Origin of the sequence: Myxococcus hansupus (assembly GCF_000280925.3) — a bacterium.
Classification (GTDB): Bacteria; Myxococcota; Myxococcia; order Myxococcales; family Myxococcaceae; genus Myxococcus; species Myxococcus hansupus.
The window spans coordinates 6893986-6951656 of record NZ_CP012109.1; the positions used below are offsets into that span (position 1 = coordinate 6893986).

Genomic DNA, 57671 nt, shown 5'->3' on the forward strand with positions numbered 1-57671 from the left:
CAAGACGGTGAAGCTCGCGGACGTGCTGGCCAAGCCCCAGGCCCACGATGGCAAGACGGTCTTGATTGAGGGCCAGGTCCGCAAGGCCTGTGAGCGCAAGGGCTGCTGGATGGAGCTGGCGGCGTCGGGCGAGGACAAGGCCCCCGGCGTGCGCGTGACGTTCAAGGACTACGGCTTCTTCGTCCCGCTCGACTCCGCGGGCTCGCAGGCGCGCGTGGAGGGTGTGGTGAAGGTGGCCGAGCTGACCGAGAGCCGCGCCCAGCACTACGAGTCCGAAGGCGCCATCGTTCCCCGCGGCACCGACGGCAAGCCGCGCGAAGTGCAGTTGGTGGCCACGGGCGTCGAACTGCGCCGCTGAGACGACATGGCACGAAGCTTCAGCATGCGCGGCGTGCAGGGCGCGGCGGACCGCGCCGTGCAGCACGCCCGCGCATGGATGTTGGAGACAGAGCCGGGCTCGCGGGTGCACGACGTGCAGTTGGACCCGCGCTTCCAGCACCGTGGCGTGGACCTGCTCTGGGAGCTGCCCTCGGGTGAGGTGCGCGGCATCGAGGTGAAGGGCGACCGCAACGCCACCCGCCGCCGCTACTTCTTCGAGCTGGTGTCCAACCTGGAGAAGGACACTCCCGGCTGCTTCCTCTACAGCGGCGCGGACCTGCTGGTGTACGTCTTCCTCTCGCAGGGGGAGCTGCACGTGGTGCCCCTGAAGGCGGCGCGCGACTGGTTCCTCCCGCGGGCGAAGGAGTACCCGCTCAAGCACGCCTTCACGCAGACGGGCGCCATCCGCTACACCACCGTGGGCGCCGTGGTCTCCGTCCGAGACGTGGCGGAAGGCGTCCCGGGCGTGCTCCGAGTGCCCCTGAAGCGCCGGGGCGGCGCCAAGGAGGCCGTGGAGGAGGAAACCCCTACGCCCGAAGACGCCAAGGCGACGGAGACCCGCGCGCGAGATTAGGCCCGATGGGCCCCTCACGCGGGAGACATACGCGAGACGGGGGCGGCCCGACTGGGCACCGCGTGCCTTCGCGAGGAGACGCACACGGGATTGCGCCCAACTGGGCGCCGCGTGCCTTCACGGAGGAACCGCGCGCGGGACTGAGCCGCGCCACAGCCCACCGCGGCCGAGCCAGGAGCGAGGGGCCCGCGAAAGGCCCCTCCTCCCACGAGCGAATCAGCGCCCGTGACGGTGGCGACGGTGCCCGGGGTGAATCTTGTCGTGGGCCGCCTCGAGCCGCTCGGCGATGCCCATGAGCTCCATCAGCGACTCGCGGTCGTTCTGCGCCTTGTAGATGTGCTCGAGCCGGGGAACGAGGTCCAGCGCGAGGTGCAGGTCACCGCCCTGCTCCGCCGACGCCAGCAGGGTGCGGGCCGCCGCGGCCGCCTGACCATGCGCCTTGATGTGGATGAGGCCATCCACCGCGAGCAAACGGGCGATGGGCGAGCGCTCGGTGTCCTCGGTGAGCTTCACCATGTCCGCGGTGGCGGGCTCCACCTCGCCACGGGCCGCGCGAACCATGGCCTTGGAGATGCCACGGCGCTCCGGCAGGAGGAACTCCTCCAGGTCCGCGAAGGACTCGGCGTGAGCCACCTGGCCCGTAGACGCCAGCGCCTCGGCGAGGCTGTCGAAGACCTCCGCCTGCTTCTCCGTGAAGGGCGCCAACGCCTCGCGCATGAAGCGCTCCTGGGGCGCGCCCTTCTCGTCGAGCGGCATCTTCGCGCGCAGGGCGTTCATCTTCTCGAAGGCGGCGTCCACCGCCGCGTCCTGCTTGCCATCCAGCAGGAGCGCCAGTTGCTGCATCAGGTTCGCCAGGGTGTCGGCCATCTCCATGGGGGCCACCCGGTCCGGAAGCCAGCGGCTCCACAGCTCCACCGCCGCCGCCACGACGAAGTCCTTGAAGGGCCCGGTGCCCTTCCAGCCCTGCCGCCACTGCTGGGCAATCCCGAGCGGGAAGGACGTCTCCGCCAGCTTGCGGAAGTCGTCCTCGCCCACGGCAATGCCATAGTGGCCGAGCGTCCCGAGCAGGGCCTCCGTCGAGTACTCCTTCAGGCCCTTCTGCTGCCACGACTTGTCCACTCGCTGCGTGCTCACCTGGTTCTCCGCTGCCATGGACGCCGGCCATCGGCGCGCCAGCGGAGACTTCTAGCGGAACCCGGGGCGGACGTGCACTTCCACGTGCACCATCACGTCAGGCGGCGGACGCCGGAGGTGCTACGCGGGGCACGGTGGGCCACAACACGGGGTTGCGCCGCCCATCCTCCACCCGGCGCGCCAGGTATGGCTCACACTCCCGGGCCGCGAAGGCGCGCTTCCACGCGGCGAAGCTGCCACCCGCCTTCCAGGCATCCATGGCCGCCAGCCCCGCCTCCGGACCGCACTGGGCCAGCATGTACTCCACCCAGGCCCAGCGCGCGGACGTGGGCCGCACCTCGGCCCGGCCCCGGAGCCCCTTGCGCAGCCGCTCCAGCCGCCCCTCCACCTCGCGAATGCCCGTGAAGGGCGCGCCATCCAGCGGCGTGTTCCGCTTGGCCACGAAGGGCGCCACCCCCAGCGCCACCGGCAGGATGCGCGACAGCTCGGCGGTGAAGCGGATCAACTCGTCGATGTCCGCGTCCTCTTCCGTCGGCAAGCCCACGACGTTGTAGACCTTGAGCTGCTTCATCCCCGCCGTACGAGCGAAGGTCGCGGCCCGGACAATCTGCTCCTCCGAGTGCTTCCGGTCCACCATGTCCCGAAGCCGCTGCGAAGGCCCGTCGGCCGCCACCGTGAGGTTGGTGGCGCCTCCGCGCCGGAGCTGATCCACCAACTCCTGGGTCAGCCGATCCGCGCGCAGCGAGGACACGCCCACTTCCCGCCCGGATTCGACAATCGTCCGCAGCAACTCGACGATGCGCGGATGGTCCGTCACGGCCGCGCCCACCAGCCCCACCCGGCGAGCATGGTCGGGAATCAGTGACAAGATTCGCTCGGGAGGCACCGTGCGCATGCCGCCATTCGTGGTGCGGCGCATGACGCAGTAGTGGCAGCCACGAGAGCAGCCCCGCTCCGGCTCGATGAGGAACATCGAGCGCAGCTCCGTGTGGGGCGTGACGATTTGCGAGCGAGCCGGCAGCCGGGAATCCGTCGCCTTGGCCACGTGATAACGCGCCCCACCCCGCCCCGGGACTCGGAAGCCAGGGATGCGCGCCAGGTGCGCCAGCAGGGCCTCGCGCTCCATCGAAGCCGCCGCATCGATGAGGATGTGAATGAGGTCTTCCGCTTCCCCCTGGACGAGCACGTCCACGAAGGGCTCGAGCGGATCAGGATTGGAGAAGGTCAGCGGGCCACCGCCCACCACGAGCGGATAGCGGCCATCCCGGCGCTCCTCCGCCAGCAGGGGCAGCTTCGCCATCTCCAGCATGGAGAACAGGCCGCTCAGCTCCAACTCATAGGCGACCGAGAAGGCCAGCATGTCGAAGTCCGCGACATCCGCCTGGGACTCCCACGTGAAGAGCGGCGTGCGCGTGCGCTGGAAGGCCTCGACATCGTCCGGGAGGAAGACCCGCTCCGCGGTGGCGCCAGGGTGCGTATGAATCTCGCGGTAGATGGCCTGGTAGCCAAGCGAGCTCATGCCCACGTGATAGGGGCTCGGGTAGCAGAGCGCCACCCGGTAGGGCGCCGCCTTGTGCAGCGTGCCCACTTCGTCCGCCAGCAAGCTGCGAACGCGCTCGATGAGTGAGTAACGGCCCTCCATGTGCCTCCAGACAGGTCCAGCCTTTTAAACACCGCGGCCCCGGTCAGCCACTCCCGTGTGAGGGAGAGACCGCCGGGGCCGAGATGCGCCACCCGAGTCGGGTGGCGCGGTTCAGCAGACGACTTTTTCGACTACTTGAACGACGGGACCTGGTTCGTCGGCACGCAGCAGTTCGCAGCGCCGGCGAAGATCGCGCAGTTCGCGGTGGTGATGCACGTCGCCGCGAACTCCGGGTTCAGGCCGGAGCCCGGACCGCAGTTGTCCATGGGAGCAGCCGAGTCAGGATCGCAACCGACGGCCGGCCAGATGGCGTTGATCACGTACGTCGACGTGCAGCCATTGTTCGTGTAGGTCAGCTCGCCCGTCAGCTGGGTACCCGGCGACGAGGGCGCCGAGTACACGCGGACGTTGGAGTACTGGTACCGGATCTGGTTCGCGGGCGAGGCCACGTTGACGAGCGCCACCGGGAAGCTGGGCGCGCCGCAGAAGTCCTCCGCGTCACGGGACGTCGCCAGGTCGCCGATGGCGGTCTGCTCGCTCTGGTCCGTGGAGTTGTCGGCGATACCCCGGCTCGCGAGCCCCTGAGGACGGAGCGCGAGCTTCGCGGTTCCGTTCTGCAGGTCGATGTACCGGTAGACGCCCATCATTTCGGCGGGCGGCGCCACGGTCTCGCAAGCATTGCCAGAAGCATCCCGGCCTTCCTGGACGCGGTCGTACTTCACGGCCCAGTGGGGAGACTCCTGCACGAAGCAGCCCGGATCAGGCTGCTCCACGTTGCAGCCCGTCAGCAGGCTTCCCGTCCCCAGGAGAACCAACGCAGTGTTGACGATGTTCTTGGTCATTTGACTGTTGTTCCGATTCCGTGAGTGGACCTGGGATTAGAACGTGTACCGGATGCCGAAGCGGACCTGACGGGGCGCCTGGTACGAGGTCGGGTTCTTGAAGTTCGGGTTGATGTCGCCGTCCACGCTGCCGAACGGCTCCTCACGCGGCGCCTGGTCCTGGAAGACCACGCGGCCCGGCAGGTTGCCCGGCTCAAGCTCGGAAGGCGTTCCACCCGGGATGGGCTTGATGTCACGAACCGTGAACGTCTGGTCGACGGAGTTCACGCCCTGGAAGTTGAAGAGGTTGAACACGTCCAGGGTGAACGACACCACGCTGTCCTTGCTGACGCGGTAGTTCACGCCAATGTTGGAGTCGATGGTGTTGATCCACGGCGTACGGCCGCCGGCGCCACGGGGGAGGACGAAGGACTCGTCCGAGCCGTAGGCCCAGTGGTGACCCCAGTAGTTGATCGGCGTACCGGAGTTACCGCGGTAGGAGACACCCACGCTCGCCGACAGGGCGTTCGAGATGTTGAACTCCTTCGCACCGAAGATCTTGATCTGGTGCGTGCGGTCGAACGGCAGCAGACCCGTGCGGTTCTCCAGGAGCTCGACGAGGTCGAAGTCCGAGAGGATGTTCGGGTCGAGCTGGCCCGTCTCAGGACGGAACAGACCGGGGTAGTTACCGTACAGGCGCGACCAGGTGTAGTTGGCCTGAGCGAGCCAGCCGTCGGAGAACGTACGGTTCAGGTAGACGGTGACGTTGTCGTAGTTACGAACCGGCGTCGGGAACTCCTGGGCGAAGCCGCTGCCCGGGTTACCGAGGAAGTACGTGTTGCCGTCGTCGCGGCTCATGTCCTCGATGACCGAGTTCATGTTCTTGTGCGTGTAGCTCGCACCCAGGCGGGTGTTCGCCAGCACTTCGTACTCGGCGCCGACCACGATTTCATCGGACGACTGGGGCTTGATGTCCGGGTCCACCGGCGTACCGCCCGCCGTGCCGCCCGTGTAGAAGCGGTTCACGTTGCGGCTGCTCTCGGGAATCGCGAGCAGGTTCGCGTCGGTGCGGCAGGTGGCCTGCTGGCTCTCGAAGCTGGACGGGTCGCACGAGGTCGCCGTGCCCTGGCCAGGCTCCGCCATCGAGCGACGGGCCGCGATGCGGTTCTCACCCGGGAACGCGCGGTCCATCAGGTTGAGCGGAACCTGCTCGTAGTAGCGAGCGAAGTTCACGAACACCTTGGCGCGGCCGTTGGCGAACGGATCCACGATGGCGCCGAGGCGCGGCGACCACTGGTTGCCGAGCAGCAGCGAGAGATCGCCGTTGCCGCCGTAGAGCGCCTGCACGTCGTAGCGCACGCCCAGGTTCAGGGTGACGCGGTTCGCGATGGACCAGGAGTCCTGGAGGAAGCCGCCCATCGTGGTGCTGGTCGTCTTGGCCACCTGGGTGAGCTGCGTGACCGCGGTGTCAGGCCCCGTCTGGTAGCCGTAACGACGCGCGTCCGTCAGGGCAGGGCCCTGGCCGGCAGCCCAGGGGGTGCTCTCCTGGTAGTACACGCCGCCGCCGTACGCCTTCGTCTGATCGAACGACAGCAGTTCGACGTCGACGCCCGCCTTCAGCACGTGCGTGCCAAGGGCGTTCAGCAGGTACGTGGCCTTCGCGTTCGCCTGGTAGCGATCCAGCGTCTGATCGCTCATGAAGGCCGGGCCACCGACGGTGTAACCCGTCACCGGGCAGCGAGCGAGCTGCTCTTCCGGCGTGCTGCCGCAAGCACCCTCCTGCCCGGCGGGCAGGGCCTCGAACAGCGTCAGAGGACGGGGGTTGATGTACGCCATGCGGGAGTAGCCCGCCAGGCCCGTCTGATCGCCCAGCCGGCTGCCGTCGCCGGGAAGCGTGGACGCGGTCTGGTGGAACCAGCCGACGTTGGCGTCGACGAGGACCTTCTTGTCCGCGAAGGCACCGGCGTACTTCAGGGCCAGCGACGTGGTGTTGGCGCTGGTCTGGGTCAGACCGAAGTCACCCGGACGCGAGGCCAGCACGCCCGGCAGACCACCGGAGCGGGGATCCACCGCCAGCTTGCCCAGACCACCCGTCGAGGACGGGGTGCCGTTGAGGGCCAGCGAGACGTTGTGGTCCTGGTTGATGAGGTACGTCAACTTACCCATGTACTGAATGGTACGGGAGTCGGCGTAGTAGTTCCGGGCGGAACCGGGGATGGCGTCAGCCTGCGTGAAGCCGGCCTCGTCCGTGACCCGGTTGCCATCCGCGTCCAGCCGCAGCGCGTTGAGCGTGCGGGTGTGCTGGTAGCGCGTGAACGACGGCGCGAAGCCGGCGAAGAACCACAGCTTGTCCTTGAGGATCGGACCACCGAGGGTGGCGCCGAAGTCGCCCAGGTTCTGAAGCTGGTTCAGACCGGTGATGACCGTGCCCTCGGAGCGAACCTGGGTGCGGTTGCCCTCGAAGGTACCCGGAGTCCAGTTCGCGAACACGGAGCCGTGGAACTCGTTGGAGCCCGACCGGGTGACCGCGTTGATGACGCCGCCGGTGGACCGGCCGAACTCCGGCATATAACCGCCGGTGATGATGTTCACGTCCTGCACGAACTCGATGCTCAGCGGGCTCGCGTTCACGCCGAAGGCCGGGTCGTTCGTGGACAGACCGTCCACCACGTAGCCGTTCTCAGGCGAGGTCGAACCGTTGATCGAGACGCCGTAGTTGTCATTCTGGGCGCCAGGCGCCAGCTCGGCCAGGGACTCGAAGGAACGGGTCGCGCCGCCCTTACCACCCGGACGCGCAACGGCGATGCGCTTGATGAACTCCTGGTCGACGTTCACGCCCATCGTCGTGGAACCCACGTCGATGGTCGGGGGCGCGCCAACGATTTCCACGACTTCACCGAGCGACTCAGGGAGCAGCTCGACGTTGACGCGGATCGTCCGGTTCAGACGCAGCTGGATCGCGGAGCGAGCGTACGGCTTGAACTGCTCCTTCTCGAACCGCAGCGTATAATCGCCGGGGGGCAGCTGGGGGATGCGGTAGTTACCCTGTGCGTCGGTGACAACCACCTGCTCGCCCTGAAGGTTGGGCGAGGTGGCGGTGACAACGACGTCAGCGGCAGGCTGCCGGCTCTGAGCGTCGATCACGGTACCGATGATCACGCTCGACTGTGCGAAAGCCGCCGATCCGTACAGCAGACCTGCGGCGACAACAACTCCGGTTTCCCGGAGCACTCGGTTCAAGTGCATACCAGACCCCTCCAAGGTGGGCTGCAAGTGAAAATAACCGAGGTCTAGCAGTTGTCAATAGACCGTTGCTTTTTGGTAACCAGTGGGGCAATTGCCCGATCACGCCGCTACCGTCGACCATGCTTGCTTGAACCCGGAACGCGTTTCTGTATGGTAGCGCGCCCTTTCATCCGGGCGGTGTGACGTCGATGGGTGTCCACTGGTGAAGAGGAGTCTAGTGCATGTTCGATTCAGTCCTTGACCGTGGTCAGGGGCCCAGGTCGCGATTCGGCGTCGGGGCTACTGTCTCGGTTATCCTCCATGTGGCGCTGTTCGGACTGGCCGTCTGGCTGTCGACGCGTCCGCCACCGTTGGAGGAGAAGGAGATTGAGGTCACGCTGAAGGCGACCATGGCGCCGCCTCCTCCGCCTCCTCCACCTCCTCCGCCTCCCGCTTCTTCCAGCAAGCCGAAGACGGAGCCGAAGAAGCCCAAGAAGCCGGACGCGATCGTCCAGCCGAAGGAGATTCCGAAGGAGGCCCCGAAGGAAGTGGAGCCCTCCGAAGAGCCTCCCGCACAAGAAGAGGCCAGCGAAGAGGCCGTCGAAGGTGGCGTGGAAGGCGGCGTGGTGGGTGGCGTCGTCGGTGGCGTTGTCGGTGGTGTGATTGGCGGCGTGGTTGGCGGCCAGTTGGGCGGAACGGGAACCGACGTGCTCCCCTTCGGCGCGGGAATGACCCGTCCGGAGAAGCTGTCTGGCCCTCAGCCCGAGTACTCTCGTGAGGCGCTCGAGGCTCGCGTCCAGGGAACGATGATCGTGAAGTGCATCGTCACCGTGGAAGGTCGAGTGGAGAACTGCCGGATCATCAAGCCCCTGCCCCACATGGACCGGGCCGTCCTGGACGCGCTGGCGTCGTCGCGCTACAAGCCCGTCACGTTCCAGGGCCGTCCCGTGCAGGTGGACTACACCTTCACCCTGAACTTCAAGCTGCCGCGCTGACTCCGGGCGCGTCGTTTAGAGCCGTATCGCCGACAACCCCGCGCTCGTGAGGAGGAGCGCTCAACCCAACCATGCAATTCACTCTCGCAGAAATCTGGGAGCACACGGGCCTCTTCGCCCGTATGATCATCTTCACCCTGGGCATCATGTCCATCGCCTCACTGGTCGTGATGGCGGAGCGCATGATCGTCTTCCGCAAGACGCGGTCTGACAGCCGCAACTTCGCCGCGAAGATGGGTGCCATCCTGGCCAAGGGCGACCTGAACACGGCCGCCAACACCAACCTGGGCAAGGACGTGGGCCACCTGGGACGCGTGATCAACTCCGGTCTGACGGCGTACCGGATCAGCCCGAACAACAAGGACGTCGCGGTGGAGTCGGTGGCCCGTGCGCTCGAGCGCCAGGCTCAGCGCGAGGTCCAGAGCATGAAGCGCGGCCTGGGCCTGCTGGCCACGGTCGGCTCCACGGCGCCGTTCGTCGGTCTGCTCGGAACCACGATGGGTATCGTCAACGCCTTCCAGTTGATGGCGGCGGCCGGCTCCGGCGGTCTGGGCACCATCTCGGCCGGTATCGCCGAGGCGCTCATCACCACCGCCTTCGGTCTGCTCGTGGCCATCCCCGCCGTGATGGCGTACAACTTCCTGCAGGGCTGGGTGGACGCGCGCTCGGTGGACATCTCCGAGTCGTCCAACGAGTTCCTGGACGTTGTTGCCCGCCACATGGGTGGTGGTGGCGCGCACTCCTCGCACGCGGCCTGAGCCGTCACGGGCGAGGCCGGGGACGACCCGATGCCCTTCCCGTGAACCCGTCTCCAGCTCTTCTTCGGAGGGCTGGAGACGCTCCGTGAAGGCGGGCACCTCCTTACCAGGAAACAGGTAAAGACATGGGAATGTCAGCAGGCCCCAAGGGGGGCGTCAAGAGCGACATCAACGTCACGCCGCTGGTCGACGTGGTGCTGGTGCTCCTCATCATCTTCATGGTCGTCACCCCGATGCTCCAGCGCGGCAAGTCCGTGGAGCTTCCGAAGGCCACCGAGATCGAGAAGGAAGGAAAAGGCAAGGAAGCCGACCCACTCATCCTCTCCATCACCCCGGACAAGAAGGTGTTCGTGGAGAACGATCAGGTGGATGACCAGGGGCTCCAGGAGAAGCTCACCGCGGAGATGCAGCAGGACCCGGGCAAGAAGATCCTGCTCAAGGGTGACAACGCGATCAGCGTCGGTGACGTGCGCAAGGTGTTGGACATTGCTCGCAAGTCCAAGGCCAAGCAGATCTCCCTGGGCGTCGAGGAGAAGAAGTAATGGCCGGACGCAAGCAACGGCAGTGGGTCAAGCCCCAGGCGCAGCCGAACTCGGAGATCAACGTCACGCCGCTGGTGGACGTGGTGCTGGTGCTCCTCATCATCTTCATGGTCGTCACCCCGCTCCTCGAGAAGGACATCGTGGTGCGGGTGCCGGACACCGAGGTCGAGCAGGATCCCACGCCTCCGGACCCGAACGACCAGCAGCTCGTGGTGCAGCTCGACAAGGACGGCGGCTACTCCATCAACACGGAGAAGATTCCTCCCGCCGACTACGTCGCGCGACTCAAGCGAATGCTGGCGGCGAAGAAGGCCGACGACAAGGTCGTCTTCTTCATGGCGGATGACGCCACCAACTACGGCCGGCTGATCACCGCGCTGGACGGCGCGAAGGCCGCCGGAGCGAAGGTGCTCGGCATGGCGACGGAGCTCCCGCAGAACGCCATCATCCAAGGCACCTCCGTCGACACGCCGACCCCGGCACCGACGCCCTGACCGTTCCCCACCCGGACCCTACGCTCCGGGTGGGTACGCGGTTCACATCGAGAAGCTCGTCGGCTAGAGTTCACTTCTCATGGCCGACGAGCTTCTCATTTTCGAGCAGACCATCGAAGCCCTGTACCTGCGGGCACTGCACGGGCGCCTGACGCCCGAGTGCAAGGCGCGCCTGCGCCATGCGGGGCTCGACGTGGACCAGAAGCTCCGGCCCGCCTACGCGTTCGATGCGTGGATGACGTTCCTCCGCATCACCTCGGAAGAGCTCTACCCGCAGCTCCCCCTCGAGCAGGCAACCGGGAAGCTGGGCGAGGCCTACATCGAGGGCTTCCGTGAGACGATGCTGGGCCGCGCCGTGCTGTCGCTGCTGCGCGTGCTGGGCCCGCGGCGCACGCTGATGCGGGCCACCCAGAACTTCCGCGCTGGCAACAACTACACCGAGTCCAAGCTGCGCGAAATCGGCCCCACCCAGTTCGAGCTCTGGATGAACGAGGTGGGCCCCTACCCCGCCTTCACCGCGGGCATCATCCACGCGGGGCTGCGGGTGGCCGGCGCCCAGGACATCCTCATCGAGATGTCCGGGTACGACGGCCACGCTTGCGTCTACCGAATCAACTGGAACGAAGCCTCGGTCTCCTCGGGCGTCGCGGGCAGCGGAGACTCCAAGGCCGCCAGCAGGTCGGGATCCATCAGCTCCCTGTAGATGAACTCAGCCAGCAGGCCGGTCACCATCCAGATGGGCAGGATGTAGAGCGACGTCATCTGCCAGAGGATGGCGCCTTCATCCGCGTAGAACCAGATGCGGTATCCGGTGAGCCGCTCCAGCACCACGCCAGTGAAGCCCTCGAAGAGCAGGATGACCACGCCGTACACCGCCGCGCGCAAGCCGACGTGCTGGTACAGCATCCGGCGATACAGCGGCTCGATGAAGCAGAAGCACGCCACGCCGTAGATGAGGAACATCCACAGCGAACACTGCCCGTAGGCGGTGACGATGGGGGTATCCCAGATGGCGTTGAGCCCCAGCCGCTCATCCACGCGCCATTGGAAGCGGAACAGCGCCTCCAGCAGCGGCACGTGCTGGGCAATCCGCACCAGGTTGTAGAAGAAGATTTCGGAGCTGAGCCCCACCATGCCGTAGAGGCAGAAGCGGAACACTCCGAATGCCAGCTTCATCCGCTGGCCGCGCTTGATGTCCGCTCTGCGAATGCGGACCTGCCGGCGCTGATAGCCATCCCCCGATTCCACTGCGACCTTTGCCCCCATCGTGTCCCCCAAGGTGGGAGAACGCTACTGGAGTCGTCAGGGCCCTGGCTAGCCCCGGGTTCACAAATATGTCCGGGCTAGAATCCCATCTCCGCGCTCTAGGACGGGCATCCGCCGCGTGAGATTGGCGGCGAGTGGCCTACGCCTCGGGTGGACTCCGGTACAGCCATTGCTGAGCAACCTCCAGCGACACGGCGGGAGGGCGGGACATGCTGGCGAGGGTGCGGTCGGGGGCGTTGATGGGCATCGACGTGGTGCTGGTGGAGTGCGAGGTCGACATGGCGCTCGGCCTCCCCTACTTCAGTGTCGTCGGGCAAGCGGAGGGCGCGGTCCGGGAGTCGAAGGTCCGCGTCATCTCCGCGCTGAAGAACACGGGCTTCGAGCTGCCGCAGAAGCGCATCACGGTGAATCTGGCGCCCGCTGACTTGAAAAAAGAGGGCGCTGCCTTCGAGCTCCCCATCGCGCTGGGCGTCCTGGCGGCGGCAAAGCTGATGGATGAGGGACCATTGGGGCGACTCCTCTTTGGCGGCGAGCTGTCACTGGATGGTGCCGTCCGTCCCATCAAGGGCGTGCTTCCCCTCGCCGTGGCTGCGCTCCGTGACGGCTTCGAGGGCGTCATGGTGCCCGCGGTCAACGCGGAGGAAGCCTCGTTGGTGGAGGGCCTGAACGTTTTTCCGGTCCATACCCTGAGAGAGGCGGTGGACCACCTGACGGGTGCGCGCCGCATCACCCCCTATGCTCGGGACGAGGTCCCTTCCACCTCCGGCCCAGGAGCAACGGCTCCTGACATGTCCGACGTCCGGGGACAGGCCGATTTGAAGCTCGCATTGGAAATCGCGGCGGCGGGCGGCCACAACATCCTGATGTCGGGGCCTCCCGGCTCCGGCAAGACGATGCTGGCCCGGCGCCTGCCGGGAATCCTCCCGGAGATGACCTTCGCGGAGGCGATGGAGGTCACGAAGGTCTATTCGGTCCTCGGACTGCTGGGAGAAGGTCACTCGCTGATGCGGGAACGGCCCTTCCGCGCGCCCCACCACACGCTCTCCGACGCGGGGCTGGTGGGCGGTGGGCCTTCAGCGCGCCCCGGGGAGCTATCCCTCGCGCACAACGGCGTGCTGTTCCTGGACGAGCTTCCGGAGTTCCGCCGAAACGTGCTCGAGGTGCTGCGCCAGCCCATGGAGGAAGGCGTCATCCACCTGGCCCGAGCCAATCAGCACATCTCCTACCCCTGCCGGGTGATGCTGGTGGCGGCGATGAACCCGTGCCCGTGTGGCTACTACAACGTGCCGAACCGCGCCTGCACCTGCGGCGAACAGCGCGTCTTCGACTACCACACGCGCGTCAGTGGTCCGCTGCTGGACCGCATCGACATCAGCCTGCAGACCCGCCCGGTGGAGTACCACCACATGGCCCGCTCCTCCGCCGAAGAGCCGCCCAGCCAGTACTACCGCGAGCGTGCGCAGGCCGCGCGCGAGCGCCAACGCGTCCGGTACCGGGATGAGCCGGGCGTTCACTGCAACGCGCAGTTGCCCGCGCACCTGCTGCGCCGACATTGCGTGATGAGCGAGCGCGCGGGAGCGATGCTGCAACTGGCGATGCAGCGGTTCGGCCTGTCGGCGCGGGCGCATGACCGCATCATGAAGCTCGCATTGACGCGGGCGGACCTCGAAGGGCATGGCCGCATCGAGGACGACGATATGAAGCTCGCCATCAACTGCCGAATGCTGGACCGGCGAGACTGGCTCCAAAGCAAGCGCCAGGGGCCCATCCCCGCTTCGCAGCAGGATGATGCCGCCTGGCGCAACCTCGCCGCCTCGGGGCGGGCCAGTCCACTAGAGGACTTCGAGGGCTGAACGCCTCCCCCTCACGTCAGTGCCTGGCGGGCGTCACAGGTTCCGCGCCGGAAGCCTTGGCCGCGTAGTGAGACTCGGGCAGCGACGCTTTCTCGCCGCCCTCTGGGAGGGCCGGAGCCCGCCGCAGGCGGTCCAACCGTGGCGCCGGCCCCGTGATGATGCGCGCCGACTTCCCGAACGTCAGGTACGAGTAGGCCCAGTCCAGCAGCACGGCCAGCCGGCTCCGGAAGCCGATGAGGAAGGTGATGTGGATGAGCAGCCAGGCCATCCAGGCCGTGAAGCCCGACTGCTTGAAGCGACGGAACGCAATCCCGACCGCGTGCCCACGGCCAATCACGGCGTACGAGCCACGGTCCCAGTACGAGAAGGGCTCCATCGGCTTGCCCTGCAACCGGCGACGGATGTTGTGGGCGGCGTGTTTGCCTTCCTGCATCGCCGCGGGCGCGAGGCCAGGCACGGGCTTGCCGTCGGCGTCGTTGATCGACGCCAGGTCACCGACGACGAAGACGTCCTCGTGGCCCGGCACCGTCAGCTCGGGCGTCACGAGGACCCGACCGGCACGGTCGAGTTCGACGCCCAACGAGCGCGCCACCGGCGACGCCGCGACCCCCGCGGCCCAGAGCACCGTCCGCGCCGGAATGAACTCGGTTCCGATGAAGACGCCTTCCTCGTTGATGTTGGTCACCCGGGCGCCTGTCCTGACCTCGACCCCGAGCTTCTCCAACGTGCGGAGGGCCTTGCTCGACAAGTCGTCGGGGTAGGCGGGCAGCACCCGGTCGACGCCCTCGATGAGGATGATGCGCGCCTGTTTCGGGTCGATGTTGCGGAAGTCTCCTGGAAGCGAGTGGCGGCTGATTTCCGCCAACGAGCCCGCGAGTTCCACACCCGTGGGGCCCGCGCCAATGATGACGAAGTTGAGCAGCGAGCGGCGGATCTCCGGGTCCGGTTCACGCTCCGCCAATTCGAACGCCACCAGGATGCGGCGACGAATCTGCACCGCATCCTCGATGGACTTCAATCCAGGAGCGAAGGCGGCCCACTTGTCGTTGCCGAAGTACGAGTGCGTCGCGCCCGTGGCGACCACGAGGTAGTCGTATTTCAGCTCCCCATCCGAGAGCAGGACCCGCTTGCCCGCGGTGTCCACGCCCGTCACCTCCGCGAGCACCACGCCGACCTGATGACGGCCGAGCAAGGCTCGGAGCGGCGCGGCGATTTCGCTCGGGCTGAGCGTCGCGGTGGCCACCTGGTAGAGCAGTGGCTGGAACAGATGATGGTTCTGCCGGTCCACCAACGTGACGCGCACAGGCGCCTTGTAGAGGTGGCGGGCGGCGTAGAGGCCGGCAAAACCACCGCCGAGGATGACCACATGGGGCAGGTCTTCGCGCTTTGATTTCGGGCTCACGCCAGGAAGGTCATGCCTGCGCCGGCCATCTTCAACGCAAAGCGCCAAGCACTATGCGCCTTAGAACAGGCGCCCATGCGTGTAGCTCATGCGACCCGTGGAGCGACGTCCACACACTCCACCGCGTGGGACGTACAGCCACGCATCTGGACGCCTGTTCACACGCTCACGCTGGGGCGCTAGAGGGGCTGGCGTACGGCACAGCCGTTGCTCACTCGTCCGCTCACTGCGCCCGCCTCTCCTGGTGGGACGCAGCACTCAATCCAGGCAGGGCGGCGAGGGAGCGGCAGACGCAATGAGCAAGCTGGCGGAGAAGCTGAAGGCGGTGGCGGCGGCGGTGGCGAGCATCGAGAAGCAGTTCGGCCGGGGCTCGGTGATGACGCTGGGCGGAGACTCGCGCGAGCAAAAGGTGGCGGTCATCCCGTCGGGGTCCGTGGGGGTGGACCGGGCATTGGGCGTGGGCGGCTACCCGCGAGGACGCGTGGTGGAGATTTTCGGCAACGAGTCATCGGGAAAGACGACGCTGACGCTCCACGCGATTGCCCAGGTGCAGGCAGCGGGAGGCGTGGCGGCGTTCATCGACGCGGAGCATGCCCTGGACGTGACCTACGCGCGGAAGCTGGGCGTCCGCGTGGAGGAGCTGCTCGTGTCGCAACCGGATACCGGTGAGCAGGCCTTGGAGATCACCGAACACCTCGTGCGCTCGGGAGCGGTGGACCTCATCGTCGTCGACTCGGTGGCGGCCCTGGTGCCGCGAGCTGAAATCGAAGGTGAGATGGGCGATGCGCACATGGGCGTGCAGGCACGGCTGATGAGCCAGGCGCTGCGCAAACTCACGGGCGCGGTGAGCCGGTCGGGCACGTGCATCATCTTCATCAATCAGATTCGAATGAAGATTGGCGTGATGTTCGGCAATCCGGAGACCACGACGGGTGGCAATGCCCTGAAGTTCTACTCGTCCGTGCGCATGGAGATTCGCCGCACGGGCAACATCAAGGAGGGCGACGCCGTGGTGGGCTCCAAGGCCCGCGTGAAGGTGGTGAAGAACAAGGTCGCCCCGCCCTTCCAGGAAGCAGAGTTCGACCTGATGTACGGCAGCGGCATCCACCGGGTGGGGGAGGTGCTCGACCTGGGCGTGGCCGCAGGACTCATCGAGAAATCGGGCAGCCACTTCAGCCTGCGCGGGGAACGCATCGGCCAGGGGCGTGAGCGCGCCGCCGAGTGGCTGCGCGAGCATCCGGACGTGTTGGAGTCGCTCGGCAAGGAACTCACGGGAGCGCCCGCTGCAGCCGCGGCCACCGTGCCGGTGGAGGCCGCGGCCTAGGACGCCGCCAGGGCGTCCAGGGCGACGGGGACGGCGACCTTGCGCTGGCCAGCACACAGCAGGAGTGTGCCGCCCTCCCCTTCTTCCAGAAGCTGCCCCACCTGGTACTGGGCATCGCGCGAGAAGCGTGCCCGGGCCCGGCCCTGCTTCACACGGCAGGACAGGACACCCTCGGCATCCAGGTGCAACGTCGACGGGTCCAAAGCCTCCGCGGTGCGATCGCTCAGTCGCACCGACACCCGTTCGTCAGGCGTGACGTCCACGGTCCGAACCTCGTACGCCGCGCCCTCTACCTGGACGAAGCACCAGTCATTGCCGATGCGGAGCTGGTAACGGCCCGCTTCGTCCAGGACGAGCGACGCGTTGAACAGCTCGATGACCTTCGGGTGAAGGATGGGCTCGTCGTCGTGCCACCAACGCAGCGAGGCATCGAGGCGGATGCCGCTGTCTTCGCGGGTGTGCCAGCGCTTGCCGGGAGGCGGCGGTCCGGAGGGAGGTTGCATGACGTCTCTTATCTGCGCGTGGCGCCAGGAGGATTCAAGCCCGTGAGGCCCAAGCGACTACCAGTTCCGAACAAGCTCCGTGTAGCCACGGAAGGCCACGGCTCCCCAGAAGTTCACCAACACGCCAAGCGACACCGCGGCCAGCACCGCGCGGTTGCGCAAGGACCAGCCGCCCAAGGCGAAGAGCATCAACAGGTAGGGCGTGTAATCGAGGCTGAAGCGGAACCCGAACTGCATGTAACCGGTGTTCTGGTAGAAGAGTCCGGGCAACGCGCAGACGGCCACCGTGAGCCACACCGGCCAGTGCAGGCGCGGCCGCGTTTTCGGAACCAGCAGGAAGACGAGCAGCGGCAGCGTCAGCAGCAGCGTCAGTCCGTGCGGATCGTAGGCGAGCTTCAACGGCGACAACGACACCGTGGGCAGCGTGAAGAAGGCCGCCTCCAGGTTCCGTCCCAGGTACTCCCAATTGAAGAGGCCCGTCCGGTCGATGTCCGCGTTGACGCGGTTGTTGAAGAGATAGGCGTGTCCGAACTCACTCAACCGGCCGTAGCGATAGACGTTGTAGGCGGCCGCGAGCCCCGCGAACGGCAAGGCGCCCAAGGTGAACAGCCCCAGCTTCCTTGCAGCGGGCTGCCAGTTCCGCGTCAGGGCCTTGAGCTGCGCGAGGCGGGACTCTGGCCCCGGGCACAGCGCCTCCAGGACGAAGAACAACCCGGTGAAGACCAGGGGCGTCCGGGTGAGCGTCGCCATGGAGAAGAACAGGCCCGCGAGCAAAGGGTGCCGCGCACGAACGGCGTTGCGCACATAGAGACAGGTGAGCGCCACGCCCATGACCTCGGCGCTGAACCAGACCTCGCCTCGGATGGCGCAGTAGAAGAACAAGGTGCCGAAGGCGAGGATGAGCGCCAGGGCGATGTTCTCGTTGCGATTGCGCGCTGTCTCTCCGTCCTTCGCCAGGAAGCGCAGCAGCGAATAGAAGAGCGCCACCGCCAGCGCGCCGACGATGACGCCAAACGAGGTGTCGTTGAACTGATAGCCGTGCAACGCGACGAACGGCAGCATCGCCACGGCGGGGAAGGACGGGAAGCTCACGAACCAACGGTCCGTGGGGAGCGGCCGACCCGAACACCGGACCTTGTCGCCATCCACCACGCGAACGCAGGCCCAGTCCTCCATGTTGGGCAGGACCTGCGGGTCCACATCCAGCCGGCCTTCGAGCCAGGCCTGGGCCTGGTAGACGAAATGAGGCGCGGCGCTCTGCCGCAGGAACCGCTGCGAACTGAAGCTCGCCAGCACCACGAAGGCGACGAGGAACAGCACCACTTCCACGCGGTAGGCGGCCAGCCACATGCGCAAGGCGCTGAGCGGCACATTTCCCGATGGCCCCGGAGCGGGGACGGGCTCGGGTCCAGGGGAGGACGTGTGCCCCTGTCCAGCGGAGGGCTCCAGGGCGGACGTGGGTGCGGCCGGCGCGACAGGCAGGGACATAGTGGATGCCGTGCTGACCCCTTGCGTGGCGACCGGGCTGACGGCGGCAGGCTCGGTGGAAGATGAACGGGGGCGCTTGGACTTGGAACGGCTCATGGCAGGGAACTCGCGGCGAGCAGGTGCTGCCGCAGCATTTCGAGCGTGTGGGAAGCGGCGAACAGGCGCACGCGGTCGCGGTCGCCCTTCACGGAGATGCGCTCACAGCGGGGAGGCGCACCGGGCACGGACAGGCCGCAGTAGACGGTGCCCACCGGGTCCTCGGGCGTGCCGCCCCCGGGCCCCGCGTAGCCTGTCACCGACAGGCCGTAGGTCGTGCCACAGGCGGTGCGCACGCCGTCCGCCATCGCGATGGCGGTCTCACGCGACACGGCCGTGTGCCGGTCGAGGACGTCGGTGGGGACTCCCACCCAGGCGGACTTCATCTTCTCCGAGTACACCACCGCGCCGCCGATGAAGACACTGCTGGAACCTGGGACGGCCGTGAGTTGCTGGGCGATGAGTCCTCCCGTGCAGCTCTCCGCCACCGCCAGCGTCGCGCCGGCCTGACGAAGCATCTCGAGCAGCACGGCGGCATACTCTTCCGCGTCCGCGCCAAAGACGCGCCGCCCCAGCACCTGACGGCACTCCTGCTCCACGGCGGCGAGCGCGGCGTCGGCCTCCGACTGGGAGGGCGCCTCCGACATCAACTTGAGGTGATTTTCGGGGGCGTGGGTACGGAAACCGAAGACGACGCGAGGATGCCGTGGCGCCATGGGGGCCACCGTCAGGTCGAGCTCCGATTCTGGAACCCCCACCGTGCGCAGCAGCCGGAAGGCGCGGTACGTGCGGCCGGGTTGCACGTCCAGGGCGGCGCGAACGCGCGGCAGCACCTCTCCTTCCAGGAGCGCGCGGAACTCACGGGGCACACCCGGCAGGAAGAAGAGCTGCGCCCCGCCCAGCTTCATCAGGACGAGCGGCGCGGAGCCCTCGGGATTCTTCAAGGGCTCGGCCCCCTGGGGGACGCGGGCCATGCGCAAGGCGCTGGGGTTCGGGGACAGCCCGCGCGCCGCGTAGCGTTCATGCAGCCACTGAAGGACTCGCGGGTCTTCCGCCAAGGGGACACCCGCGGCCACGGCGGCGCACTCGAGTGTGAAGTCATCCGCCGTGGGGCCCAGGCCGCCCGACACCACCACGACATCCGCGCGCGAAGCGGCTTCCTTCAGCGCCTGCGTGATGTCCGCTCGCACATCCCCGACCAGCACCACGCGCTCTACCTTGATGCCAAGGTCGAAGAGGCGGGCCTCCAGGTACGTGCTGTTCGTGTCCGTAATGAGGCCGGTGACGAGTTCGTCCCCGGTGCACAGCAGCTCGACGCGCATGGGCCGCGCATCCTAGCGGTAGCTGGGCGCATCGGCACGGCTCGAAGAGGGGAGCTGGCTCGGCGCCTCCCGGTCCGGATGGGGACCGGGCAGGGAGCACCCCGCCCCGCCTCAGAGGTAGGCGGGCCCGTCGGAGCCTTGACCGGGCTCGGACTCTTCTTCTTCCTCGCCCTCGTCGTCGATGACCGCCGCCACCGCGACCGCGCCCGGAGCGGCGACCTTGCGGGCGACCAGCCTGCTCCGGACCAGCACCGCGGACTCCAGCAGCCCCAGCGCGAGGTAGGCGCCACAGCACGCCACCAGGACCCAGGCTGGGTGGAGCTGCGTCGCAATCACCGTACCGCCCACCGCGACCAGCATGAGGGCCAGCGCGCTCTTGCGGTTGGGCCGCGTGTCCTTGAAGGTCCGGTAGCGGACCGTGGACACCATCAGCAGCGACAGGCCCGCCACGGCCACCGCCATGGGCACCACGGCGCCCTCGGCCAGCGGCTCGCCCTGCGTCGCCGCGTGGTGCGAGATGATGACCGACACCAGCATGCCGGCCGCCACGGGGATGGGCAGACCGACGAAGAAGCTGCCACCGCCACCATGGGGATTGCGCGCCGCCAGCACGTTGAAGCGCGCCAGCCGCAACGCGCCGCAAGCGGCGAACGAGAACGCGATGAAGAGCCCCACGAACCCCAGGGGCTCGAGCGCCCACTTGTACACCAGGAGGGAAGGCGCGGCCCCGAAGGAGATGACGTCCGCCAGGCTGTCGAGCTGCACGCCGAAGTCGCTCTGCGTCTTCGTCAGCCGCGCTACCCGGCCGTCGAAACCGTCGAAGAACATGGCGAAGAAGATGGCCAACGCGGCCTGGTACATCTGCACGGGTTCCGCGTCCCCCGTGCACAAAGTCATGGCGTAGAAGCCGCAGAAAATGGACGTGACGGTAAAGAGATTCGGCAGCACGAACATCAGTTTCCGCAACTTCATCATTCCCTCGACTTCCTCTGATGGCCGTGACTTCCCGGCGGCAGGACGGCGGGTGAACCGACCTTAGCAGGGTTTTATTTTTGAAAAGGAGGTCGCATGGACGCTTCGCGGTGGGCAGTGTGGGTACTGGTCGCTGGGGTCGCACTCGTACTGTGGAACGTCGTATGGGTCGCGGCCGTGCGGCGTTGGTACCGGCCCCGCACGGAGCTGCCCCAGGTGCTCCGCGCCCGCTGCAAGGACGGCTGGGAGCTCGTGGTGCATGTCCGCCGCGCTCCCGTGCGCCGCTTCGAGGAGCCCGTGCTGCTGTGCCATGGGCTCGCGGCGAACCGGTTCACCTTCGACTTCGAGCCTCCTTATTCCGTCGCGCACTACCTGGCCGAGGCCGGCTTCGACTGCTTCAGCGTGGAGTGGCGCGGCACCGGGCACTCGCGCCAACCGCCCCGGGGGCGGAGGTACACGGACTTCACCATCGATGACCACATCCTCCAGGACGGTCCGGCGCTGCTCGAACTGGCCCTGAAGGAGACGGGCGCGAAGCAGGCGTTCTGGCTGGGTCACTCGCTGGGCGGGCTCGTGGGCTACGCCGTCGCGCAGGGGGAGTTGGGCGGAAAGCTGGCGGGGCTGCTGGCATTGGGCGCCCCCGTGCACCTCAAGTCGGAGGCCTTCCTGCGCACGCTCATCTCCATGGGCGTGCGCGCCGCCTGGCCCGCGCGCTTCCGGCAGGAGTGGATGAGCGCCAGCATGGCGCCGTTCCTGGGCTACGTCACCCTGCCCCTTTCGGACCTGCTCGTGAATCCCGAGCACATCCCCCCGCGCATCCAACGGCAGGTCTACGCGAACATGATGTCGTCGATGAGTCGCAAGGTGCTGCTCCAGTTCCAGGACTGGATTGAGCACGATGCGTTCCGCTCCTTCGACCGAACGAAAGACTGGCGCGCTGGAATCGCACGGCTCGAAATGCCGTTGCTCATCATGGGCGGAAGCTCGGACCGGCTGGCCACCGCGGCCAACGTGGAGGCCCAGTTCGCGCTCGCGACCGCGACGGACCGGACACTGCACATCTTCGGCACCGACCATGGCGACAAGATGAACTACGGGCACGGAGACCTCATCTTCGGCACTGGCGCGCCGACGGAGGTCTACCCCGTGATTCGCGAGTGGCTGGAGCGGCATGCCTCGCCGCTCCTCACGGCCATCACCGAGCCCGCGCCAGACCCGGTGGACGAGGAGCCTCGGGAGCCTGAACGCTCCGTGCCTTGAGGTCCTCGGCTACTTCGGGGGCGCTTCGCGGTGGACACAGGCGGCGGACAGGCCCCTCGTGTCTTCCGTGCGCACGTTCCGCAGGCGCACTTGCGTGGCGCCGCCGCACTCCGCATGAACGAGCCCTTCCGCCAGGTCCCGCGCGGTAAGCCCGTCGACGTGGAGTTCACCGTCGCCCAGGGCGCCCAAGGCGGTCGCCGCTCCGCGAATCTCCACCTCCGAGGCGCGCAGTCTCGACAACGTGTCCACCAACAGGCCCACGGCCCCGCATCCCCGCAGGTTCGCATCACGCAGGGACACGCGCGCATCCTGCGCGACCAGCACGCAGGCGCCTTGCGCGTCGCGCACGACGACATCTTCCACGTCCGCCTCGAGTTGGCGCAGGTGCAGTCCATCCCCCGCGATGCCGTCCGAGGTGCGCACTCGCTCAATGGTCGCGTCGCGAAGTCGCAGCTTTCCGCGAATCGCCATCAGGCCGTACTCGGACGCGCCCTCAATGCGAATGCGCTCGACATCCAGGTCTCCGCCCATGAACTGAAGCCCGCCGTACTCGCCGCTGTCGCGCACGACGATGTCCCGAAGCTGGGCCTGTGACATCGACAGCCCCATGCCCGCCCGTAAGGCGCGCACCGAGGTGAAACGCCGCACCTCGAGCCTGCGGGCCCGCATCGCGGACACCGCATATTCGTGCCCCGTCACCTTCACGTCGTCGAGCACCAGCATGCCGTTCATCACGGAGAAGGCGGCGGATTGCCCACCTTCCGCCGTGGAACGGCGCACCTCCGCCCGCGCTTCATCCACGCTCACCGCCGTCGCGGGCCCGGAGAAGCGCGTGTCCTCCACCACCACCTGACTGTCGGCGCCGCGCACTCGGACCGCCCGGCGATAGGGGCCGGTGAAGGTGCTCGTTCGGATGCTCGCCTGCGCCAGGGGAACACGGTGATGATCACCGTTGGCAGGCTCCTCCGCGCCGGAGGGTCCCCGCGTCGCATGGTCCGCTCGCGAAGGCTCCGGGTCGCCGCGTCCTTGCCCCTCATGGGTCGCGAGTGGCGGCTTCGAGCTGGCTCGTCCCTGTGTCGCGGGAGCTTCTTGCGAAGACGCCGGGGCGCCACGTCCTTGCCCCTCACGCGCCGCGAGCGGGACCTCCGGGCCAACACGCCCCTGTGTCGCGGGAGCTTCTCTCGAAGGCTCCGGGGCGCCGCTTCCTCGCCCCTCACGGGCCGCGCGCGGGGCCTCCGAGCCGGTCCGTCCTTGCGTCGTCGGATCCACCCGCGCACCGTCAACTCCGGACGCATCGAGGTCCGCCGGTTCAGCGCCGGTGGAGGCCGTGGCTCCCGCGGGTGCGCCACCCGAGACTCCTGGCTCGGACTCCTCCGATGATTGTCCCCGTTCGATCAGCACGCCCACCGAGGCCGTGGGACCCGCCTCGAACCGGCCACCCTCCACGTCGAGGAATCCTGCCGACACCTTCACGGCGCCCAGTCGCTGGCCCTGGAAGGCCACTCGCGTCAGGCGCACCCTTCCGCCATTCGCTACATCCAACCCCGCTCCACCACCCTCAACCACAACATCCGACACTGTCGCATCCCCACCGACCTGGAGCACCGTGCCTTCAGGAGTGGCCCCCTCCAGCACCACACCCGGCCCCCCACCCTCCAATCGGGTCCCTGGAGGCAGCACGAAAGGCCCCTGGTAGCGCCCCGGTGCCAGCCGCACCGTGAGCGGCCCGGGCAGCCCCAGGGCCTCCCCTAGCGATCTCAGTGGCCGGGCACGGGAACCCTCCCCGGGGCCCTCCGTCGAGGCGTCTACCCAGAGTTCGGCGCGGCCCGGCTCGGGCGGCGCGGCCTCACGCTGCGCGGGGCTCCGGCAGGTGCAGGACAGCAGCAGGATCAGCGGCAGAACGGTTCGAAAATGCACGCAAGCAAGCATCCTAGCGGCTTTCCGCATGACCGCACCCGCGCGCGATCAGACCGACCTCGCAAACGATCAATATCTCAAAGACTTTCTTCAAAACGCGATCCCACACAGCTCTTTCCTATTCACCGTGCGTGGCTTGCAACGATGTATCGGAAGAGGCGCGCCACACCCTTCCTACGCCCTGTGTTTCAGAGGGCCAACTTTTCATCCGGAGGCCGATTTTCCGGCTCCAAACCGCAGCCGGCATTGACAGGGAAAAGAGCGATTTGTTACCACCGGCCGGGTTAAAGCACTTCAAGGCCAGACAACGGATGGAGGGGCGTAATGACCAAGGCAGAACTCGTCGAGGTGGTGGCGGCGCAGACACGTCTCACCAAGAAGTCAGCGGCGCAGATTCTCGACATCGTCTTCACCAACATCGGTAAGGCGGTGAAGAAGGACGCCCGCTTCAGCTACCCCGGCTTTGGGACCTGGTCGGTTCGCTCGCGCAAGGCGCGCAAGATTCGCAACCCCCAGACGAACGAGATGATGAAGCTCAAGGCGTCGAAGACCATCGGCTTCCGGCCCGCCAAGGAGCTGAAGAACTCGCTCTGAGCCCCCATCCGGTGGGCTCGCTCAGGGGCGCTCTTCCGAAAGGAGGCGCCCCTGATGCTTTGCGGGGTACCCCACGGCTGGTCCCCGGGCCACCGGTGGGGCGGGCTCCGGCGGAGGCTCGGCGTCACCCAGCGCCTCCAGTGGATCCATGGGCTGGCCGTCGAGCCACAGCTCGAAGTGGAGGTGAACGCCCGTGGCGAGGCCCGTCTCTCCCGCCATCCCCACCGCGTTCCCCCGCTCCAGGACCTCTCCAGCATCCACCAGGATGCGGGACAGGTGGCTGTAGCGCGTCACCCAGCGCCCCTCGTGCTGGACCTCCACCTGCAAGCCATGGTCGCCGTTGCGCCCCGCTCGGAGCACGACGCCCTTGTCCGCCGAGAAGATGAGCTGCCCCTGCGTGGCCTTCAGGTCGATGCCCAGGTGACGCCGGTGGACGCCCGTCACCGGGTGCCAGCGGTAGCCAAAGAGACTGGTGACGGAGACGGGCTCCAGCGGCCAGGAGAAGCGCGGCGGCAGGTCCTCGGCCGCCACGGGGGGCTGCTCCAGACGGCGCAGCTCCGCGGTGCGCACGGCCAGCCGACCCACGCGCAACACGACGGCCTCGGCCAGCGTGGCCGGGATGTCGCCGTAGGTGAAGCCGTCCCGCTCCAGCTCGGTCTCCAGGAGGCTCTGGGCCCGCAGCAAATCGCTGGAGTCCACGCGCGCCACGGGGCGCAGCAGGAAGCCGTCCAGCGCGAGGGTCACCTGCTCCCAGTTCTCCACCTGCGCCGCCGGCATCACCCCACCGCGCGCCACCTGCTGACGCAGGGCCTGCGCCTGGGTCGAGAAGGTGGCCAGCGTGGCATGGAGCTCCGAGGACGACTCCGGCACACGATGGCGCACCCGAAGCGCGGCGCCTTCAGCACCCTGCCCGGGTGAACGCGAGGGCGCGGAGGCATAGAGCTCCTCGAAGCTCATCTTCGGCTCCGCGCCACGGTTGGCGCAGGCACAAGCAGTGAGGAGGGCGAAGAGGCTCAGGCGACGCACGGCGCCTGAAGCCTACCATGCCCCGCTCGAAGCGCTCCTCACACGCCGCGCGTCCGTGCCCGGGTGTTCTGGGACACGCCTTTCACCGGGCGTGGACATCCGCGGGTGTTCGGAAGCACAACGCCGGTGGGACTCGCGTTCAGGCCACCGCGCGGCGGATGCGGGACAGGGCCTCGTCGATGTCGCGCGCGGACACGTCCAGGTGGGTGACGAGCCGCAGCGTGCGCGGCGCTCCGGCAGGATTCGTCAGCACCCCATGGCGCTCCAGCAGCGCCACGACTTCGTGCGCGGCCTGGGGGAACTCGGCGAAGACCATGTTCGTCTCCACGCTCGCGGTATCCACCGTCACGCCCGGCAGCTCGGCCAGCCCCGCCGCCAGCCGGCGAGCGTTCGCATGGTCGTCCGCCAGCCGGCTCACGTGGTTCTCCAAGGCATACAGCGCCGCCGCGGCCAGGATGCCCGCCTGCCGCATGCCACCGCCCAGGCGCTTGCGCAGACGGCGCGCCTCGCGAATGAGGTCCACACGGCCCACGAGCGCCGAGCCCACCGGAGCGCCCAGCCCCTTCGAGAAACACACCGCCGTCGTGTCCGTCCGCGAGGCCCACGCCGACACGGGCACGCCCAGCGCGACGCTGGCGTTGAAGAGCCGGGCACCATCGAGGTGCACCCCCAGCCCCGCCTTGCGCGCCGCCTCGACGACGGCCTGGAAGCGCTCCACGGGCCACACCGCGCCGCCGCCGCGGTTGTGCGTGTTCTCCAGCGACAGCAGGCGCGTGCGCGGGTTGTGGATGTTGTCCTCGCGCACGGCCGCGCTCACGGCCTCGGGCGTCAGCAGGCCGCGCTGTCCTGGCAACGGCTGCGGCTGCACACCCCACAACGCGGGCACCGCGCCGCCTTCGTAGTGAAGGATGTGGCTGCCCGCCTCGGTGAGCACCTCGTCCCCGGGCCGGCAATGCGCGCCGATGGCGAGCTGGTTGGCCTGGGTTCCCGAGGGCACGAACACGGCGGCCTCCAGGCCGAGCAGCTCGGCGACACGGGCTTCCAGCCGAAGCACGGTGGGGTCCTCGCCGTAGACGTCGTCTCCCACCTCCGCGTCGGCGATGGCGCGCCGCATGGCGGCCGTGGGCTGGGTAACGGTGTCGGAACGGAAGTCGATGCGCTTCATGGGGTCTCCCCGAATGGCCATGTCCCAACGGGTGGTGCTTGGGCTCCTGGCGGGTGTGACATACAACGGCGCCGTGCCTGGACGTGAGACGGTCGCGGAGAAGCGAAAGCGCGCGCTGACGGTGATGGACCGGCTGGCCGCGGACATGCCGGATGCCCGCATCGAGCTGGACTACCGGACGCCCCTGGAACTCCTGGTGGCCGTCATGCTCTCCGCGCAGTGCACGGACAAACGCGTCAACATCGTGACGCCCGCGCTCTTCCAGCGGTTCCCCTCCGCCCAGACCTACGCGGAAGCAGAACCGTCGGACGTGGAGCCCTTCATCCGCACCTGTGGCCTGTACCGCGCCAAGGCGAAGAACATCGTCGCGGCCGCGCGGACGCTGGTGGCGGAGCACGCCGGGCAGGTCCCCTTGAAGCGGGACACCCTGGAGAAGCTTCCGGGCGTGGGCCGCAAGACGGCGGGGGTGGTGTGCATCCACCTGGGGGGCGACGACGCCTTCCCCGTGGACACCCACGTGAAGCGGCTCGCCTACCGGCTCGGGTTCACCACGAAGGAGGACCCGGACAAGGTGGAGGCCGACATGCAGGCCGTGCTGCCGTCGGAGCGATGGACACTGGGCCACCAGCTCCTGGTGTGGCACGGACGGCGGACCTGCTTCGCCCGCTCGCCCGACTGTGCTCGCTGCGTCGTCGCGGACCTCTGCCCCAAGAAGGGCGTGAAGGCCGCACCGGCCGAGGCGGCTACGGAGAAGCCGACGCGCCCTGCTCGCGCGAAGTCTTGAGGCGCTTCATCCGCTTGCGGATGAACTCGCGCTTCAGCGAGGAGATGTGGTCCACGAACACGGTGCCGTTGAGGTGGTCCGCCTCGTGCTGCACCGCGATGGACAGCAGGCCCTCGCAGCGCAGCGTCTGCTCGTTGCCATCCGGGTCGAGGAACTTCACCGTGACGGCGGCGGCGCGATCCACGTCGGCGGACTCGCCGGGGATGGAGAGGCAGCCCTCGTTGTAGGTGGTGTCCCCCTCCATGGCGATGATCTCCGGGTTGATCATCGCGACGGGCTTGAGCTCCGGCTGGGCGTGCGTCGTGTCCAAGACGATGACACGCTGGAGCACGCCAATCTGCGGGGCGGCCAGGCCCACGCCTTCGGCGGAGTACATCGTTTCGAACATGTCCTTCACCAGCGTGCGGATGGAGTCATCCACCTTCGCCACCGGCTTGGCCTTCTGCTTCAGGACAGGGTCGGGCCAGATAAGGATCTCGCGGACCATGTCCGCCGTCTTAACCGTCCTGGGGCGGGCGGGCAACCACCGCGGATGGGCTTTCCCACACGCCCGGGAGCCCGTCCGTCCGGAGGGCGTCAGTCGAGCAGGCTCCGGGCGTACTCCGCGCGCAGCCGGTCATCCCCCAGCGCCTGCGCGGCCTCGGAGAGCACGCTGCGAATCTGCTGCGCGCGGTGCTGGAGCGCTGGGTCCGGATGTCCCGCGAAGCGCAGGGGATGGAACTCGGCGGCCAGGAGTTCGTAGGCGCGTTTGACCTCCTCGCCCCCCGCCGAACGGGCCAGCCCGAGCACCGTGAAGTAGTCCGCGTCCTGGATCTCCTCGAACTTGGCCTCCAGGCGCCGGACGTCCAGTTCGGGAGGCAGGTCGCCCGCTTCGTCGTCATCCCCGCCAGGCTCCAGCGAGATGAGCCCCAGTGTCCGCGCCACCGCGAGCGACTTCAAAGCCGAGTCCTGGGGCAGTCCCGCGCCCAGGAGCAACGCCTCCAGCGTGTGCTCGCCGTCCACCTGGGACAGGAGGTGGAGGTCTCTCGGGGGCAGACCGAAGTCACCGGGGGCCAGGTGGATGTCGCCGCGGGTGACGCGCGCGCGCAGGCCGCCAGCCGCGTCGAGGAGGGACTCGGAGGTGAGCGTGTTGCGCAGGGCCTCGGCCAGCAGGTGGAGCGGTGGGCGCGTGGCGGCGGCGAGCGCCACTTCGTGCGGCGCCGGCTCCGCCACCAGCCGGTAGAGCGTCGAGGGCTCCGCCAAGGCGTCCAGGAACACCTGCTCGGTGTAGCGCTGGACCAGGGGCACGGCTTCGGACTCGCGCAGGTAGCCCCGGCCTCGCAGGGCCTCCAGCAGCGCGGCGGTGGTGGCGCTGCGCACCAGCCGCAGTTCGCCTTCCTGCCTCGCGTCGATGAGGCCGTCCGCGCGGGCCCGGTCGACCAGGCTCTCCCCCGGGGCCGAGGAGACAGCGCCCACCAGCGTGCCATCCCTCAACCAGAGGACGCGCAGGGCGTTCATCACCTTCAGCTCCAGGCGCATCTCCATGCGGGCTTCGCACAGACGGAGCACCAGCTTCGTCAGGCCGTCCTGGGTGACGCTGCCACTGCGCGCCACCGCCAGCTCCGGCCGGCCCGGCGGGGCCTCCAGCGGAAGAAGGGAGGCTCTCGCCTGTGCGGCGGCTTCCTCGGCGTCTCGGAGCGCGCGCTCCTCCAGCTCCAGGCGCTCACGCTCGTTCCGCTCGCGCTGGGCCTCGGACTCGGCTTCGACGCGGGCCTTCTCTTCGCGGAGGGTTTCCAAGGACTGCTCGACGGATTCGCGCGACTCGCGCTCCTTCGACAGGTTGTCGCGAAGCTGCTGGTGCTCCAGTCGGAGCTCCGCGAGCTCCTCGGAGATGCGTGCATTCTCCGCGAGCAGCCGGGACTCGGATTCGTTACGGGCCCGGGATTCATCCTCGAGCCGCGTCTCCAACGTGGCGCGCTGCTTCGCCTCCGCGTCCAGGCGCACTTCCAGGGCGGTGCGATGACGGCCCTCCGTCTTCGCGCGGGTGGCCGCTTCGGCTTCGGCCTGGGTGGCCTGCTGGATGCGGGCCTCGGCGTCGGCGCGGCGCTGGGCTTCGGCCTCGGCACGTGACTCCGCATCGGTGGCGGACTTCAGCGCGGCCTCGGCGCGGGCCTCGGCTTCTGCGCGCTTCTGGGCTTCCGACTCCAGCCGGGACTCCAGCTCCGCGCGCTTCTGGGCCTCGGCTTCTGCCTGGGCGGCGACGCTGGCGCGGTGCGCTTCTTCTGCCTCGGCACGTGCCTGCTCGGCGGCGTGCTGCTCGGCTTCCTTCCCTGCGAGGGCCTCGGCTTCGGCTCGCTGCCGGGACTCCTGTTCCGCGCGGGCCTCGGATTCGCGTTCGGCGCGGGCCTCGGCTTCGGCTCGGCGCGTGGCCTCCGTGGCGACCCGGGCCTCGAGTTCGGCGCGGGTCGCGGCTTCGGTCTTCGCGAGCGTCTCCGCCTCGGCGCGCAGGGCGGCTTCCCGTTCGGCTCGGGCTTCGGCTTCGGCGCGGGCCTCGGCTTCACGCTCGGCGCGGGCTTCCGCGTTCACACGGGCCGTGGCTTCACCTTCCGCGCGGATTTCGATGGCCGCACGGAGCTTGGACTCGCGCTCGGCGCGGGCCTCGGCTTCGGCACGGGCCTCGGCTTCGCGCTCGGCGCGGGCTTCCGCGTCCTGATGCGCCTTCGACTCGTTCGCGGCGCGGGCTTCCGCGTCGAGCCGAGCCTTCGACTCGACCTCGGCGCTCGCTTCGGCGTCGACTCGGGCGTGTGCGACGTGCTCGGCACGGCGCTCGGCGTCAGCATGAGCGGACGCTTCGCTGTCGGCGCGCGCTTCGGCTTCGGCACGAGCAGTTGATTCAGCGTTGGCGCGGGCTTCGGCTTCGACGAGGGCTGTCGTCGCGGCGTTGGCGCGGGCTTCGGCTTCGGTGCGAGCGGCGGCCTCAGCGTTGGCGCGGGCCTCCGCTTCGACGAGGGCTGTCGTCGCGGCATTGGCGCGAGCCTCGACTTCGGCACGAGCAGTCGCCTCAGCGTTGGCGCGGGCCTCGGCTTCGGCACGAGCAGTCGCCTCAGCGTTGGCGCGAGCTTCGACTTCGGCACGAGCAGTCGCCTCAGCGTTGGCGCGGGCTTCGACTTCGGCGAGGGATGTCGTCGCAGCGCTCGCGCGGGCTTCGACTTCGGCGAGGGATGTCGCCTCAGCGTTGGCTCGGGCTTCGAGGTCCGCGCGGAGGGCTGACTCGGCTTCGACTCGAGCTGCCGCTTCGGCGCGCGCGGTGGCTTCCGCGTTCTCGCGAGCCTCCGCCTCCGCATTGGCGCGCGCTTCGGCTTCGGCTCGCGCTTCGGCCTCGGCGGTCGCTCGGGCTTCCGCTTCGGCCCGTGCGGCCGCCTCCGTGTTCGCTCGGGTTTCGGCCTCTGCACGCGCAGTCACTTCAGCGTTGGCACGGGCCTCCGCTTCCATGCGCGCCGCAGCTTCAATCTCCGCGCGCGCCGCGGCTTCCGCATGGGCGGTTGCTTCAGCGTCGGCGCGCGCTTCGGCGGCCGCTCGGGCTTCCGCTTCAGCCCGGACGCGCGACTCCGCGTCACTTCCAGCCGAGAACTCCGCTGCGACACGGGCTTCGGCCTCAACTCGGGCCGCGGATTCGCTATCGGCTCGCGACTGCGCCTCGACCAAGGCCGTCGCCGCGGACTCCAGGCGCGCTTCCGCGTCGACTCGGGCCGCAGATTCGATTTCCGCGCGGGCTGCCGCTTCGGCGAGGGCGGTCGCCACGGACTCCAGGCGCGCTTCCACCTCAGCCCTCGCGGAGGACTCGATTTCAGCCAGCGCCTGCGCCTCGGCCAACGCGGTTGCAGTGACCTCCAGACGTGCTTCCACATCGGCCCGCGTCGCGGACTCAATCTCCACGAGCGCCTGCGCCTCGGCCAATGCCGTTGCCGTGGCCTCCAGACGTGCGTCCGCGTCCGCGCGCGCCGAGGACTCAATCTCGGCCCGCGCCTGCGCTTCCGCCAACGCGGTTGCCGCCGCTGCCACGCGCGTGTCCACATCGCCCTGCGCCCGAGCCTCCGCCTCGGCGAGCGCGGCCGTGAGGGCCTCCAGACGCGCTTCCGCATCCACTCGCGCGTCCGCTTCAGCCTGGGCCAAGGCGATGGCCTCGGCCTGCTCCCGAGCCGCCAAGTCCGCACGGGCCTCGGCTTCCGCGTGGGCGTGCGCCAGTTGCTGCGCGCGAATGTCGGCTTCGAGCCGCGCCGCGGCCTCGACCTCGGACCGGGCTTCCGCGGCCTCGCGGGCACGGGTCTCCGCATCGATGCGCGCTTCCGACACCGACGTCTGGCCTTCGGCGGACTCGACCCGGCGCTCCGCGACCTCGCGCGCCTTCGACTCCGACTCTGCGCGGACCTCCGAGACGACGCGCCCCGCCGCCTCCGCCTCCAGGCGCGCTTCGAGCGCCTTCAGCGCCTGGGTCGCAGCGGCGGCTTGCGTCTCCGCGGCCTCGCGAGCCTGGGCCTCGGCATTGGCTCGGTCCTCGGCATCGATGGCCCGGAGTTCCGCCTCGGCACGTGCATCCTCGGCCTGCCGCGCCAGGGCCTCGACTTCAGCCGTGAAGGCCTCCGCTTCCGTGCGGAGGGTGACTTGCGATTCCAGCTCCGCGCGCAGGGCCGAGAGCGCGTCGACGTCTCCCGCCGACTGCTCGATTCGACTCAGGACGGCCTTGGCCGCCGCGTCCATCGACACACTCGAGTCCCGCTGCGCCCGAGCCTCGGACTCACGCTGGCGGAGCGTCTCCAGCTCGGCCTCGGCTTCGGCCCGGAGCACCGCTTCGCGAGAGTGTTCTTCTTCCTCGGTCGCGAGGCGTTCCTGGAGCGCCTGGAGTTGCTGCTCCATTTCACGGCGCCGCGCGGACTCCTGCTCCAATTCCGCGGAGACGGAGTGCACACGTGCGTGGGCCTCTTCGAGCTGGCGCTCGGCCTCCTCCTGCTGAGCCTGCCACTGCGCCATCAGCGCGGGGACCGCGAAGCCGCCTGCGGCGGGCGCCACGGGCGGACTTTCAACCGGCTTGGCCACGGGCTCCGCCGAGCGCGTGTCCTCAGTTTCCGAGTCGAACCAGTCAGCGCCAACACTCGGCGCGGGCGCCGAAGACTCCGGTTCCGAGTCGAACCAGTCTTCGCCAACACCCGCTGCTGCCGAGGTCTCGGCGGCCTCTGGAGAGCCGGCCTCCGCGTCGTCACTTTCGTGACCCGACGCCGCGGCTTGAAGCTCCGCCTCCAGCAATTCCCAGTTGGACGCGGACACCGCCGCGGCATCTGGCTCCGACGCGTCAGCGGAGTCACCGGCGGTCGGATCCGACGCATCCGCGGAATCGCCAAGCGCGGATTCCGTCCCCCAGGCGTCTTCCGACTCCGTGTTCGCGGCCGCTGTTCCCCAGGAATCGTCCGACCCGGGAGTGGCCGACTCCGTCCCCGCCACACCACCTGGCACAGAAGCAGCCGGATCCGTTTCCCAGGAACCATCCGACGCAGAGGGGTCCGACCCGTCCCCCCAAGAAGCATCCGATGCCGCCGCGACCGCGTCATTCTCTGACGCATCGCCCGAATCCAAGGAGGCTGACGCCGCCCCCGCCACATCCGAAGACGCGGGGGTGTCCGATGCCTCCCAAGAGTCGTCCGACTCCGCTCCCGCAGCAGGTGCCGCCGAGGCGGCCCACGAATCGTCCGACTCCGCGCCCGCAGCAGGTGCTGCCGACGTGGCCCAGGAGTCGTCAGCATCAGGTGCCGCCGACGTGGCCCACGAATCGTCCGACTCCGTTCCCTGCTCGGGTGCCGCCGACGCAGCCCAGGAGGTATCCGACTCCGCTCCTGCCTCGGGTGCTGCCGACGTGGCCCGGGAGTCATCCGACTCCGCTCCCGCCTCAGGTGCCGCAGACGCCCCCCAGGAAGCATCCGCCTCAGGTGCGGCCGACGTGGCCCAGGAGTCATCCGACTCCGCTCCCGCCTCAGGTGCTGCCGACGTGGCCCAGGAGTCATCCGCCTCAGGTGCCGCCGACGCGCCCCAGGAGGCATCCGACTCCGCTCCCGCCTCAGGTGCTGCCGACGTGGCCCAGGAGTCATCCGCCTCAGGTGCCGCCGACGCGCTCCACGAGCCACCCTGCTTCGAAGCCTCCGTCTCCCATCCAGACGCAGCCTCTCCGGGCGCATCCCCCACTCCGGCCCACGACGCCTCCGGCGCCTGGCCAGCGAACGCCATCTCCGGGTCGGGAGGCAGCTCCGTCCAGGGGGTGCCATCCGTGGCGGGCAGAGGCTCGGCGACAGGGCCACCGCGCATGGCCGCCAGCTCCGCTTCCGCATCGGAGAGGGAATCCCGCGTGCCAGCCTCCGGCGTCTCCACGTCGAAGAAGCCTTCGTCCCCGAGTCGAGGCGCAGCAGGCCCAGGTTGGGTGACGGGCTCCTCCGTCCAAGCCAACTGCCCGACCGGAGGCACTTCTCCGTCCGCCTCCGATGCGTCGTCGAGCCCGGCCAGGCGCTCCGCCTGAGCCCGCAGCTCCGCCTCCATGCCCTCCGGCTCCGCCGCATGCCCCCGAGACAAGCCGGGGTACGCCCCTTCCCCGGGCGCAGCGCCGCTCACCGCCGAGCCCCAATCCGAATCCGAATCCGAATCCGAAGACGGCTCTCCCCACCCGTCCGCCGAGTCCTCCGACGCAGCCGGCTCGGGGGCCACCGGCGGGGCCTCCACCTCGGGCTCCGAGGCCGTGCTCGAACCGGACGCTCCGTGATGCTCGCGTTGCTGCTCCGCCACGTGGGCGGTGCGCTCCGCGTCCGTCATCGCCGCCAGCTCCCAGTCCGTCTGGTGCAACGGAGCCAGGTCCCCGAAGAGCGCGTTCGCCAGCGCGGCGTCCCCAGCGACCGCGGGAGGCGGCGTCGCATGCCACGTTTCGCCGTCAGCGCCACTCGACACCCCGGCGCCACCCGCGGACGCGGGCATCCGCCGATTCTCCACCACGTGCCAGGCATCCGCCGCATCCGCGGGGGCCCGGACCAGGGAATCCACCAGCGAGATGAAGGCCGCGCCCTCCAGCGGCAGCGGCGCCACGGGGGCGCTGAAGCCGGGGATGGATTCGCCCAGAAGCAGCACCCGGGCCGACTTGCCGTCCGGGTGTTGCAGCAGCTCTTCCAGCACCAGGTGGCCGCGGCCACTCTCCACGCCGGGCGCGAGCACGAGCAGCACGGGCAGGTGGTGCCCGTACGCGATGAGGGCATCCGCGGCGGACGTGGCGAGGATGACCTCGTAGCCGTCACGCGTGAGCAGACGCCGCACGGCGGCGATATTGGCGATGTCGTCGTGGACGAGAAGGACCGGTGCGCCCATGGGGGGGCCACGAGTCTACAGCATGGCTCCCGGATCCACGTCGATCACGACCTTCACGGTGGAAGGAACTTCGGCCAGGGCCGCTTCCACCCGGGCGAGCAGCGGGGCGAGCGCCGTATGCGTTGGCCCCTTCAAGAGGAACTGCCAGCGCGTCTTCCCTCGGATGCGGGAGATGGGCGCCAGCGCCGGGCCCAGCAAACGGACCCCGGCGGACGCGGGCGGCATGTTCCGGGAGACGAGGTTCCCCAGGGAGCGCGCCACGCTCGCCGTCTGCTCGGGGTGCTCCCCTTCCAGGCGGACGGCGGCCATGCGCGAATATGGAGGGTAGGCCAGCGCCTTGCGCCACTCCAGTTCCTGGGTCGAGAAGCCGCTGAAGTCGTGGGCCAGCACCCGCCGCACCGGCTCCGCGTCCGGGTTGTAGGTCTGGACCAGCACCCGCCCCGGGTCCTTGCCCCGGCCCGCGCGGCCAGCGACCTGGGTGAGCAGGTGGAAGGTGCGCTCGGCGGCGCGGAAGTCCGGGATGGACAGGGACGTGTCCGCCATCACGACGCACACCAGCGTGACGCCAGGGAAGTCGTGCCCCTTGGCCACCATCTGCGTGCCCACCAGGACATCCAGCTCCCGGCGCGCGAACGAGGCCAGCATCTCCGTCAGCCGCTCCGCGCTGGTGGCCGAGTCCCGGTCCAGACGCGCGACGCGCGCGGTGGGAATGCGCTCCAGGACCTCCGCCTCCACGCGCTCGGTGCCGATGCCCAGCTTGAGCATGGGCCCCGTGCACTCCAGGCACTGCTCCGGCACGGGCATGGCCAGGCCACAGTAGTGACACACCACCCGGCTCTGCGAGCGGTGGTGCGTCAGGCACACGTCGCACTCGCTGCACTTGAGTGACAGGCCGCACACCTCGCACAGGAGCACGGTGCTGTGGCCCCGGCGGTTCAGGAAGAGGATGACCTGCTGGCCCCGGCCAATCGTCTCCTCCATCGCCGCGAGCAGCGGCGGACTGAGGATGGGCGCCTCCTCCGTCACCACGCCCTCGCGGGGCCGCTCCAGGCGCAGGTCCACCATTTCAATGGAGGGCATGGGCCGGTCGTCCACGCGGCGCTTCAGCTCCAGGAGCCGGTAGCGTCCGCGGTTGACGTTCTCCAGCGTCTCCAGCGCGGGCGTGGCCGAGCCCAGCACCACCACCGCGCTGGCCTGCTTGCCTCGCACCACGGCCAGGTCGCGCGCCTGGTAGCGCAGCTTCTCCTCCTGCTTGAAGGAGGGGTCGTGCTCCTCGTCCACGACGATGAGGCCCAGGTTGTTCACCGGCGCGAACACCGCCGAGCGCACGCCCACGGCGATCTTCACGTCGCCCCGCCGCAGTGCCTGCCAGTGGAAGAGCCGCTCCCGGTCCTTCAAGGCCGAGTGCAGCACCGCGACCTCCGAGCCGAAGCGGCTGCGGAAGCGCCCCACGAGCTGCGGCGTCAGCGCGATTTCCGGTACGAGGATGAGGGTGCCCTTCCCCAGCGTCAGCGCATGCTCCGCCGCGCGCAGGTACACCTCCGTCTTGCCGCTGCCCGTGACACCGTGAAGCAGGAAGGGCTGGAAGGCGCCCGCGTCCAACGCCGCGCGCAGCTCCACGCCCGCCGCGGCCTGCTCCGGCGTGAGGTGGTCCGGACGGCCCTGAATCAGGCCCTCCTTCACCCCCGCCTCCACCGTCTTCTCCTCCAGCTTGGCGAAGCCGCGCGTGGCCAGCTTCTTCAGCGTCTCGCGCGCGCCTGGAATCGCGTGGGCCACTTCCTCCAGCGGCGCGCGGCCTCCCACGGCCAGCAAGTAGGCGAGCGCGGCGGACTGCGCGGGCGCCCGCGACAGCTCCGGCGGCACCTCGTTCACGAGCGCCACCGCGAAGTGCTGCACGTCCGGCTTGGCTTCCTTCTCCTCGACCGCCTTCGACAGGCCCGGGGGAAGCGCGCCGCGAATCACCTCGCCCAGCGGGTAGCGGTAGTGCACGGCCGCGAAGCGCAGCAACGCGATGAGGTCCTTGGGCAGGGACGGCGAATCCTCCAGCACGCGCTGGACGGCCTTCAGCCGCACCTTCTCGCCGGGCGGCGGGGACGCGGGCCCCAGGTAGAAGCCCAGCGCCGTGCCTCGACCAAACGGCACGAGCACGCGCTGCCCGGGCTCCAGGCGGCCCGCCAGCTCCTCCGGCAAGGTGTAGGTGAATTCGCCCCGGACGGGGCGGCCAACGGCAATGGAGGCCAGGACGGGAGCGCTCACTTCGGCGCGCACTGTAGCGGCGACGGCGGGCTCTGACAGTTCCCGGCGGCTTTTCACACCGGAGGTGCGCACCGTCCTGGAACCCCGCGTCGTGGGGGCCTTCGAAGGCGCCGCGTCCTCCCCGCTCCACAAGGGTCGCTGTTCCATGACTCTCCCTTCAACCGCCACCCCAACCCCAGCCGTCCTGCTACCGGGGTCCACAGTGCAGGGAGGGTCTGACATGTTTCGCGGGTTCCGCCGGAAGACGGAACCCGGGACGTCAGGGAAGCACCGGGGACTCAGGCGCCGGTGACCTTCTTCCACGAGGGCCGGGCGCTGACGCGCTCCCACCAGGAGGCCACGCCCTTGTACTGGCCCAGGAGCGTTCCGCCGCCCGCGGCGACGAAGAAGTCCATGTACGGCATCCAGCAGACCTCCGCGAGCGAGAAGCCGTCGCCCGCGAGGTACGGCTGCTTGCTTAGCACCGGGTCGACGAGGCCCAGGACGCGCTCGACGCCCTTCATACCCTCGTCGATGCGGGCCTCGTCCGCCGCGCCGCCGCCGAAGAAGGGCTTGAAGAGGCGCTCCCAGATGACCTTCATCGCCGCGGGCGTGAAGTAACTGTGCTCCACGCTGATGAACTGCTCCATGGCCGCGAACGCGCGCGCGTCGGACGGCGTCAGCGCGGCGCCCGGCAGCTTGCGGTCCAGATAGCGGATGATGGCGCGCGACTCATAGACGCGGAAGCCGTCGTCATCCTCGAACGCGGGGATGACACCGAAGGGCTGACGCTCCACGTGCGCGGGCTGCTTGTGCTCGCCCTTCGCGAGGTCGATGAGAACGAGCTCCGCCTCCTGGCCCTTCTCCGCCAGGGTGGTGAGGACCATGCGCGTGGCCGTGCTCATCGGGTGGCCGTACACCTTCATGTGAGATTCCTCTTCGCGGCGGGCCGGGGAGAGTCCCGGCCTGGCGGGGCCACACTCTTCATGGCCACCTCCAGCGCCGCAAGGAATTCAGGAAAGTGCCGTTCCCGCCGGGGCGCGTCATCCCCGGCGGCCCTGACGGTCTACAGGGTGAAGAGCGCGTCGGGCAGGCTGGCCCGGTTGTCACCCTTCAATGCGGTGAAGCGCAGGTTGCGCTGGCCCCCGCGCCAGACCTCGATGGTGCGCGGCATCAGCTCACCGGTGGCCGGCGAGTTGTAGTCGAGGAAGCGCACGTCCCAGGCCGTTCCCGAAGCGTCCGTGTAGCGGAGGCGCGCCGGGCGGAAGGAATCCTTGTAGACCCAGAACTGCGGACGCCCCTCGGCCATCTCGCCGAGGACATAGGCGACCTCGCCGCCCAGGCGCGCCAGACCGGTGCGACCCGTCTCCACGCCGAGGCTCTGGAGGTGCCGCAGCACCGACTCCTTCACCTCCTGCACGTTGCCACTGCCCGTGGCGAGCAGCGGGCACACCTGCGCGACGAGCACCGACATGGCGGGAATCTCGGTGCCCTGCGCCTTGCGCCGGCCTCCGGACTGGACCACCGCGGACGGCGTGCTGCCGTCGGCCACCGAGGCCTCGAAGCGGCAACGGCCGGGCGTGCGGATGGACAGCACGCCATCCCCCTGCACCTCCGGCCGGTCCGTGGGCGTCCCCAGCGCGGCACCAGCCTCCTTCACCGACGCTCCACCGAAGCTGAGGGAGCCTTCCACGCGCAACGTGGAGAGCCTCTGCTCGGCGCGCTCCGCCGCCATGCGACGGATGATGGAGCTTCCGGGCAGCACGTAGGCGCCCGCGGCGAAGGAGACCAGGACTGCGAGGAGTGCAACGGTGCGCTTCACGGCTTCTCCGTCTTCACGACTTCACGCATGAACTCGAGCAGGCCGGAACGCAGCTCCGGGCGCTTGAGCGCGTAGGCGATGTTGGCCTTCAGGTAACCCACCTTGTCGCCGGCGTCATACCGCTGGCCCTTGAAGCGGTAACCCAGGAGGCCCTGCTGCTGCTGGAGGGTGGCCAGACCGTCGGTGAGCTGGATTTCCCCGCCCACGCCCGGCGTCTGGTTCTCCAGGATGGGGAAGATGTCCGGCGGCAGCACGTAGCGGCCAATGACGGCGAGGTTGGAGGGCGCGGTGCCCTTCTTCGGCTTCTCCACGATGCGCTCGATGCGCATGACACCGTCGCCCAGGTCCGTGCCCGCGGCGATGCCGTACATGTGCGTCTCGTCGTCCGGCACCTCCATGAGGGCGATGACGGCCTGGTTGTACTGGCGGTACACACGGGCGAGCTGGCGGATTCCCGGCTCCTCGGCGTCAATCATGTCGTCGCCCAGCAGCACGCCGAAGGGCTCGTTGCCGATGACGCTCTTGGCGCACAGCACCGCGTGACCCAGCCCCTTGGGCTCCTTCTGACGGACGCTGACGACGCGGACCAGCTCCGCGATGGCGCGCAGCTTGTCGGCCTCGCCTTCCTTCCCGCGCGAGCGCAGGGTGGTCTCCAGCTCGAAGCCGATGTCGAAGTGGTCCTCGATGGAGCTCTTGCCCCGGCCGTTGATGAGGACGACGTCTTCGATGCCCGCGGAGACCGCCTCTTCCACGATGTACTGGAGCGTCGGAGTATCGACGATGGGCAGCATCTCCTTCGGAACCGCCTTGGTCGCCGGCAGAAAGCGCGTGCCCAGGCCGGCTGCCGGGATGACACACTTGCGGATGAGGGGCTCTACCTTCGGGGTTTTGGAGGCCATGAGGGCTGCGAATCTATTGATGGCGTCTGACCCCATCAAGCCGGATAGGATGCTCATGTCATGTCGCTGCGTTCCCTGGTGCTGATCGCCCTCTGTGTGTCCACTACCTCGCTGGCTCAGCCGGCCGAGGACCTCCGGGATGTCATGAGCGCGCGCGCCTATGGCATGGGCGGCGCCTACCGGGCCCTGGGCCTGGGCGGCGACGCGATGCTGGGCAACCCCGCCGCCATGGTCCTCTTCCCGTCCTACCGGCTCGAAGGCACGGGCGGGTGGGACGTCGAGAAGAAGGAGGGGCAGCTCGGGGTCTCCGTCATCGACGCGGCCACCAGCCGCCTGGGCATGGGGCTCGACTACCACTGGGTGAGCGTGGGCCGCGGCGGCGCCCGCGCCAGCGCGCACATGAGCTCGCTGGGCGTGGGCCTGCCCGTCAGTGAGATGCTGATGCTCGGCGCCACGGTCCGCTACCTGCGCATGAGCGGCCAGTCGCGGTTCGCCAACTCCGTCACGGGTGACGCCGGAATCATCCTGCGGCTGTCCCAGCAGTTGATGGCGGGCTTCTCCGCGCACAACCTCGTCGATACCGGCAACGAGGAGCTGACCCGCTACTACTCGGCGCACGTGGGCGTGATGACGGGGTTGCTGACGCTCGCGGGCGACGTGCGCGCGGACTTCACGACGAACGACGCGACGACGTTCACGTACCACGGCGGCATGGAGTACATCCTCGGGCAGGTGTTCCCGTTCCGCGCGGGCTACACGTACGACGGCTTCACCCGCACGTCCCAGCTCAGCACGGGGCTCGGCTTCATGTCCGAGGGCGGCGGCGGAATCGACGTCGCCTACCGGCATGACCTCGGCGGCCCCAAGGGGCGGCTGCTGGCGCTGACCATCAAGCTGAACATGAACTGAGTCAGCGCGGCGCCCGGAGCGGCAGGTAGCGCTCGGAGGCGGCGAAGCGGAGCAGCTCCACCAGCTCCGCCTCGTTGTCCCGGCGCGCGCGCAGCACGGTCAGCGCGGGCCCCATGCTGCCACAGGCCACGAGCCCTGCCCGGTTCGCGGAGTCGCGCGCGGCGTCCGCGAGCGCGGAGGCCTTGAAGTTCTGCGTGCCCGGCTCCAACAGGGCCACGGCGCGCTCCAGGGCCTTCGGGGAGAGGGACTCACGGACCACGCGGGCCTCTTCTCCGGTGGCGCGGGGGTCCTTGAGCACGGTGGACAGCAGCGCGAGGGCGCGGAAGAGCTGGCGTCCCTTGAGGGCCCGGAGCGCGAGCAGGTCCGGCGACAGGGACAGCAAGGCGCGTCCCGCGTGGAAGCGCAGCTCCGGCGCGGGCATGGACTCTCGCAGGAGGAGGCGGCCCACGAGCAGGCGCGGATGGCCCGCGTGCACGGCGGTGAAGGGCGGACCGTCATCCTCCGCGAGCACGAGCTCCGGCAGGTGGACATCCAGCATCCGCGCGGCGGTGTGCAGCGCGTCGAGCACGTCGGGTGCTGCCGGGCCCGCGGTGGCGCGCAGCAGCTCCGAGGAGCCGGCGGCGCGGCCCTCGGCGGGGAACAGGCGGCAGAGCGCGATTCCGGTGCAGGCGAGCAGCTCGCCGGAGGGCGTCCGCAGCCCCGGGTGACGCAGGCCCGCGCGCTCGTCGGACGTCAGCGGCGGGCGCTGGCCTTTGGGCGCGGGGGTTTCGAGGCCGTCGAGCGCGTCGGCGATTTCGCGCATCAGCGAGGCGCGGTCGGGGTCGCCGCGCTGGTCGAAGTACTCCGCGAGCGCGCGGTACGGCGCCGCTTCCAGCGGGCGCTCCCGGATGTGCCGAAAGCCGTCGGGCTCGGTGTCCTGGGCGGGCAGGTAGGCGGGGGCGGGAGCGGGAGCGGCGGATTCGCGGGGCTCCGCGGCGCCGGGCGCGGGTTTGGGCGGCTCGGGCGGAGCTGGCGGCTTCGCGATGAAGGTGCGACCCGGTGCCGGGGCGGCCATGGTGCCTTCGGGACGCGCGCCACGCACGACCCGGCGCACGGGGTCCATGCGGCCCGGAGGTGCTTCCCAGGAGATGACTCGCGTCTCGGGCACCGACGGCGCGTTGAGGTCCAGCACCTCGCCCGTGATGAGGTCGATGGCTCCGGCGCGCTGCGGGCTCTGCTCGTCCGTGCCCTGCCGTGCGGCGGGCTCCGCGTCGCGGCCAGGGGATGCTGCACGGGCCGAGGCTCGCTCTCTCCGCGATGGCGCGGGCGCTCGCGGCGCAGCGGCGGCGGGAGGGAAACCTGATGCGTCCGCGGTGTCGGCTGGGGCGCGAGGCGCGGGGGCTGGCTTGTTGCCCGGGGCCGAGGCGGGATTGCGCGGCGCGGGGCTTGGGGGGAAACCCGCTGCATCCGCGTTATCGCTGCTCGCGGCGGGGGCGCGAGGCGCGGGGGCTGGCTTGTTGCCCGGGGCCGAGGCGGGATTGCGCGGCGCGGGGCTCGGGGGGAAACCCGCTGCATCCGCGTTATCGCCGCTCGCGGCGGGGGCGTGAGGTGCGGGCGCCGGCTTGTTTCCCGGTACCGAGGCGGGATTGCGCGGCCGGGGCGCGGACGCGTTTCCGGGAGCGGAAGAAGGATCGCGTGGCGCCGATGCTCCTGGGCCGCCCTCTCCTCCACCGGAAGCACGCGGGGCAGAAGCTGAGGCATTCCCTGGCTCTGAGGCCGGGTTGCGCGGCGCGGGCACAGGCGCGTTTCCAGCGGCAGACGCCGGGTCACGCGGCGCGGGCGCCGGTGCGTTTCCGGGAACTGAAGCCGGGTTACGCGGTGCGGGTGCGGGTGCGGTCCCACTGACAGATGCCGGGTTACGCGGTGCCGGTGCAGTCGCGTTTCCGGGGACCGAAGCAGGGTTACGCGGTGCAGGTGCGGGAGCGTTTCCAGCGACAGATGCCGGGTTACGCGGTGCCGGTGCAGGCGCGTTTCCGGGGACCGAAGCAGGGTTACGCGGTGCGGGCGCTGCCGCACTTCCGGAGGCCGCGGCCGGGTTGCGCGGCGCGGGCGCGGGCGCATTTCCGGGGACTGAAGCAGGGTTGCGCGGCACAGGCGCTGCCGCATTTCCTGAAGCCGATGCAGGGTTACGCGGCGCGGGCGCCGGTGCGTTTCCAGGAGCAGACGGCGGATTCCTCGGCGCGGGCGCTGCCGCATTTCCTGAAGCCGATGCAGGGTTACGCGGCACAGGCGCCTGGGCGTTTCCAGGCGCAGACGCAGCATTCCTGGACGCCGAACCCGCCGACCCTCCAGAAGGCGCTGGGTTGCGCGGCGCGGGCGCCGGTGCGTTACCAGGCTCAGAGGCGGGATTGCGCGGCGCGGGCGCTTGTACGTTCCCGGGCAGCGATGCGGGGCCGCGTGACTCGGGCCCTGATGGAATCATCGCAGCAACGGCCGCCCCTGGGTCCGTCGTGGACGTGACCTCACTGGCCAGGTGCTCGACGTTCGCGGGGGCGTGCATCAACGCGGGCGGCGCGGGAACGAGCGGCGCCCGGGGACCACTTGGCTCGCGACGCGGCGTCGCGGAGCGCGGGGGCTCGGGAGGAGGAAGCTCACGCTCCTCGCGCGCCTGACGGAGCCCTTCCGCACGACGCGCGTAGATCTGCGCGCGTTCGGGATTGCCCAGCACCTCGCGCCACAGCCGCGCGAGCCGGTCCCACGTCTGCTCACGCTCCTCTTCGTCCTCCGTCGCGGTGGCCGCGTGCTCCAGCGCCCAGGCGGCCTCGCCCAGGTGCTCTCGCTGAAGCAGGCGCTCCACGAGCATCAACCAGGCGTCCTTGTGGCCCGGCTCGTAGCGCACGGCTTGCCGCAGTTCATCGAGCGCGGCGTCCGCGTCGCCCTTCGCCTCCAACGTGGCCACCAGCTCCAGCCGGGCCTGTCGCGCCGAAGGGCCACGAGACTCCTGGACAAGCTGCGCACGGAGCAACTGCGAGAGCACCGTCGTGTCGCCGAGCCGCCGCGCGAGCGCCGTGAGCTGCACACGCGCCTGCTCACTGTCGGGGCTCTCCGCCAGCACCTCGCTCCAGGCCCATTGCGCGAGTCGCGGGTTGCGCAGCGACTCCTCCGCGACATGGGCCAAAACCCGCAGCGCCTCCAGCCGGTCCGGCGTACGCCGCGCCATCGGCGCCAGCGCACTTCGGAGGCGCTCCGCGATGGTGGAACGCTCCGCATCGGACACACAGCGGAGCAGTCCCGCGAGCACGGGCAACAAGCCGGGCGAGAGCGACTCCGCCGCCTCGAAATCGGCGCGAGCCTTCTTGAACTCGCCCATGTGAAGCCAGCGTTCGCCACGCGTCAGCAAGGCGCCCGCCCGTGCACGGCCGCTGGGCGCCCGACGAATGGCCTCATCGAGCGCGCGCCGCACGAGCGATGCATCGCCCCGCGCCGCGAGCAGACGCACCTGGTCTCGAAGCGCCGCGCGGTCGCCGGTCAGGTCGACGATTTCCCGGTACATCCGCGCGGCACCCGCGGGTCGTGGAGCTCGTTCTCCATCACCTCCGCGAGGCGGGTCAGCGCCTCGGCTCGACGAGAGGCGTCCTTCGCCTGGTCCGCCCGCTTGAGATAGAGCTGGGCCAACTCGGCCCATGCCCTTCGGGCGATGAGCTGGGCCTCGACCTTCTGCGAGCGCGTGACTTCATCGTTGTCGTCCTCGTGCGTCGAGGAACGAGGCTCGGCGGGCGCGGCCACGGACGACGCTGTCGCGGGACCGCCAGACAGCGCCGCCTCCAGCTCCGCCAGGGACACCTCCATGGTTCCCGACCGCGAGTCGACAGCGGGATCCACCTTGGATGCGACAGCAGCAGGCAGCGCCTCCGAAGCGACCGGTGTCTTCCGTCGCTCGGCCTTCGCAGGCGCAGACGCTCGCGGAGGAACGGGAGGTGGCGCATCAGCGAGGTGGAACGGTTGAGCTTCGGAGGTGACTTCGTCCGACGCCGAGGCGTCGTGCCACGTCGCGGCAGGCTGCGAACTTCGTAGGGCTGTGGGCCCGTCGTCGTCCGGACTGTCTGTCCAGGGAACGGACAGCGCCTCGCTCTTGAACGCGAACTCACGGGCCGGCTCGGTGCGGGGGACCAGCACATCCGCGCCCAGTGCGGGCATCTCCACTTCCGTCTTGCGCGCCTCGAAATCCAACGCACGCGGAGGCACGGAGATCGCCGGTAGCTCCACCAGCGTCCTGGGGGCTTGCGCCACGGGGATGTTTATCGCCGGCAGCTCCAACACCGTCTTGTGAGACTCCAACGACGTGCTCGGTGACGCCACGCCCGTCGCAGGCACCTGTGCTTCGACGCCCTCCAGCTCGGGCGCGGCGCCTCCTGGTGGCACCGCCATCGACCGCGAGCCGGCAGCAACAGGCGGCTTCCTCTCAGAGGGAGTCTCCGTCGCACTCACATTCGAACCGCTTGCGTGCGCGACAGAATCACCGGAGGGAGTCGCCACAACGGATGACTCCGTTGCGCTTTGGCGAGTGGCCTCAGACGTATCGCCAGACGCCAACTCCGCCGCAGGCAGCTCCGTCACGCTCTTCCGTGCCGGATTCGTCGGAGCATCGGAAGCGCTGGACGACAGCTCTGCCGCGGGCAGCTCCGTCACGCTCTTGCGCGAGCCCCCCGGGCGAGAGACAGCAGGAGCGGGTGACGCCCCCACAGAGGGCCACTCCGTCGCGCTCTTGCGCGGACCGCTCACCTGCGGCTCAGCGACGACAGGCAGCGTTTCCACGACGGGAATCTCCGTCGCGCTCTTGCGCGGACCGCGCACCTCCGGCTCAGCGACGACAGGCGGCGTCTCCACGACGGGAAACTCCGTCGCACTCTTGCGCGGACCGCTCACCTTCGACTCAGAGCCGACAGGCGGCGTCTCCACGACGGGAAACTCCGTCGCACTCTTGCGAGGACCGCTCGCCCGCGACTCCGACGCAACAGGCGGCAGCCCCGCTGCGGAAAGCTCCGCTGCACTCGTGCGCGGACCGCTCACCTTCGGCTCAGAGCCAACAAGCGGCGTCTCCACCTCGGGAAGCTCCGTCGCACTCTTGCGTGGAGCGCCGACCGGAGCGGCCTCGACAGCAATCACCACAGAGGGCAACTCCGTCGCGCTCGTCCGTGAGCCGCCCTGCGCCCCCCCTCCTTCCACCACCACCGAGGCCTCCGCACGGGTGGCCGCTCCCGTCGGCGACGCCCCTTGCCCCCCCGCCGGAGTCGCCACGGTCAGCGGCGGCCCAATCACCGTTTCGATGAGGTAGACGCGGTCGTCGTACTCCCACGACGCCGCATCCGGAGCGCCATCCTTGCGGACGGGGAGCTTCGCCAACACGCCCTGCGTCGACGTGGCCCCCTCCTCCGGAACCACCCCACCACCGCCCGACGCTCTCGCACGGAGAACCTGGAGCACGCGTTGAGCGCGCCGGTCGTCGGGCCACTCCAACAGGAGCGCCTCCAAGGCGGCGATGGCACGAGGAACCTGCTCCACGCGCCGCAGGACCCTCGCGAGCTGACGATGCACCGCGCGCCGGCTGAACGCCGCCGTGGGCGCCGCTTCGAGCGTGATGATGGCGGCCGCCTCGGTGCCCGCCAGCAGCGCCATGCGCACAATCCCGGCGGCCAGGCGCGGCGTCATCGACAGGCCACGGCTGGCGCGCGCCAGTTCACCGAACGCCCGGGCCGCGGAGCCCTCACGCAGCAGTCGCGCGGCGGCGCGAATGTGTCCGTCCACGACCTCGCTTGTATCCACCGCGGCCTTGCCGCCGGACGCGCCGGGCTGCAGCGCCTCCTGTCGGACCGCTGCGTGCTCCGGCGTGCCGGCGTTCTTGCCGTTTCTCACGCCACCCATGGGTGCGACAGTCTACACAACGATGCCCGTTCCGGCTGTTACTGTCCTCTTGCCCGCTCGAAACGCCGAAGCCACCGTGGCGCGGGCCGTCCGCAGCCTCCTGGCAGGCACCCTGCGCGACCTCCGGGTCCTCGCGGTGGACGACGGCTCCACCGACCGCACGAGAGAGGTACTGGACGACCTCGTCGCTGAAGATGCCCGTGTGGAAGTCCTTGACGGCGGTGGCCGAGGTCTGGTGGCGGCGCTGAACCTGGCGCTCGAGCAAGCCACCTCTCCCTATGTCGCCCGGATGGACGCCGATGACGAGTCCCTCCCCGGCGCCTGGAAACCAGCCTCACCGCCCTGGAAGCGGACCCCCGGTTGGCGGGCGTGGGCACCGCCGTGGAGCTGTTCCGAGAGGACCAGCCCGTCAGCCCGTCACTCCAGGCCTATGCCACGTGGATCAACGGCCTGACCTCCGCCGAACGACTCGACCGCGAGCGCTTCATCGAAAGTCCCCTCTGCCACCCCTCGGCGTGCCTGCGCCGGGACGCCCTGGTCGCCGTGGGCGGCTGGAAGGACGGAGACTTCCCCGAGGACTACGCGCTCTGGCTCGAGCTGCTCGACCGGGGCTTCGCCTTGAAGAACCTGCCCGACGTGCTGCTGCGCTGGCGCGACAGCCACGGGCGGATGACGCGCACCGATCCACGTTACGCCCTGAAGCGCTTCATGTGGATGAAGGCGCGCTACCTGACGCGAGGCCGAGGGCCCCTCGCGGATGGGCGTCCCTGCACGGTGTGGGGCGCGGGCCCGAGCGGAAAGACGCTGACGTACTTCCTCCACGAAGCAGGCGCCCGCGTGGAGCGATACGTGGAGGTGCATCCTCGCAAGGTGGGCACCCATATCCACGGCATCCCCGTGGTGGCGCCCCAGGAGCTGGGGGCCCCGGGCAAGGGCCACCTCCTGGTCTGCGTGGGCGTCCGCTGGGCCCGCGCGGAGATTCGCGAGGACCTCCTGAGCTGGGGCTGGGTGGAGGGACGCGACTTCACCTGCGCGGCGTGACGCCTCAAGCCCCCTCGGGGCCCCAAGCCCGGATGGGCCCCGTGAGCGCCGCGAGGCCCGCCGCGGCGAAGAAGCGCATCACATCCTCCGGCACGGGCGCCTCCACCCGCAGCACCTTCCCCGTTCGCGGATGTCCCAGCTCCAGCGCCTGCGCGTGAAGCAGACACCGGGCCGCCTCCACGCCCCCGGCCCGGGGCAGCCCGCCATAACGCGCGTCACCCAGAATCGGAGCACCCAGCGCTGTCAGGTGCGCGCGAAGCTGATGCGTGCGCCCCGTGTGAGGCAGCAGCTCCACGACACAGAACGCCGGCCCCGAGAACAGCGTGTGGAAGTCCGTCAGCGCGGGCACGCCGTTCGCCGCCCGGGTCGCCCGCCAACGCCCCGGACGCGACGGGTCCTTCGACAACGGCAGGTCCACCGTCCCATTCAGGGGCAGCCCAGGCCCGGCGACCGCGACGTAGCGCTTGCGAGCGCGTCCCTCCCGGAACTCGGCCGCGAGCGCCGACGTGGCCTCCGCGCTCTTCCCGAACACCGTCACACCGGACGTCTCCCGGTCCAGGCGATGCACCAGCCCAGCCGGGCGCCCCAGCTTCTCGCCCACCAGGTCCACCAGGCTGCCGCCCACGCGGCCCTCGGTGGGCTGGGCCGTCACGCCCGCCGGCTTGTCCACGGCGATGACGTCCGCGTCCTCGTACAGCACGCGCAGTTCGGGCGCGGGGGCGGCTTCGGCCAGGGCGCTCTGCCCGCCCTCCTCCAGCACCACCGTCACCACCTGACCGGCGACGAGCCGCGCCTTCGCGTCACGGCTGCGCTTGCCCGCCACGTAGACGGCGCCCACGCCCACCAGCTCGCGCGCCCGCGCCTCCGCGAGGCCCAGCTCGGAGGCCACCGCGGCGTCCACCGCCTTCCCCACCAGCGCGCCTTCCACCCGGAACGTCCGTCGCTTCATGCCCTCACCTCGCTCGGCGCCCCACCGCCCACGTTTCCCATCCCCGCGTCAGGCCCAGATGTCATGCGGCGGCACTCTACGCGCGCATCACCCTTTCGCGCCGCCCGCTTCCTGTTACCTTCCGCGCCCCCATGGACCGCCCCCTGCACTCCGTGCGCACGCGGCTGGACGAATTCCTCGCCGAACTCGCCACGCTGCACTACCGGAACGGCGCCGGGCTCCCGCCGGAGTCGTCCGCCGCCGAGCTCCTCGCCGCCTTCCCCGAGCTGTCCTCGCCGGACACGTTCTCCGCCGCCAACGAGGCGCTCGCCAAGGCGCGCTCGCGGAACGACGCCCTCACCGTCCGCCGCATCCAGCTCGTGCGCGAGGTGGTGGCCTCGCACGTCGAGGACGCGCTCGCCACACGGCACGTGGACGCCATCGCCACACTGGAGTCCCAGGCCCGGCTGACGGCGGATGACCAGACCTACGCCTTCGGTGAGGCCCTGGCCCGCATTCCGCGCGAACCCGGCCGGGGACGCCGCGCCCTGCTGGAGCGCGCCACCGGTGAGTTCCTCTGGCAGAACCGCACCCGCTACGGCGACCGGCGCGAGGCGGCCCTGCAAGCGGCGGAACAACTGGGCGCGAAGGACTACCCCGCCCTGCGCCAGGACGTCACCGGCATCGACTACGACGCACTGGCCGAGTCCGCGCAGCGGATGCTCGTGAAGACCGAGGACGCCTACCGCGACGTGCTTGCGTACGTCCTCAAGAAGGTGGACCCGCTGCTGCGCCCGCTCCCCTCGGGAGATGCGCGCCGCCACGACCTCCAGACGGCGCTCCAGGCCCCCTGGATGGACGGCTTCTTCCGGCGCGAGGACGCCTTCCCCGCCGTGGTGCGCTGGTTGGGCGAATGGGGCCTGACGCCCAACGCGGGCGGGCGCATCCGCATCGATGACGAAGACCGGCCCGGCAAGGCCTCGCGCCCCTTCGTCGCCGTGGTGCGCGTGCCCAACGACATCCGGCTGGTGCTCCAGCCGCGGGGCGGCCTGGACGGACTCGCGGGCCTGCTCCACGAGCTGGGCCACGCACAGCACCGCGCACACGTCTCCGACACGCTGCCCATGGAGCTGCGCCGCCTGGGCGACGCCTCCGTGACGGAGGCCCACGCCGCCGTCTTCGAGCGGGTGCTCCTGTCCTCCGAATGGCACAAGCGCTACCTGGGCCTGCCCACCATGGCCGCGCGCGACACGGTGCGACTGGCGGCATTCCAGGCCCTGACGCTGCTGCGCCGTCACGCCGCGAAGCTGTCGTATGAGCTGTCGCTGACGCGCAAGGGCGCCTCGGCGGAACGCGCGGACGAATACGCGGACGGCCAGCGACACGCGCTCTTCGTCGAACCCCACCCGGGCTTCTTCCTCCACGACGTGGACCCGCAGCTCTACGTGGCGCACTACCTGCGGTCCTGGGCCTTGGAGACCCAGCTCACCGCGCGCCTCACAGAGCGGTTCGACGAGGACTATTGGAGGAACCCCGCGGCCGCCACCTGGTTGAAGGGGCTGTACGCGCGTGGGGGAACGGACGACGCGGAAGGATTGGCCACGGAGACGTCGGGCACGCCGTTGGCGTTGCCCGAGGCCGGGGAGCGCCTCGTGGCCATCCTCAACCGGTAGTAGGACTCCGCCAGACGGCTACTTCTTCTTGCGGAGCGCCCGGACAATCTTGTCCTTGGTCGGATTGGCGGCTGCGTCCCGCGCGCGCGTGGCGGCGACGGGCTTGCTGGCGCTGGCCGCGGGCTTGGCACCCGCGCGAGCGCGCATCGCCTTCATCAACTGCATCTCGATGAGGAGGAGCTCATCCGCCAGCTCCGCGTTGTCACCCGCGGCACGGGCCAGAGGCGCACGGCTGCTGGACGCGCCAGCACCATGGCGCATGCGCAGAACCTTCTCCTCCTCGGCCGACAGCGTGCGCGTCTTCTCCAACGCCGCTTTGACCTCCTTGGCCGTCACCGTGCTACTTCCGACCTTGCGCTCCATCGCCGCTCCCTTGCTGTGAAGCCCCGCTGAACATCCGAGCATGTCGGACGCGTCCGGGCCGCAACCGTCGAGGATTCTAGAGGACGCAAGAGTCAGCGCAAATTTTCTTCCAACATCTCGCTGCCGGGATGTAGCGCGCGCGTCCACCATCGCTCCCAGGGAAACCCTGGAGTCCCAGCCAGACGTTCACCTGGAAACGGGCCCGTGGGGCCGGGTCGCCCGGGCCCCTCACGCGGGCTCAGGTGCCCTCTTCGTCCTCGGGCTCGGGCGGCGCATCCGAGCCGGCCGCGTCCGTCCCCTTCTTGCGCTTGAGGCCGAAGGTGTCGAGCGCGTCGGCGATGCCCTGGGGCTTGTCCGCGTCCGGGAGGAACTCCTCGGGCGGTTGGAGCTTGGGGTCCTTGCCGACCTCGGAGAGCACGGCCTCCAGCGTCATGCGCAGCTCGGCGGCCTCGGACGTCTTCTCTCCGGGCACGCCGATGCGGCCGTCCAGCCGGGCCTTGAGGACCACGGAGGTGGCGGCATCCACCAGCACCTCGCCGTCCAGCGAGCGCGGCAGGCGGTGGGCGAAGAAGTTGGCCCGGCGGACAGTCGTCTCGTCCGCGCCCTTCTTGGCCTGGGGCGAGGGCGGCAGGGGCCGCGAGGCGTCCCCTTCCGTGGCGGGCGCGAGCGTCACGATGTAGCGCCAGGCGGTGCGGCCCTCGTGGGTGACGGTGCCCTCGGGCGTCAGCTTCAGGCGGCCCTGGAAGAGGCCGTCGAAGTCACGGATGGCGCCGGTCAGCTCCGCGCGGGTGCGCTCGGCCATGCCGCGGTCGCGGAGGCGCTGACGGTACGGGCCATAGCGGTTGCGGGCGAAGACCTGGCCGCCCACGCGCATGACCTCCAGGCCCTGGTCCCGGGAGTTCTCCAGCACGCCGTGGAAGTCCCCGCTCACCCCGCCTGGGCCCGCCCGGAAGGTGCGCGTCTCGGTGAGCTTCACCGGAATGGAGGCCTCGGAGGTCCACTCGTACCCCAGCGTCGCCTGGTAGCGGTGCGGGCCCAGCCGCTCGGTCACCTCGGCGGCGTCCATGCCCAGGATGCGGCGCGCCACCTGCGGGTTGTCCGCGACATCCTCGGGGGGCAGCTTCTGCTGGGCGGACGCGACGACCTTCGGGGGGTCCTCCGGCGAGAAGATGCGTGCCTTGGCCGCCTTGTCGACCGGGTCCGAGCAGCCCGCGGCGGCCAGCGCCACGGCAAAGGTGAAGGCGGACTTCTTCAGACGGCTCACGACTCCTCCGGGAGGGTACGACAGGGTCGGCAAGTTACGTGGGGCATACACGAGCGGCAAGCAGTGGCTTGCGTGCGGCCGTGCAAGGGATAGAACGCCCAACTCATGCAGAACCTGCGCGACAAGCTATTGAAGGCGGGCCTCGTCTCCGAGGAACAGGCCAAGAAGGTGGAGACCAAGCCCAGCCAGGCGGAAGCCCGGCGGTCCGGTCCCCAGGAGGGCGGGCGTTCAGGCGCGAACCGTCCTCCTCCCCGCCGTGATGACAACCGGACACAAGGCGGCCCGCCGCGAGGCGAAGGCGGAGGCGGAGGCCGTCCCAGCGGTGGCCGTGACGCCGGCCGCCGCGAGGGCGGAGGCCGTCCCAGCGGTGGCGGCTTCGGTCCCCCGCGCCATGGTGGCGGTCCCCAGCACGGGCGGCCGGCTCCCACGGAGCGGGCCATCCCCAAGCTGCCGCCCATGCCGGGCTCCAAGGCCTACCAGCGCGCCGAGTCCAAGCGGCAGGTGGAGCTGGACCGGGCCCTGCGCGAGCTGGTGCTGGGCTCCCAGATCCCCGTCGAGGCCGGTGAGACGGCGTTCTACTTCATGACCCGCAAGGGCAAGCTGCGGCGGCTGGAGCTCAGCCCTGCACAGGCGAAGCAGCTCGAGGAAGGCGAGCTCGGTGTGGTGGAGCGCCCCGAGCCCGCGCAAATCGAGCACTCGCTGGTGCCCTCTTCGGCGGCCGAGCAGATGTTCGCGCTGTCGAAGAAGTCGGTGCGCTTCCTCAACCGCAAGGAGAACCCCGTCGGATTCATGAACGACGAGGAGCTCAAGGCGCAGCAGGCCGCCGAGGCCTCTGGCACCGCGGTCGAGACGCCCGACGAGCCCGAAGGCGAGGCCGACGCCGCGCCCGAGGCCGCCGAGACGTCCGAGGCTCCGGCCGAAGGCGACGCCGCCGAGCCCGCTCCGGGCAGCGACGACGCCAAGAACGGCTGAACTGAATCCCGTCTGTCCCCTCCCCGTGCGTCATGACGCCGGGGAGGGGGTAGTTCCGCCGGTGCTTCCGACGAAGGCGTGCTTGGTGTGCCCTGTTCGCGGCCGCCCTGCTGGCGCCGCTCCGCGAAAGCGCGCTTCAGCGCCTCCGCCCCCAGCGAAGCAACTCAGGCAATGGGCCGAACCACCACGCGCGCCAACGCACCGCCAGTGCCTCCGCCCCCAGCGAAGCAACCCAGGCGATGGGCCACACCACCGCGTGCGCCAACACAGATGCAGTGCTCCCCCACCGGGCCAGCCCCCGAGGCCACCGCGTGGCGAGGCCTGGGCCGAGCACACCTTGATGCCAGCGTGCGGTGTGGACGCTAGTCTGGCCGCATGACGACGACCCAGAAGACGGTGGTGGTAACGGGTGCGAGCCGCGGCATCGGCCGCGCCGTGGCGCTGGCCTTCGCGAAGCAAGGTCACGACGTGTGGGCACTGGCGCGCTCGGCGGACGCACTGGCGTCGCTCCAGAAAGAAGGGGGCGAGCGCATCCGTCCACACGCGGTGGACGTGGCCGACGAGGCCGCGCTGCTCGCCGCGACCCAGCGCATCCTCGCGGAGGGCCCACCCCGGGTGCTGGTGAACAACGCGGGTATCACCGTGTCGGCCCCGCTGACCAAGACGCGCACCGAGGACCTCGCGCGGGTGATGGCCGTCAACGTGACCGCGCCCTTCCTCCTGTGCCGCGAGCTCATGCCCTCCATGGCCAAGGCGGGCGGTGGCCGCGTCATCAACATCGGCTCCATGGCCGCGGTGCGCGGCGTGAAGTACACGTCCGCGTACTGCGCCTCCAAACACGCGCTGCTGGGGCTGACGCGCGCGCTCGCCACGGAGTACGCGAAGAAGCACGTGACGGTGAACATCGTGAACCCGGGCTGGGTGGAGACGGACATGTTCGCCGGGGCCACGTCCGCCATCAGCGCCACGACGGGCCGCAGCGAGGAGCAGGCGCGCGAAGCCCTGGCGTCCATGAACGCCATGGGCCGCATCATCACCCCGGAGGAAGTCGCCGCCCTGTGCCTGTTCCTCGCGTCGGACGCGGCCGGCGGCATCACCGGGTCGGCCTACGCCATCGACGGCGGTGAAGTGGGCTGAGACTTCACTCCCAATCCGCCTGACTGCCTGCCCCTCCGCCGCCCCTGCCTGGGTGTGTTGCGCCGGGGGAATCCCATCCCCACTGTGCGCGACCACCCTGGCGACAAGCGGTGGGGTGGGCAGGTGTCAGGAGGCGGGCGTGAGTCGACTTCGAAGCGTGGTGCTGGGCGCGTGTTTGTGGGCGGGCTGCTCCTCACCGGAGGACGCAGCAAGCGCCTCCGCTGAATCGCCCCCAGGCGAGACGCAGACGCCGTCCTCCGAGGGCTCCACCTCCGAGCCGGCACCTGGGCCCACACCGGCCCCACAGACGCCAGCGCCCAGCGCGGCCACGGCGTGCTCCGGGCCCGAGGGGACGGCACGGCTCGCCTGGAGCCATGACGCCGCGTGGAATCACACGGTGGACTTCCGCGGCACCATGGACGCGGACGGCAACACCTATTGGACGGAGTGCGAGAGCAGCTATTGGGTGGACAAGGACCCGAGCCAGCTCGACTGCCAGCTCGTCTCCGTCACGAGGGACGGAGCCATGCGCTACCAGCGCGCCCTCCCCCCACCCGGCGCCTGGGCGGTGCACACGGTGGACGGCGGGCAGCTCTTCGTGACGGGCCGGCTCGCGCTGCTCACCGCGATGGACAGCGCAACGGGACAGGTGCGTTGGAGCGTCTCGCTGGGCGCGGTGAAGGACACCAACCCGGAGGCCCACCACGCGCTCCGCGTCGAATCGCTGGTGCGCAGCCCGCCCTACCTGGTCGCGGTGGTGCATGACACGTTCGGCGACGTGGGCGCGGAGGACTTGCTGGTCGCCGTGCACGCGGACACCGGCGCGGTGGCGTGGCAGGTGCGCATGCCGCCCATCTACGCGCCGCTCGTGGTGGACACGGACGGCAACATCTACGCCGGCGCCTCCGACGTCCTGGAGCAGACCACGGAGCTCTTCTCGTTCTCCTCGGACGGTCAGCTCCGCTGGCGCACGCACCGCGAGGGCGTCCTGGACCCGACCGCGGTGGATGACGGCACGCTGCTGCTGGGCCGCTCGGAGCTGGTGGACGCGGCCACGGGCGCGCCGCGCGCCACGCTGGCCACGGCCTCCGCCGAATCCTTCGACTATTCACTGGGCCGCTCCAGCTCGCCCTTCGGCCGCGCGGCGATGCAGGCGGGGCGCATGCTGGTGCTGCCAGACCTCCAGTGCACCACCGAGGGCTGCCCCACCACCACGCACCCGGGTGACACCTTCCTCTACGGCTTGGACGTCGAAAGCGGCGCGGTGAAATGGCACCGGGCCGTCGGCGCCTGGCCCATGTCGCCCCTCCTCACCCAACGCGATTCGCTGCTGCTGGTGGACCGCCCCGTGGAGGCCCAGTGCGGGGAGAACATCTGCACGGGCGAGGACGCCGGTATCGGCACGTTCCTGCGGGAGCTGGACCTGGACGGCCAGGAGCTGTCCGCGTGCGCGCTGCCGGGGAAGGCGCCCTACATCACCCCGCCCGCGCTGCACCAAGGCCGCGTGGTGCTGGGCGCGTGGACGAACTGGAACGCGGAGAACGATTGGACGCAGCGGATGAGCATCCGCGCCTTCGACCTCGCGACGCCCACCGAGCCCGCGACGGGAGGCTGGGTGAGCGCGGGCGGCGGCAACACGCGCTCAGGACAGGCGAAGCCCGAGGCCGCGCCCGCCCAGGCCCTGCGCTAGAGCCGGTAGCGCCCGACGATGGCGCTCAGCTCTGCGGACGCCGCCGACAACTGGATGGCCGACTGCTCACTGGCGGCCATCCGGTCGACAATCTGGTCCGCCAGGTCCGCCATGGAGCTGAGCGCGGCGAACAGCTCCGCGATGCCCGCGTCCTGCTGACTCACCGCCTCGGCGATGCTGCGCACCGTCTTGCCGTTGTTCTGGATGATGCCCGCCAGCGAGCGGAGGCTCTCGCCCGCGGCGCGCACCTGCTCCAGGCCGCCCTCCACCTCGCGCGCGCCGCCCTCGCTGGTACTCACCGTCTGCGAAATGGCGCGGCCGATGTCACTCAGGATGGACTGCACGCGCGTGGTCGCTCCAGCGGACTGGTCCGCCAGTGAGCGCATCTGCCGCGCCACCACCGCGAACGAACGGCCCGAGTCACCGCTGCGCGCCGCCTCGATGGAGGCATTGAGCGCCAGCACGTTGGACTGGTCCGCCAGGTCCTTCACCGTGCGGGTGATGTCCCCCACCTGCCGCGTGCGCTGATGCAGCTCCGCGATGGTGCGGCCAATGTGCTCCACGTGCGAACGGATGTGCGTGAGCCCGCCCACGCTGCCGGACACGGCGGCCTCACCCGCCTCGCCAAAGCCGCTGGCCTTGTCCGCCTCGCGCAGGATGACATCCACGCGGCGGGCCGCCGCGCGCGAGGCCTCCTGGAGCTGCTGCGCGGCGATCTGCGTCTCATGCAGCGCCACCGCCTGCTGCGACACCGCCTCGTTCTGGACGGCCGCGGACTCGGTGAGCTCCGTGGAGGCCGTCTCGAGCTGCACGGAGGAGTGCTGCAACGCCATCAGCAGCTCGCGCAATTGCGCCATCAGCTCCGTGAAGGAGCTGGCGAGCTGGCCAATCTCGTCCTTCGAGCGCACCTCCAGGCGCGCCCGGAAATCGCCTTCCGACACCATGCGCGCCGTGGCCGCGGTCAGCTCGCGCAGCGGCTCCGTCATCCGCCGCACCAACACGAAGATGGCCGTGCCCGCCGCCGCCGTGAGGGCCACGCCCAGGAGCACCACCAGCAGCAACGAGACGCGGTACTGCGCCGCTTCCTTCCAAGTGTCGCGCGTGAGCAGCAGCTCCACGCCCGGCCCCACGTCCACCCGGCGCAGGTGCAACGACACGCCGCTCACCTTCACCGAATCCGGCCGCCCCTTCCCCGACAACGCCGCGAGCAGCGACTCCGACGACACCGCGCTCAACGCGTGCGCCACCGGCGTCTCCTCCACGGTCAGCACGCCTTCCACGCCGCGCTCGTCGCGCAGCGCCAGGAGCGCCTGCTCCCCCAGCACACGGCCCAACACCACGGAGCCCACGGTGCGGCCACCCGCCTCCACCGGCCGAGACACGGCGTGATGGGGCACGCCGCCCACCAGGACCACGCGCGGCTCGCCCTGCTTCACCAGGGACGCCAACCCGGCCACGCTTCCGGAGGCGAGGCTCGCGCGCACGCCCTCCGCCGCGTCCAACACGACGAGCAGGTCCACGCCCATCAGCGCCTGCTGCGCGCGCAGCTCGGCCTGGAGTTGCGAGGAGTCCGCCGCGTCGCGAGACAACAGCGATGACAAGGTCGCGTTCGCCGCGGTGACGCGCGCGAGCGCGGTGAGTTCTCGCGCCTCGTGAGCCACGACCCGGCTCCAGGCGGATTCGTCCTGGGCCAGCCGCGAGGTGAGCACCTCGTGAGACCACGAGCGAAGCGAGATGGACGTCAGCCCGACACTCAACGCGGAGAGGCCGAGGATGACGAGAGAAAGAGCTGTGGTCAGGCGCGCGGCAAGGCTGTGCGTCATTCGCTGCAAGGCCAGGGGATGGGCGGGGGGACCCAGTGGAGAGAGTTCCAGCCTATCCCGAGAAGGCACCGCTGTTGAGCGTGGATCATCAGGTATCAGGAATGACCCGGAGAAGGCGCGGATGACACGTCACGGGACCTACACCGATGCCACGTGCCTACGTCTTCG

The 57671-nt window shown here is 69.7% G+C and carries 45 protein-coding genes (1 of these 45 running past the window's edge); 20 read left to right on the forward strand and 25 right to left on the reverse strand.

Annotated elements, in window-relative coordinates; translation table 11 throughout:
• Together A176_RS26875 and A176_RS26880 are read left to right on the forward strand one after the other, a co-directional pair.
• A protein-coding gene (locus A176_RS26875; protein ID WP_002635522.1) for a DUF4920 domain-containing protein crosses the window boundary here: on the forward strand, positions 1 to 358 show its 3' portion. 218 nt of this gene lie to the left of the window's left edge; only the last 358 of its 576 coding nucleotides appear in the window; its start codon lies off the left edge, out of view; its stop codon occupies positions 356 to 358.
• 6 nt (positions 359 to 364) lie between these two features.
• Complete coding sequence (locus A176_RS26880; protein WP_002635521.1) at positions 365 to 952, forward strand: hypothetical protein; 588 nt, start codon at positions 365 to 367, stop codon at positions 950 to 952.
• Between the two features lie 216 nt (positions 953 to 1168).
• On the opposite strand, the gene A176_RS26885 is transcribed toward A176_RS26880, so the two are convergent.
• The 4 genes from A176_RS26885 to A176_RS26900 all read right to left on the reverse strand — a co-directional run bounded on the left by A176_RS26885 (position 1169) and on the right by A176_RS26900 (position 7795).
• A complete protein-coding gene (locus A176_RS26885; protein WP_082282841.1) occupies positions 1169 to 2128 on the reverse strand; it encodes a hypothetical protein in 960 nt (319 codons plus the stop codon).
• 55 nt (positions 2129 to 2183) lie between these two features.
• On the reverse strand, positions 2184 to 3728 hold the full coding sequence (locus A176_RS26890) for a radical SAM protein (protein ID WP_002635519.1): 1545 nt from the start codon (positions 3726 to 3728) through the stop codon (positions 2184 to 2186).
• 131 nt (positions 3729 to 3859) lie between these two features.
• The gene (locus tag A176_RS26895) at positions 3860 to 4570 is read right to left on the reverse strand and encodes a hypothetical protein (RefSeq protein WP_002635518.1); all 711 of its coding nucleotides are present in this window, start codon (positions 4568 to 4570) and stop codon (positions 3860 to 3862) included.
• 36 nt (positions 4571 to 4606) lie between these two features.
• Complete coding sequence (locus A176_RS26900; protein WP_044889385.1) at positions 4607 to 7795, reverse strand: TonB-dependent receptor; 3189 nt, start codon at positions 7793 to 7795, stop codon at positions 4607 to 4609.
• Positions 7796 to 8016: 221 nt separating this feature from the next.
• On the opposite strand from A176_RS26900, the gene A176_RS26905 reads away from it, so the two are divergent.
• The 5 genes from A176_RS26905 to A176_RS26925 all read left to right on the forward strand — a co-directional run bounded on the left by A176_RS26905 (position 8017) and on the right by A176_RS26925 (position 11266).
• Positions 8017 to 8769, forward strand: a complete 753-nt coding sequence (locus A176_RS26905) for an energy transducer TonB (protein WP_044889384.1) — start codon at positions 8017 to 8019, stop codon at positions 8767 to 8769.
• A gap of 71 nt (positions 8770 to 8840) precedes the next feature.
• Positions 8841 to 9527: a MotA/TolQ/ExbB proton channel family protein gene (locus tag A176_RS26910; protein ID WP_002635515.1), complete on the forward strand. Its 687-nt coding sequence runs from the start codon at positions 8841 to 8843 to the stop codon at positions 9525 to 9527.
• Between the two features lie 125 nt (positions 9528 to 9652).
• The gene (locus A176_RS26915; protein ID WP_021781029.1) at positions 9653 to 10069 is read left to right on the forward strand and encodes an ExbD/TolR family protein; all 417 of its coding nucleotides are present in this window, start codon (positions 9653 to 9655) and stop codon (positions 10067 to 10069) included.
• Entirely contained in the window at positions 10069 to 10563 is a 495-nt protein-coding gene (locus A176_RS26920; protein WP_002635514.1) for an ExbD/TolR family protein, read from the forward strand. The genes A176_RS26915 and A176_RS26920 overlap by 1 nt, the downstream gene beginning before the upstream one ends.
• A gap of 79 nt (positions 10564 to 10642) precedes the next feature.
• On the forward strand, positions 10643 to 11266 hold the full coding sequence (locus tag A176_RS26925; RefSeq protein WP_044889383.1) for a DUF2378 family protein: 624 nt from the start codon (positions 10643 to 10645) through the stop codon (positions 11264 to 11266).
• Here A176_RS26925 and A176_RS26930 read toward each other — a convergent pair.
• Positions 11167 to 11829, reverse strand: coding sequence for a hypothetical protein (locus tag A176_RS26930; protein ID WP_044889382.1), 663 nt, complete (start codon positions 11827 to 11829; stop codon positions 11167 to 11169). The genes A176_RS26925 and A176_RS26930 overlap by 100 nt on opposite strands.
• A gap of 209 nt (positions 11830 to 12038) precedes the next feature.
• Here A176_RS26930 and A176_RS26935 point away from each other — a divergent pair, with 209 nt between their 5' ends.
• The gene (locus A176_RS26935; protein ID WP_044889381.1) at positions 12039 to 13682 is read left to right on the forward strand and encodes a YifB family Mg chelatase-like AAA ATPase; all 1644 of its coding nucleotides are present in this window, start codon (positions 12039 to 12041) and stop codon (positions 13680 to 13682) included.
• A 16-nt stretch (positions 13683 to 13698) separates the two neighbouring features.
• Here the strand turns inward: A176_RS26935 and A176_RS26940 are convergent, their stop codons facing one another.
• Positions 13699 to 15084 carry an NAD(P)/FAD-dependent oxidoreductase gene (locus A176_RS26940; RefSeq protein ID WP_044889380.1) on the reverse strand — a complete coding sequence of 462 codons (1386 nt, stop codon included), beginning with the start codon at positions 15082 to 15084 and terminating at the stop codon, positions 13699 to 13701.
• A gap of 295 nt (positions 15085 to 15379) precedes the next feature.
• Here A176_RS26940 and recA point away from each other — a divergent pair, with 295 nt between their 5' ends.
• Positions 15380 to 16408 (forward strand): recombinase RecA, encoded by a 1029-nt coding sequence (recA, locus tag A176_RS26945; protein ID WP_002635510.1) that lies wholly within the window; start codon positions 15380 to 15382, stop codon positions 16406 to 16408.
• Here recA and A176_RS26950 read toward each other — a convergent pair.
• From A176_RS26950 to pssA, 4 genes are all read right to left on the reverse strand, one after another.
• Positions 16405 to 16911: a DUF1285 domain-containing protein gene (locus A176_RS26950; RefSeq protein WP_002635509.1), complete on the reverse strand. Its 507-nt coding sequence runs from the start codon at positions 16909 to 16911 to the stop codon at positions 16405 to 16407. The two genes, recA and A176_RS26950, sit on opposite strands and share 4 nt — an antisense overlap.
• Positions 16912 to 16968: 57 nt before the next feature.
• Positions 16969 to 18495, reverse strand: coding sequence for a hypothetical protein (locus A176_RS26955; RefSeq protein ID WP_044889378.1), 1527 nt, complete (start codon positions 18493 to 18495; stop codon positions 16969 to 16971).
• Entirely contained in the window at positions 18492 to 19757 is a 1266-nt protein-coding gene (locus A176_RS26960; protein ID WP_002635506.1) for a CinA family nicotinamide mononucleotide deamidase-related protein, read from the reverse strand. The genes A176_RS26955 and A176_RS26960 overlap by 4 nt, the downstream gene beginning before the upstream one ends.
• Before the next feature lie 111 nt (positions 19758 to 19868).
• Positions 19869 to 20732 (reverse strand): CDP-diacylglycerol--serine O-phosphatidyltransferase, encoded by an 864-nt coding sequence (gene pssA, locus A176_RS26965; RefSeq protein WP_002635505.1) that lies wholly within the window; start codon positions 20730 to 20732, stop codon positions 19869 to 19871.
• A 93-nt stretch (positions 20733 to 20825) separates the two neighbouring features.
• On the opposite strand from pssA, the gene A176_RS26970 reads away from it, so the two are divergent.
• Positions 20826 to 21989: an alpha/beta fold hydrolase gene (locus A176_RS26970; RefSeq protein WP_044889377.1), complete on the forward strand. Its 1164-nt coding sequence runs from the start codon at positions 20826 to 20828 to the stop codon at positions 21987 to 21989.
• A gap of 9 nt (positions 21990 to 21998) precedes the next feature.
• Here the strand turns inward: A176_RS26970 and A176_RS38870 are convergent, their stop codons facing one another.
• On the reverse strand, positions 21999 to 22859 hold the full coding sequence (locus A176_RS38870) for a hypothetical protein (protein ID WP_063787460.1): 861 nt from the start codon (positions 22857 to 22859) through the stop codon (positions 21999 to 22001).
• 1371 nt (positions 22860 to 24230) lie between these two features.
• Here A176_RS38870 and A176_RS26980 point away from each other — a divergent pair.
• Positions 24231 to 24500 (forward strand): HU family DNA-binding protein, encoded by a 270-nt coding sequence (locus A176_RS26980; RefSeq protein WP_002635502.1) that lies wholly within the window; start codon positions 24231 to 24233, stop codon positions 24498 to 24500.
• A gap of 21 nt (positions 24501 to 24521) precedes the next feature.
• Here A176_RS26980 and A176_RS26985 read toward each other — a convergent pair whose 3' ends face one another.
• Together A176_RS26985 and ltaE are read right to left on the reverse strand one after the other, a co-directional pair.
• Positions 24522 to 25526, reverse strand: a complete 1005-nt coding sequence (locus A176_RS26985; RefSeq protein WP_044889375.1) for a M23 family metallopeptidase — start codon at positions 25524 to 25526, stop codon at positions 24522 to 24524.
• Between the two features lie 139 nt (positions 25527 to 25665).
• Positions 25666 to 26691 (reverse strand): low-specificity L-threonine aldolase, encoded by a 1026-nt coding sequence (ltaE, locus tag A176_RS26990; RefSeq protein WP_002635500.1) that lies wholly within the window; start codon positions 26689 to 26691, stop codon positions 25666 to 25668.
• Between the two features lie 13 nt (positions 26692 to 26704).
• On the opposite strand from ltaE, the gene nth reads away from it, so the two are divergent.
• On the forward strand, positions 26705 to 27475 hold the full coding sequence (gene nth, locus A176_RS26995; RefSeq protein WP_002635499.1) for an endonuclease III: 771 nt from the start codon (positions 26705 to 26707) through the stop codon (positions 27473 to 27475).
• Here nth and def read toward each other — a convergent pair.
• The 6 genes from def to galU all read right to left on the reverse strand — a co-directional run bounded on the left by def (position 27435) and on the right by galU (position 39802).
• Positions 27435 to 27962, reverse strand: a complete 528-nt coding sequence (gene def, locus A176_RS27000; protein ID WP_002635498.1) for a peptide deformylase — start codon at positions 27960 to 27962, stop codon at positions 27435 to 27437. The genes nth and def overlap by 41 nt on opposite strands.
• Before the next feature lie 89 nt (positions 27963 to 28051).
• Complete coding sequence (locus A176_RS27005) at positions 28052 to 34846, reverse strand: hypothetical protein (RefSeq protein WP_049872394.1); 6795 nt, start codon at positions 34844 to 34846, stop codon at positions 28052 to 28054.
• Between the two features lie 15 nt (positions 34847 to 34861).
• The gene (priA, locus tag A176_RS27010) at positions 34862 to 37249 is read right to left on the reverse strand and encodes a replication restart helicase PriA (RefSeq protein ID WP_082282843.1); all 2388 of its coding nucleotides are present in this window, start codon (positions 37247 to 37249) and stop codon (positions 34862 to 34864) included.
• A gap of 131 nt (positions 37250 to 37380) precedes the next feature.
• Complete coding sequence (locus tag A176_RS27015; protein ID WP_002635495.1) at positions 37381 to 38007, reverse strand: glutathione S-transferase family protein; 627 nt, start codon at positions 38005 to 38007, stop codon at positions 37381 to 37383.
• Between the two features lie 140 nt (positions 38008 to 38147).
• The gene (locus tag A176_RS27020; protein WP_002635494.1) at positions 38148 to 38903 is read right to left on the reverse strand and encodes a hypothetical protein; all 756 of its coding nucleotides are present in this window, start codon (positions 38901 to 38903) and stop codon (positions 38148 to 38150) included.
• The gene (gene galU / locus A176_RS27025) at positions 38900 to 39802 is read right to left on the reverse strand and encodes a UTP--glucose-1-phosphate uridylyltransferase GalU (protein WP_002635493.1); all 903 of its coding nucleotides are present in this window, start codon (positions 39800 to 39802) and stop codon (positions 38900 to 38902) included. The genes A176_RS27020 and galU overlap by 4 nt, the downstream gene beginning before the upstream one ends.
• Before the next feature lie 60 nt (positions 39803 to 39862).
• On the opposite strand from galU, the gene A176_RS27030 reads away from it, so the two are divergent.
• Positions 39863 to 40711, forward strand: coding sequence for a PorV/PorQ family protein (locus A176_RS27030; RefSeq protein ID WP_002635492.1), 849 nt, complete (start codon positions 39863 to 39865; stop codon positions 40709 to 40711).
• Between the two features lies 1 nt (position 40712).
• On the opposite strand, the gene A176_RS27035 is transcribed toward A176_RS27030, so the two are convergent.
• Complete coding sequence (locus tag A176_RS27035; RefSeq protein ID WP_226994000.1) at positions 40713 to 41858, reverse strand: hypothetical protein; 1146 nt, start codon at positions 41856 to 41858, stop codon at positions 40713 to 40715.
• A 755-nt stretch (positions 41859 to 42613) separates the two neighbouring features.
• Between A176_RS27035 and A176_RS39240 the strand changes: the two genes are divergently transcribed.
• Positions 42614 to 43210, forward strand: a complete 597-nt coding sequence (locus A176_RS39240; protein WP_162492074.1) for a hypothetical protein — start codon at positions 42614 to 42616, stop codon at positions 43208 to 43210.
• 1008 nt (positions 43211 to 44218) lie between these two features.
• Here A176_RS39240 and A176_RS39155 read toward each other — a convergent pair.
• Entirely contained in the window at positions 44219 to 46612 is a 2394-nt protein-coding gene (locus A176_RS39155; RefSeq protein WP_049872397.1) for a hypothetical protein, read from the reverse strand.
• A 22-nt stretch (positions 46613 to 46634) separates the two neighbouring features.
• On the opposite strand from A176_RS39155, the gene A176_RS40255 reads away from it, so the two are divergent.
• Both A176_RS40255 and A176_RS27050 read left to right on the forward strand, forming a co-directional pair.
• Positions 46635 to 47066, forward strand: coding sequence for a glycosyltransferase family 2 protein (locus A176_RS40255; RefSeq protein WP_226994422.1), 432 nt, complete (start codon positions 46635 to 46637; stop codon positions 47064 to 47066).
• Positions 46973 to 47653, forward strand: coding sequence for a glycosyltransferase family protein (locus A176_RS27050; RefSeq protein ID WP_226994443.1), 681 nt, complete (start codon positions 46973 to 46975; stop codon positions 47651 to 47653). Before A176_RS40255 ends, A176_RS27050 begins: the two co-directional genes overlap by 94 nt.
• Positions 47654 to 47657: 4 nt before the next feature.
• On the opposite strand, the gene A176_RS27055 is transcribed toward A176_RS27050, so the two are convergent.
• A complete protein-coding gene (locus A176_RS27055) occupies positions 47658 to 48602 on the reverse strand; it encodes an RluA family pseudouridine synthase (RefSeq protein WP_002635487.1) in 945 nt (314 codons plus the stop codon).
• 131 nt (positions 48603 to 48733) lie between these two features.
• Here A176_RS27055 and A176_RS27060 point away from each other — a divergent pair, with 131 nt between their 5' ends.
• Positions 48734 to 50254, forward strand: coding sequence for a peptidase M3 (locus A176_RS27060; RefSeq protein ID WP_044889373.1), 1521 nt, complete (start codon positions 48734 to 48736; stop codon positions 50252 to 50254).
• A gap of 18 nt (positions 50255 to 50272) precedes the next feature.
• Here the strand turns inward: A176_RS27060 and A176_RS27065 are convergent, their stop codons facing one another.
• Both A176_RS27065 and A176_RS27070 read right to left on the reverse strand, forming a co-directional pair.
• The gene (locus tag A176_RS27065) at positions 50273 to 50617 is read right to left on the reverse strand and encodes a hypothetical protein (RefSeq protein WP_021781024.1); all 345 of its coding nucleotides are present in this window, start codon (positions 50615 to 50617) and stop codon (positions 50273 to 50275) included.
• 238 nt (positions 50618 to 50855) lie between these two features.
• On the reverse strand, positions 50856 to 51881 hold the full coding sequence (locus tag A176_RS27070; RefSeq protein WP_002635483.1) for a hypothetical protein: 1026 nt from the start codon (positions 51879 to 51881) through the stop codon (positions 50856 to 50858).
• Positions 51882 to 51986: 105 nt separating this feature from the next.
• On the opposite strand from A176_RS27070, the gene A176_RS27075 reads away from it, so the two are divergent.
• The 3 genes from A176_RS27075 to A176_RS27085 all read left to right on the forward strand — a co-directional run bounded on the left by A176_RS27075 (position 51987) and on the right by A176_RS27085 (position 55680).
• Positions 51987 to 52853 (forward strand): DUF2058 family protein, encoded by an 867-nt coding sequence (locus A176_RS27075; RefSeq protein WP_002635482.1) that lies wholly within the window; start codon positions 51987 to 51989, stop codon positions 52851 to 52853.
• Between the two features lie 375 nt (positions 52854 to 53228).
• A complete protein-coding gene (locus A176_RS27080; RefSeq protein ID WP_002635480.1) occupies positions 53229 to 53990 on the forward strand; it encodes an SDR family NAD(P)-dependent oxidoreductase in 762 nt (253 codons plus the stop codon).
• A gap of 139 nt (positions 53991 to 54129) precedes the next feature.
• Positions 54130 to 55680: an outer membrane protein assembly factor BamB family protein gene (locus A176_RS27085; protein ID WP_002635479.1), complete on the forward strand. Its 1551-nt coding sequence runs from the start codon at positions 54130 to 54132 to the stop codon at positions 55678 to 55680.
• On the opposite strand, the gene A176_RS27090 is transcribed toward A176_RS27085, so the two are convergent.
• The gene (locus A176_RS27090; protein WP_002635478.1) at positions 55677 to 57503 is read right to left on the reverse strand and encodes a methyl-accepting chemotaxis protein; all 1827 of its coding nucleotides are present in this window, start codon (positions 57501 to 57503) and stop codon (positions 55677 to 55679) included. The two genes, A176_RS27085 and A176_RS27090, sit on opposite strands and share 4 nt — an antisense overlap.
• Positions 57504 to 57671 lie beyond the last annotated feature (168 nt).

Bases quoted from the DNA above. Each gene is read 5' to 3' on its own strand.
- A176_RS26880 (WP_002635521.1), top strand. From the start codon at position 365: ATGGCACGAAGCTTCAGCATGCGCGGCGTGCAGGGCGCGGCGGACCGC.
- A176_RS26890 (WP_002635519.1), bottom strand. From the start codon at position 3,728: ATGGAGGGCCGTTACTCACTCATCGAGCGCGTTCGCAGCTTGCTGGCG.
- A176_RS26895 (WP_002635518.1), bottom strand. From the start codon at position 4,570: ATGACCAAGAACATCGTCAACACTGCGTTGGTTCTCCTGGGGACGGGA.
- A176_RS26900 (WP_044889385.1), bottom strand. From the start codon at position 7,795: ATGCACTTGAACCGAGTGCTCCGGGAAACCGGAGTTGTTGTCGCCGCA.
- A176_RS26905 (WP_044889384.1), top strand. From the start codon at position 8,017: ATGTTCGATTCAGTCCTTGACCGTGGTCAGGGGCCCAGGTCGCGATTC.
- A176_RS26910 (WP_002635515.1), top strand. From the start codon at position 8,841: ATGCAATTCACTCTCGCAGAAATCTGGGAGCACACGGGCCTCTTCGCC.
- A176_RS26915 (WP_021781029.1), top strand. From the start codon at position 9,653: ATGGGAATGTCAGCAGGCCCCAAGGGGGGCGTCAAGAGCGACATCAAC.
- A176_RS26920 (WP_002635514.1), top strand. From the start codon at position 10,069: ATGGCCGGACGCAAGCAACGGCAGTGGGTCAAGCCCCAGGCGCAGCCG.
- A176_RS26925 (WP_044889383.1), top strand. From the start codon at position 10,643: ATGGCCGACGAGCTTCTCATTTTCGAGCAGACCATCGAAGCCCTGTAC.
- A176_RS26930 (WP_044889382.1), bottom strand. From the start codon at position 11,829: ATGGGGGCAAAGGTCGCAGTGGAATCGGGGGATGGCTATCAGCGCCGG.
- A176_RS26935 (WP_044889381.1), top strand. From the start codon at position 12,039: ATGCTGGCGAGGGTGCGGTCGGGGGCGTTGATGGGCATCGACGTGGTG.
- recA (WP_002635510.1), top strand. From the start codon at position 15,380: ATGAGCAAGCTGGCGGAGAAGCTGAAGGCGGTGGCGGCGGCGGTGGCG.
- A176_RS26950 (WP_002635509.1), bottom strand. From the start codon at position 16,911: ATGCAACCTCCCTCCGGACCGCCGCCTCCCGGCAAGCGCTGGCACACC.
- A176_RS26955 (WP_044889378.1), bottom strand. From the start codon at position 18,495: ATGAGCCGTTCCAAGTCCAAGCGCCCCCGTTCATCTTCCACCGAGCCT.
- A176_RS26960 (WP_002635506.1), bottom strand. From the start codon at position 19,757: ATGCGCGTCGAGCTGCTGTGCACCGGGGACGAACTCGTCACCGGCCTC.
- pssA (WP_002635505.1), bottom strand. From the start codon at position 20,732: ATGATGAAGTTGCGGAAACTGATGTTCGTGCTGCCGAATCTCTTTACC.
- A176_RS26970 (WP_044889377.1), top strand. From the start codon at position 20,826: ATGGACGCTTCGCGGTGGGCAGTGTGGGTACTGGTCGCTGGGGTCGCA.
- A176_RS26980 (WP_002635502.1), top strand. From the start codon at position 24,231: ATGACCAAGGCAGAACTCGTCGAGGTGGTGGCGGCGCAGACACGTCTC.
- ltaE (WP_002635500.1), bottom strand. From the start codon at position 26,691: ATGAAGCGCATCGACTTCCGTTCCGACACCGTTACCCAGCCCACGGCC.
- nth (WP_002635499.1), top strand. From the start codon at position 26,705: ATGGCCATGTCCCAACGGGTGGTGCTTGGGCTCCTGGCGGGTGTGACA.
- def (WP_002635498.1), bottom strand. From the start codon at position 27,962: ATGGTCCGCGAGATCCTTATCTGGCCCGACCCTGTCCTGAAGCAGAAG.
- A176_RS27005 (WP_049872394.1), bottom strand. From the start codon at position 34,846: ATGGGCGCACCGGTCCTTCTCGTCCACGACGACATCGCCAATATCGCC.
- priA (WP_082282843.1), bottom strand. From the start codon at position 37,249: ATGGAACAGCGACCCTTGTGGAGCGGGGAGGACGCGGCGCCTTCGAAG.
- A176_RS27015 (WP_002635495.1), bottom strand. From the start codon at position 38,007: ATGAAGGTGTACGGCCACCCGATGAGCACGGCCACGCGCATGGTCCTC.
- galU (WP_002635493.1), bottom strand. From the start codon at position 39,802: ATGGCCTCCAAAACCCCGAAGGTAGAGCCCCTCATCCGCAAGTGTGTC.
- A176_RS27030 (WP_002635492.1), top strand. From the start codon at position 39,863: ATGTCGCTGCGTTCCCTGGTGCTGATCGCCCTCTGTGTGTCCACTACC.
- A176_RS39155 (WP_049872397.1), bottom strand. From the start codon at position 46,612: ATGGGTGGCGTGAGAAACGGCAAGAACGCCGGCACGCCGGAGCACGCA.
- A176_RS40255 (WP_226994422.1), top strand. From the start codon at position 46,635: ATGCCCGTTCCGGCTGTTACTGTCCTCTTGCCCGCTCGAAACGCCGAA.
- A176_RS27055 (WP_002635487.1), bottom strand. From the start codon at position 48,602: ATGAAGCGACGGACGTTCCGGGTGGAAGGCGCGCTGGTGGGGAAGGCG.
- A176_RS27060 (WP_044889373.1), top strand. From the start codon at position 48,734: ATGGACCGCCCCCTGCACTCCGTGCGCACGCGGCTGGACGAATTCCTC.
- A176_RS27065 (WP_021781024.1), bottom strand. From the start codon at position 50,617: ATGGAGCGCAAGGTCGGAAGTAGCACGGTGACGGCCAAGGAGGTCAAA.
- A176_RS27075 (WP_002635482.1), top strand. From the start codon at position 51,987: ATGCAGAACCTGCGCGACAAGCTATTGAAGGCGGGCCTCGTCTCCGAG.
- A176_RS27080 (WP_002635480.1), top strand. From the start codon at position 53,229: ATGACGACGACCCAGAAGACGGTGGTGGTAACGGGTGCGAGCCGCGGC.
- A176_RS27090 (WP_002635478.1), bottom strand. From the start codon at position 57,503: ATGACGCACAGCCTTGCCGCGCGCCTGACCACAGCTCTTTCTCTCGTC.